At 67.8% G+C, this 57,671-nt stretch carries 35 protein-coding genes, 1 tRNA gene and 2 pseudogenes (2 of these 38 cut by a window edge); 25 read left to right on the forward strand and 13 right to left on the reverse strand.

Annotated features, from left to right (window positions below; all coding sequences use genetic code 11):
* The 5 genes from NA3_RS28960 to NA3_RS28980 all read left to right on the forward strand — a co-directional run.
* Nucleotides 1–14,958, forward strand: the 3' portion of a protein-coding gene (locus NA3_RS28960; protein WP_167355059.1) for a non-ribosomal peptide synthetase. Its footprint begins 936 nt before the window's first position; only the last 14,958 of its 15,894 coding nucleotides appear in the window; its start codon lies beyond the left edge, outside the window; the stop codon is at nt 14,956–14,958.
* A 27-nt stretch (nt 14,959–14,985) separates the two neighbouring features.
* Entirely contained in the window at nt 14,986–15,786 is an 801-nt protein-coding gene (locus NA3_RS28965; RefSeq protein WP_062966973.1) for an alpha/beta hydrolase family protein, read from the forward strand.
* Nucleotides 15,787–15,841: 55 nt separating this feature from the next.
* On the forward strand, nt 15,842–16,456 hold the full coding sequence (locus NA3_RS28970; RefSeq protein ID WP_062967114.1) for a PadR family transcriptional regulator: 615 nt from the start codon (nt 15,842–15,844) through the stop codon (nt 16,454–16,456).
* A 113-nt stretch (nt 16,457–16,569) separates the two neighbouring features.
* Nucleotides 16,570–17,145 carry a DUF998 domain-containing protein gene (locus NA3_RS28975; protein ID WP_062966975.1) on the forward strand — a complete coding sequence of 192 codons (576 nt, stop codon included), beginning with the start codon at nt 16,570–16,572 and terminating at the stop codon, nt 17,143–17,145.
* Nucleotides 17,142–17,597: a hypothetical protein gene (locus tag NA3_RS28980; protein WP_062966977.1), complete on the forward strand. Its 456-nt coding sequence runs from the start codon at nt 17,142–17,144 to the stop codon at nt 17,595–17,597. Before NA3_RS28975 ends, NA3_RS28980 begins: the two co-directional genes overlap by 4 nt.
* Here the strand turns inward: NA3_RS28980 and NA3_RS38280 are convergent, their stop codons facing one another.
* The 4 genes from NA3_RS38280 to NA3_RS29000 form a co-directional block, all read right to left on the reverse strand.
* The gene (locus tag NA3_RS38280; RefSeq protein WP_084491961.1) at nt 17,598–18,050 is read right to left on the reverse strand and encodes a MarR family winged helix-turn-helix transcriptional regulator; all 453 of its coding nucleotides are present in this window, start codon (nt 18,048–18,050) and stop codon (nt 17,598–17,600) included.
* Nucleotides 18,051–18,162: 112 nt separating this feature from the next.
* Nucleotides 18,163–18,492: a MerR family transcriptional regulator gene (locus NA3_RS28990; RefSeq protein ID WP_062967116.1), complete on the reverse strand. Its 330-nt coding sequence runs from the start codon at nt 18,490–18,492 to the stop codon at nt 18,163–18,165.
* Between the two features lie 578 nt (nt 18,493–19,070).
* Nucleotides 19,071–20,033, reverse strand: a complete 963-nt coding sequence (locus NA3_RS28995; RefSeq protein ID WP_084491962.1) for an MBL fold metallo-hydrolase — start codon at nt 20,031–20,033, stop codon at nt 19,071–19,073.
* A gap of 348 nt (nt 20,034–20,381) precedes the next feature.
* A tRNA-Pro gene (locus NA3_RS29000) sits at nt 20,382–20,455 on the reverse strand.
* A gap of 468 nt (nt 20,456–20,923) precedes the next feature.
* Here NA3_RS29000 and NA3_RS29005 point away from each other — a divergent pair.
* From NA3_RS29005 to NA3_RS29015, 3 genes are all read left to right on the forward strand, one after another.
* On the forward strand, nt 20,924–23,200 hold the full coding sequence (locus tag NA3_RS29005) for an ATP-binding protein (protein ID WP_062967118.1): 2,277 nt from the start codon (nt 20,924–20,926) through the stop codon (nt 23,198–23,200).
* Nucleotides 23,201–23,282: 82 nt separating this feature from the next.
* Nucleotides 23,283–24,485, forward strand: a complete 1,203-nt coding sequence (locus NA3_RS29010) for a PucR family transcriptional regulator (RefSeq protein ID WP_062966983.1) — start codon at nt 23,283–23,285, stop codon at nt 24,483–24,485.
* A 199-nt stretch (nt 24,486–24,684) separates the two neighbouring features.
* The gene (locus NA3_RS29015) at nt 24,685–25,383 is read left to right on the forward strand and encodes a cutinase family protein (protein WP_084491963.1); all 699 of its coding nucleotides are present in this window, start codon (nt 24,685–24,687) and stop codon (nt 25,381–25,383) included.
* Nucleotides 25,384–25,688: 305 nt separating this feature from the next.
* Here the strand turns inward: NA3_RS29015 and NA3_RS29020 are convergent, their stop codons facing one another.
* Nucleotides 25,689–26,831: an epoxide hydrolase family protein gene (locus tag NA3_RS29020; RefSeq protein WP_062966985.1), complete on the reverse strand. Its 1,143-nt coding sequence runs from the start codon at nt 26,829–26,831 to the stop codon at nt 25,689–25,691.
* Between the two features lie 64 nt (nt 26,832–26,895).
* On the opposite strand from NA3_RS29020, the gene NA3_RS29025 reads away from it, so the two are divergent.
* The 5 genes and pseudogenes from NA3_RS29025 to NA3_RS29045 all read left to right on the forward strand — a co-directional run bounded on the left by NA3_RS29025 (nt 26,896) and on the right by NA3_RS29045 (nt 32,310).
* A complete protein-coding gene (locus NA3_RS29025) occupies nt 26,896–27,858 on the forward strand; it encodes a helix-turn-helix transcriptional regulator (RefSeq protein ID WP_062966987.1) in 963 nt (320 codons plus the stop codon).
* Nucleotides 27,859–27,892: 34 nt separating this feature from the next.
* Nucleotides 27,893–28,270, forward strand: coding sequence for a VOC family protein (locus NA3_RS29030; RefSeq protein WP_062966989.1), 378 nt, complete (start codon nt 27,893–27,895; stop codon nt 28,268–28,270).
* Between the two features lie 96 nt (nt 28,271–28,366).
* Nucleotides 28,367–28,730, forward strand: a pseudogene (locus NA3_RS29035) (ArsR/SmtB family transcription factor); the annotation flags it as partial.
* Between the two features lie 80 nt (nt 28,731–28,810).
* Complete coding sequence (locus NA3_RS29040; protein ID WP_062966993.1) at nt 28,811–30,646, forward strand: phosphoenolpyruvate carboxykinase (GTP); 1,836 nt, start codon at nt 28,811–28,813, stop codon at nt 30,644–30,646.
* The gene (locus tag NA3_RS29045; protein ID WP_227995287.1) at nt 30,643–32,310 is read left to right on the forward strand and encodes a SulP family inorganic anion transporter; all 1,668 of its coding nucleotides are present in this window, start codon (nt 30,643–30,645) and stop codon (nt 32,308–32,310) included. Before NA3_RS29040 ends, NA3_RS29045 begins: the two co-directional genes overlap by 4 nt.
* Before the next feature lie 220 nt (nt 32,311–32,530).
* Here NA3_RS29045 and NA3_RS29050 read toward each other — a convergent pair whose 3' ends face one another.
* From NA3_RS29050 to NA3_RS29070, 4 genes are all read right to left on the reverse strand, one after another.
* On the reverse strand, nt 32,531–32,953 hold the full coding sequence (locus NA3_RS29050) for a DUF7144 family membrane protein (RefSeq protein WP_062966995.1): 423 nt from the start codon (nt 32,951–32,953) through the stop codon (nt 32,531–32,533).
* Nucleotides 32,954–33,238: 285 nt separating this feature from the next.
* Nucleotides 33,239–34,663, reverse strand: coding sequence for a hypothetical protein (locus NA3_RS29060; RefSeq protein ID WP_063917804.1), 1,425 nt, complete (start codon nt 34,661–34,663; stop codon nt 33,239–33,241).
* Between the two features lie 168 nt (nt 34,664–34,831).
* Nucleotides 34,832–35,203: an ArsR/SmtB family transcription factor gene (locus NA3_RS29065; RefSeq protein WP_062966999.1), complete on the reverse strand. Its 372-nt coding sequence runs from the start codon at nt 35,201–35,203 to the stop codon at nt 34,832–34,834.
* An 8-nt stretch (nt 35,204–35,211) separates the two neighbouring features.
* On the reverse strand, nt 35,212–36,456 hold the full coding sequence (locus NA3_RS29070; protein WP_062967001.1) for an MFS transporter: 1,245 nt from the start codon (nt 36,454–36,456) through the stop codon (nt 35,212–35,214).
* Between the two features lie 187 nt (nt 36,457–36,643).
* On the opposite strand from NA3_RS29070, the gene NA3_RS29075 reads away from it, so the two are divergent.
* Complete coding sequence (locus NA3_RS29075) at nt 36,644–38,011, forward strand: DUF2254 domain-containing protein (protein WP_062967004.1); 1,368 nt, start codon at nt 36,644–36,646, stop codon at nt 38,009–38,011.
* 15 nt (nt 38,012–38,026) lie between these two features.
* Here the strand turns inward: NA3_RS29075 and NA3_RS37825 are convergent, their stop codons facing one another.
* Nucleotides 38,027–38,827: an AraC family transcriptional regulator gene (locus NA3_RS37825; RefSeq protein ID WP_062967006.1), complete on the reverse strand. Its 801-nt coding sequence runs from the start codon at nt 38,825–38,827 to the stop codon at nt 38,027–38,029.
* A 60-nt stretch (nt 38,828–38,887) separates the two neighbouring features.
* On the opposite strand from NA3_RS37825, the gene NA3_RS37830 reads away from it, so the two are divergent.
* From NA3_RS37830 to NA3_RS29100, 4 genes are all read left to right on the forward strand, one after another.
* Nucleotides 38,888–39,460: a hypothetical protein gene (locus NA3_RS37830; RefSeq protein WP_167355060.1), complete on the forward strand. Its 573-nt coding sequence runs from the start codon at nt 38,888–38,890 to the stop codon at nt 39,458–39,460.
* Nucleotides 39,461–39,591: 131 nt separating this feature from the next.
* On the forward strand, nt 39,592–40,173 hold the full coding sequence (locus NA3_RS29090) for a dihydrofolate reductase family protein (protein WP_062967010.1): 582 nt from the start codon (nt 39,592–39,594) through the stop codon (nt 40,171–40,173).
* A 10-nt stretch (nt 40,174–40,183) separates the two neighbouring features.
* Complete coding sequence (locus tag NA3_RS29095) at nt 40,184–40,528, forward strand: YciI family protein (RefSeq protein WP_062967012.1); 345 nt, start codon at nt 40,184–40,186, stop codon at nt 40,526–40,528.
* A 4-nt stretch (nt 40,529–40,532) separates the two neighbouring features.
* Nucleotides 40,533–41,735 carry an RNA polymerase sigma factor gene (locus tag NA3_RS29100; RefSeq protein ID WP_062967014.1) on the forward strand — a complete coding sequence of 401 codons (1,203 nt, stop codon included), beginning with the start codon at nt 40,533–40,535 and terminating at the stop codon, nt 41,733–41,735.
* 4 nt (nt 41,736–41,739) lie between these two features.
* Here the strand turns inward: NA3_RS29100 and NA3_RS29105 are convergent, their stop codons facing one another.
* Complete coding sequence (locus tag NA3_RS29105; RefSeq protein ID WP_062967016.1) at nt 41,740–42,549, reverse strand: class I SAM-dependent methyltransferase; 810 nt, start codon at nt 42,547–42,549, stop codon at nt 41,740–41,742.
* Between the two features lie 130 nt (nt 42,550–42,679).
* On the opposite strand from NA3_RS29105, the gene NA3_RS29110 reads away from it, so the two are divergent.
* Entirely contained in the window at nt 42,680–43,321 is a 642-nt protein-coding gene (locus NA3_RS29110) for a winged helix-turn-helix transcriptional regulator (protein ID WP_062967018.1), read from the forward strand.
* Here the strand turns inward: NA3_RS29110 and NA3_RS29115 are convergent.
* Complete coding sequence (locus tag NA3_RS29115) at nt 43,316–43,594, reverse strand: hypothetical protein (RefSeq protein ID WP_128145180.1); 279 nt, start codon at nt 43,592–43,594, stop codon at nt 43,316–43,318. The genes NA3_RS29110 and NA3_RS29115 overlap by 6 nt on opposite strands.
* 56 nt (nt 43,595–43,650) lie before the next feature.
* On the opposite strand from NA3_RS29115, the pseudogene abc-f reads away from it, so the two are divergent.
* From abc-f to NA3_RS29130, 3 genes and pseudogenes are all read left to right on the forward strand, one after another.
* Nucleotides 43,651–45,302 (forward strand): annotated as a pseudogene (gene abc-f / locus NA3_RS29120) (ribosomal protection-like ABC-F family protein).
* A 462-nt stretch (nt 45,303–45,764) separates the two neighbouring features.
* Nucleotides 45,765–47,438, forward strand: coding sequence for an MFS transporter (locus tag NA3_RS29125; RefSeq protein WP_062967022.1), 1,674 nt, complete (start codon nt 45,765–45,767; stop codon nt 47,436–47,438).
* Nucleotides 47,435–48,133: a TetR/AcrR family transcriptional regulator gene (locus NA3_RS29130; protein WP_062967024.1), complete on the forward strand. Its 699-nt coding sequence runs from the start codon at nt 47,435–47,437 to the stop codon at nt 48,131–48,133. The genes NA3_RS29125 and NA3_RS29130 overlap by 4 nt, the downstream gene beginning before the upstream one ends.
* Here the strand turns inward: NA3_RS29130 and NA3_RS29135 are convergent.
* On the reverse strand, nt 48,119–48,673 hold the full coding sequence (locus NA3_RS29135) for an ester cyclase (protein WP_062967026.1): 555 nt from the start codon (nt 48,671–48,673) through the stop codon (nt 48,119–48,121). The genes NA3_RS29130 and NA3_RS29135 overlap by 15 nt on opposite strands.
* A 391-nt stretch (nt 48,674–49,064) precedes the next feature.
* On the opposite strand from NA3_RS29135, the gene NA3_RS29140 reads away from it, so the two are divergent.
* The 3 genes in view from NA3_RS29140 to NA3_RS29150 are tightly spaced (at most 8 nt apart) and all read left to right on the forward strand, a layout consistent with a single transcriptional unit that may run on beyond the window.
* Nucleotides 49,065–55,388, forward strand: coding sequence for a type I polyketide synthase (locus tag NA3_RS29140; protein ID WP_062967028.1), 6,324 nt, complete (start codon nt 49,065–49,067; stop codon nt 55,386–55,388).
* Nucleotides 55,389–55,396: 8 nt separating this feature from the next.
* On the forward strand, nt 55,397–56,767 hold the full coding sequence (locus tag NA3_RS29145; RefSeq protein WP_062967030.1) for an aminotransferase class I/II-fold pyridoxal phosphate-dependent enzyme: 1,371 nt from the start codon (nt 55,397–55,399) through the stop codon (nt 56,765–56,767).
* Nucleotides 56,764–57,671 carry the 5' end (the start) of a CRTAC1 family protein gene (locus NA3_RS29150; RefSeq protein ID WP_062967031.1) on the forward strand. The gene runs 1,102 nt beyond the window's last position, so the window shows 908 of its 2,010 coding nt (coding positions 1–908); it begins with the start codon at nt 56,764–56,766; the stop codon falls past the right edge of the window. The genes NA3_RS29145 and NA3_RS29150 overlap by 4 nt, the downstream gene beginning before the upstream one ends.

The raw sequence follows: 57,671 nt of genomic DNA on the forward strand, positions 1-57,671 counted from the left end.
ATCGTCGGCGCGCTGCGGCATCAACAGTTCCGGCGGTGGCCGGACCTGCTCGCCCAGGCAACCCGGCCCGATATGAACATCGAGTTCGGCCCGGCGGTCAACGTCCTCGACTTCGCGACCCCGCTTCGTTTCGGGTCGTCCGAAGTGACGTACAACGTCTTGACCATCTACCCGATACAAGACTGCGCGATCACCATCTATCCGCGGCTGGGTGACGGCATCCCGCGCATTCAGTTCATGTGGAATCCGGACCGGTACACCGACGACGACATCGGAAGGCACATAACCCGTCTGGAGTCGCTGTTCGACCGCATGGTGGTTGCGGATGCGTCGGTGACGGTGGGACAGGTGCCGTTGCTGTCCGCCGATGAGCGTGAGCTGGTGCTGTCGAGGTGGTCCGGTGCCCGAGTGGCGGCGCCGGTCGGGTTGGCGCCGCAGTTGCTGGCCGCGGCGGTGGCGGCCGGCCCGGACGCGCCGGCGGTCGTCGACGGTGCCCGGGAGGTGTCGTATCGCAAGCTCGATCAGTGGTCGACGAGGCTGGCGTGGGTGCTGCTCGAGGCGGGCGTGGGTCCGGAGCGTGCGGTGGGTGTGGCGATGGATCGCTGTGTGGAGTTGGTGGTGGCATGGTGGGCGGTCGCCAAGGCCGGCGGGGTGTATGTGCCGCTGGACCCCACCCATCCGGTCGGGCGGATCACCTCGGTGCTGGACGCGGTGGGAGCTGTGTGTGTCGTGACGCGCGGGGCCGGCACGGTAGCCGGGTCCGCGGCACGGCCGGTCCTGCGCGTCGACGCCCCGGATGTGTCCGGGCGGTCCGCGGAGGCGATCACCGACGCCGATCGGCCGGCTCGACTCAGGGTGGACAACACCGCATACGTGATGTTCACTTCCGGATCCACCGGTGTCCCCAAAGGCGTGGCGGTCAGCCACGCCGGTCTACTGGGGTTGGCCGCGGCGCAACGTGCGGCGTTCGGATTGGGTGCGGACGCGCGGATTTCGATGGTGGCCGCGCCGACCTTCGATGCGTCGATCTTCGACATGTTGTGGGCGGCCGGGTCGGTCGCGGCGTTGGTGGTGGCACCGCCGCAGGTGTATGCCGGGGAGGCGTTGACCGCGTTCCTGGAGGACCAGCGGGTCAGCGCGGCGGTGGTGACCCCGACCGTGCTGTCGTCGCTGGATCGGTCGCGGCTCGACCGGGTGGGCACGTTGATCACCACCGGGGAGGCCTGCCCGGCGGAGTTGGTGGACGTCTGGGCGCCGGGACGGCGGATGTTCAACGGCTACGGCCCCAGCGAGACCACCATCGGTGCCACCCTCGCGACATTGTCGGCGGGGCAGCCGGTCGGCATCGGCGCCCCGATGCCGGGGATATGCGCGCTGGTGCTCGACGCGCGGCTGAACCCGGCCCCGGTCGGAGTGGTGGGCGAGCTGTATCTGGGCGGGCCCGCGCTGGCGCGCGGCTATGTGGGCCGGATGGCGTTGACCTCCGAACGGTTCGTGGCCAACCCCTACGGGGAGGCCGGGACTCGTGTGTATCGCACCGGAGACCTGGTGCGCTGGACCTCCGCCGGCACGCTGGAGTACGTCGGCCGCGCCGACACCCAGATCAAGCTGCGCGGGCAGCGCATCGAACTGGGCGAAATCGAAAACACGCTGCTGGCCTGCCCACAGGTCACCCGGGCCGCCGCAACGATGCACCGGAGCACCACCGGCGCGCACCTCATCGCCTACATCACCCTCGATCACACCATCACAAATCACGACACCGACATCGTCGAACAGTGGCGCCACATGAACGACCAGCTGTACGACGCGGGGGTGGCGGCGCCGGGGTTCGGCATGGATTTCCGGGGCTGGAACAGCAGCTACACCGATGATCCGATTCCACTCGAGGAGATGATGGAGTGGCGTTCGGCCACGGTGGATCGGATCCTCGCCCTGCGGCCGCGGCGAGTGCTGGAGATCGGTGCGGGCACCGGGCTGGTGTTGTCACAGGTGGCCCCCCGGTGTGAGCACTACGTTGCCACCGACGTGTCGGCGGTGGCGATCGACGCTCTCGCGCACTCGTTGGAGCAGGCGCAGATGCTGTGGCGTGACCGCGTCCAGTTACTGACCCGGCCGGCTCATGCCACCGAGGACTTGCCGCGAGGCTACTTCGACACGATCATTCTCAACTCGGTCGTCCAGTACTTCCCCACCAAGGATTATCTGACCGAGGTATGCGATGCCGCCATGGATCTGCTGGCCCCCGGCGGGGCGATATTCATCGGCGACGTCCGTAACCACACGCTGCAGGGTGCGTTCCACACCGCGGTCGCGCTGGCCCGCACCGCCACCACCGACGCCGCCGAGATCCGCCGGCGAGTCCAGCTCGCCGTACTCAGCGAACCCGAATTGTTGCTGGCCCCCGAGTTCTTCACCAGCTGGGCCGCCGGTCATCCGTCGGTGGCCGGACTCGACATCCAGGTCGAACGCGGATCGGCCGACAACGAACTGACCAGGTACCGCTACGACGTCGTCGTTCACGCGACGCCGACGCCGGTCCGCTCGATGGCCAGGGCGCCCACGTGGACGTGGACCCGATTCGCAGGGCTGCGCGGGCTGCGTACCCAGCTGATCTCCGACCATCCCGACACCGTGCGTGTCACCGACATCCCCCGTACCGGACTGATCACCGATGTCCTCGTCGAACACGCTCTCGCAGAAGGGCTTCCGCCGGCCGAGGCCCTCGCCGGAGGCGACGCGTCCTCCGAAACCACCACCCCCGAGCAACTACACCGCCTGGGCGAAGACACCGGACACCACGTCGCCGTCACCTGGGGCGCCCACCCCGGCACCCTCGATGCCGTTTTCATCACCCCCACCGACCGCCGGCATCCCCCAACACTGACCGAACTCTACCTGCCTCCGACAGGAGACCGTCGAATCACCACCTACGCCAACGATCCTCACACCAATACCGAAATCACCGCCGTCCGTCGGCAGTTGAGCGCCTGGTTGCCCGATTACATGGTGCCGTCGCAGATTGTGGTCCTCGACGAGTTCCCGTTGACCTCCTCGGGGAAGATCGACCGTAAAGCGTTGCCGGCACCGATGTTTGCCGCGACGCCCTTCCGTGCGCCACGGACTCGGGCCGAGAAAATCATCGCCGAGGTGTTCGCGGAGGTATTGGGCCGAGACCGAGCGGGGCTCGATGACGACTTCTTCGCGCTGGGTGGGAACTCGTTGAGCGCGACCCGGGTGAGCGCGCGGCTGCAGCTCGCGCTGGGCAGGGAAGTGCCGGTGCGGTATCTGTTCGACGCGTCCACGGTCGAGGGTCTGGCCGACCATCTGTACCGGCATCGTGGCGGCCCCGCGCGCTCGCCGCTGCAGGTTGTGCCGCGGCCGGAGCGTATCCCGTTGTCGTATGCGCAGCAACGGTTGTGGTTCATCGACCAACTCCAAGGGCCTTCCCCGGTCTACAACATGCCGATCGCATTCCGGATCACCGGGGCGTTGGATGTCGAGGCACTCGACGCCGCCCTCGACGACGTACTGGCCCGCCACGAATCGTTACGCACCATATTCCCTGCCACCGACGGCGTCCCGTTCCAGCAGGTGCTGCCCGCCCGACCGGGGATGTGGAGACGGGACAGCGACGCAGTGGTGTCGCTGCCGGAGCAGCATGTGACCGACACCTTGGCAGAACTGGCCCGGTACCGGTTCGAATTGTCGGCCGAGATCCCGATCCGCGCCCAGATCTACGCGGTGGGACCCGAACAGTACATCGTCGCAATCGTATTGCACCACATCGCTTTCGATGGCTGGTCCCCGGTTCCCATGGCCCGCGACGTCAGCGACGCGTATCGAGCACGCCGACACGGCCACGCTCCGGAGTGGACGCCGTTGCCCGTGCAGTACGCGGACTACACGCTGTGGCAACGCACCGAACTCGGCGAACTACACGACCCGCACAGCCCCATCACCACCGAGCTGGAATATTGGGAACACATCCTGGCCGGGATGCCCGAACACCTCGACCTGCCCACCGACCGGCCCTACCCACCAACCACCGACCACCACGGCGCGAGCGTCACCATCGACTGGCCCGCCGAACTGCAGCAGCACATCACTCAGGTCGCACGCGAGCACAACGCCACCAGCTTCATGGTGATTCAGGCCGCGCTCGCGGTACTGCTGTCCAGCATCAGCACCAGCCCGGACGTTCCCATAGGCTTCGCCGTTGCCGGTCGTGGCGACCCCGCTCTCGACGAGTTGGTCGGCTTCTTCGTCAATACCCTCGTACTGCGGGTCGATCTGACCGGTGATCCCACCGTCGCCGACCTACTCGCTCAGGTGCGCACCCGCAGTCTGGAAGCGTTCGAACACCAACACGTGCCCTTCGAGGTATTGGTCGAACGACTCAACCCGGCCCGATCGTTGATGCATCACCCGCTGATCCAGGTGTTGCTCGCCTGGCAGAACTTCGCCGGAAACACCGATCCCGCAGCCGGTTTGGCGCTGGAAGATCTTCAGGTCACATCCGTCCCGCTGGACACCCACAGCGCCCGCATGGACATCGCCTTCTCCCTCGGCGAACGCTTCACCGACACCGGCGAACCGGCCGGACTTACCGGCACAGTGGAATTCCGTACCGACATCTTCGACATCGCCACGATCGAAACACTCATCGACCGGCTGGAACGAGTGCTGGTGGCGATAACCACCGACCCGGGGCGGTCGTTGTCGTCGGTGGACCTGCTCGACGAATCCGAACACACCCGGCTGGACGAGATCAGCAACCGCGCGGTGATGCATACCCACTCACCCTCGGCGATGTCGGTGCCGGCACTGTTCGCCGCACAGGTCGCCCGCACCCCCAACGCCATGGCGCTGAGCTGCGGTGATCGTTCATACAGTTACCGGCAGCTCGAGCAAGCCGCGAACCGGCTGGCACACCTGCTCGCCGGCCACGGCGTGGGCCCCGGATCCGTGGTCGGGATACTGATGGACCGCTCGGCACAAGCCATCACCGCGATAGCGGCAGTGCTCGAAACCGGAGCCGCCTACCTGCCCATCGATCCCGAACACCCCAGGGCACGAATCGAATTCATGCTCACCGACGCCACACCCGCGGCCGTGATCACCACGGCCGATCTGGCCGGACGACTCGACGGGCTCGATATCACGATCGTCGATGCCGACGACCCCGCTCTCGACACCCAACCGAGCACTCCGTTACCCGCACCGGACCCCGGCACTATCGCCTATTTCATCTATACGTCGGGCACCACCGGAGTTCCCAAAGGCGTGGCCACCACCCACCACAACATCACCCAACTACTCGCGCCCTCGGACATCCCCCCTGCATCGGAACAGGTGTGGGCGCAATGCCATTCGTTCGCCTTCGACGTCTCCGTGTGGGAGATCTGGAGCCCGTTGCTCCACGGCGGGCGACTGGTCGTCATACCCGACGCGATCACCCGCTCCGCCAGCGATTTTCATGATGCGCTCGCCGCCGAACACGTCACCGTGCTGACCCAAACCCCCACCGCCGCAGCGATGCTGACACCACAAGGCCTGGAAACGATGACATTGGTGCTCGGCGGTGAGCCGTGCCCCGCCGAGGTGGTGGACCAGTGGGCACCCGCACATACAGTGATCAACGGCTACGGCCCCACCGAAACCACCATGTGCGTGTCCTTGACTGCGCCCTTGGCCACCGGATCAGGCACACCACCGATCGGGGCACCCTTGCCGGGGGCCGCGTTGTTCGTTCTCGACCGCTGGCTACGACCGGTGCCGATCGGAGTTACCGGTGAACTCTATGTCGCCGGCGCCGGAGTCAGCCCCGGATACTGGCGACGCACCGCACTGACCGCAACACGGTTCGTTGCGTGCCCCTTCGGAGGAATCGGCGCACGCATGTATCGCACCGGCGACCTGGTCCGGTGGGGAAACGACGGTCAACTGCACTATGTCGCACGCGCCGACGAACAGGTCAAAATCCGCGGCTATCGCATCGAATGCGGCGAAATCCGAACAGCTCTCACACAACTCGACGGCGTCGAACACGCGGCTGTCATCGTCCGCGAAGACCAGCCCGGCGACAAACGCCTCGTCGCCTACATCACCGGCATCGCAAACCCGACCGAGATACGCACCCGACTCGCCGAACACCTCCCGCCCTACATGATCCCGGCGGCGGTGATGGTGGTGCCGGCGCTACCGCTGACCGTCAACGGCAAACTCGACACCCGCGCCCTCCCGGCACCGGAGTACACCGCCGGCGGATATCGCGCCCCGAGTACTCCCGTCGAGGAAATCCTCACCAGCATCTACGCTCGGATACTCGGACTCGACCGCGTCGGGGTCGACGACTCCTTCTTCGACCTCGGCGGAGACTCGCTGTCGGCAATGCGCCTGATCGCCGCGATCAACACCACACTCGACACCGACCTCTCCGTACGCACCGTCTTCGACACACCCACCGTTGCCCGGCTGGCCCCTGGTATCGGTCGTGCGGGCTGGAGCCGAATTCCACGGCTGACACCGGTCGAGCGGCCCGCGGCGATCCCGTTGTCGTATGCCCAGCAACGATTGTGGTTCATCGACCAACTCCGAGGCCCCTCCCCCGTCTACAACATGCCGATCGCATTCCGGATCACCGGGGCGTTGGATATCGAAGCACTCGGCGCCGCCTTCGATGATGTGTTGGCCCGCCACGAATCGCTACGCACCATCTTCCCCGCCACCGACGGTGTTCCATTCCAGCAAGTACTGCCCGCCCGACCGGGGATGTGGCGACGCGACGGCGACGCAGTGGTATCGCTGCCCGAGCAGAACATCACCGGCGAGTTGATGGAGTTGGCCCGGTACCGGTTCGACCTATCGGCCGAGATCCCTATCCGCGCCCAGATCTACGCGGTGGGACCCGAACAGTACATCGTCGCAATCGTGTTGCACCACATCGCTTTCGACGGATGGTCCCCGGTCCCCATGGCCCGCGACGTCAGCGAATCCTATCGAGCACGCCGACACGGCCACGCCCCGGAATGGGCACCGTTGCCCGTGCAATACATCGACTACGCACTCTGGCAACGCACCCAACTCGGCGAACTACACGACCCCCACAGCCCCATCGCCACCGAATTGGAGTACTGGGAACACACTCTCGCCGGAATGCCCGAACACCTCGACCTGCCGCTCGACCGACCCTACCCCCCAACCACCGACCACCACGGCGCGAGCGTCACCATCGACTGGCCCGCCGAACTGCAGCAACACATCACCCGGACAGCCCGTGAGCACAACGCCACCAGCTTCATGATCATCCAGGCCGCCCTGACAGTACTGTTGTCGAAGATCAGCGCGAACTCTGATGTGGCGGTCGGATTCGCTGTCGCCGGCCGCGACGATCCCGCTCTCGACGAGTTGGTCGGCTTCTTCGTCAACACTTTGGTACTGCGGGTCGATTTGGCCGACGATCCCACCCTCACCGACCTGTTGACCCAGGTTCGCACCCGCAGTCTGGAAGCGTTCGAACACCAACACGTGCCCTTCGAAGTGCTGGTCGAACGACTCAACCCGGCCCGATCACTGACACATCACCCACTGATCCAGGTACTGCTCGCCTGGCAGAACTTCGCCGGAAACACCGACCCCGCAGCCGGTTTGGCATTGGAAGACCTCGAGGTCACCTCGCTCCCGTTGGACACCCACAGTGCCCGCATGGACATCGCCTTCTCCCTCGGCGAACGCTTCACCGACACCGGCGAACCCGCCGGACTCACCGGAGCAGTCGAATTCCGCACCGACATCTTCGACACCACCACCATCGAAACACTCATCGACCGGCTGGAACGAGTGCTGGTGGCCATAACCACCACCCCCGAACAACCCCTGTCATCGATAGACCTGCTCGACCCCACCGAACACGCGCGCATCGACAAGATCGGCAACCGCGCGATATTGCAGACTGGCGGACAATCGTCACTATCGGTTCCGGCGCTGTTCGCTGCACAGGTCGCCCGCACCCCCAACGCCATAGCGCTGACCTGCGATGGTCGTTCGTACAGTTACCGGCAGTTGGAGCAAGCCGCGAACCGGTTGGCACACCTGCTCGCCGGCCACGGTGTGGGCCCCGGATCCGTGGTCGGGATACTGATGGACCGCTCGGCACAAGCCATCACCGCGATAGCGGCAGTGCTCGAAACCGGAGCCGCCTACCTGCCCATCGATCCTGAACACCCCAGGGCACGAATCGAATTCATGCTCACCGACGCCACACCCGTGGCCGTGATCACCACCGCAGAACTGGCCGGACGACTCGACGGACTCGACATCACCATCATCGATGCCGACGACCCCACAATCGATACGCAACCCAGCACCGCACTACCGGCGCCCAGCCCGGACAATGTCGCCTATTTCATCTATACCTCCGGCACCACCGGAGTTCCCAAAGGCGTGGCGGCCACCCACCACAACATCACCCAACTTCTGGCGTCCCTCGACACCGGTGCCACGCCTACCTCGGAACAGGTGTGGGCGCAATGCCATTCGCTCGCCTTCGACGTCTCCGTGTGGGAGATCTGGAGCCCGCTGCTCCACGGCGGACGACTGGCGGTGATCCCCGATTCGGTCACCCGCTCCGCCAGCGATTTTCATGATGCGCTCGCCGCCGAACACGTCACCGTGCTGACCCAAACCCCCACCGCCGCAGCGATGCTGACACCACAAGGCCTGGAATCGATGACATTGGTGCTCGGCGGTGAACCGTGCCCCGCCCAAGTCGTGGACCAGTGGGCACCCGCACACACGGTCATCAACGGCTACGGCCCCACCGAAACCACCATGTGTGTCACCCTCACAACACCCTTGGCAGCCGGATCGGGGACCCCGCCGATCGGGGCGCCGGTCCCCGCGGCGGCACTGTTCGTGCTGGACGAACGGCTACGGCCGGTGCCGATCGGAGTGCCGGGTGAACTCTATGTCGCGGGGTCCGGAGTCGGTTACGGGTATTGGCGCAGGCCCGCATTGACCGCATCACGGTTCGTGGCCTGCCCCTTCGGAGGAATCGGCGCACGCATGTATCGCACCGGAGACCTCGTGCGGTGGGGCAACGACGACCAACTGCACTACGTCGCACGCGCCGACGAACAAGTCAAGATCCGCGGCTACCGCATCGAATGCGGCGAAATACGAACCGCCCTCACACAACTCGACGGCATCGAACACGCAGCCGTCATCGCCCGCGAAGACCAACCCGGAGACAAACGCCTCGTCGCCTACATCACCGGCACCGCAAACCCGGGCACGATACGCACCCAACTAGCAGAACACCTCCCGCCCTACATGATCCCCGCCGCCATCACGACGTTGGACGCGCTGCCGCTGACCGTCAACGGCAAACTCGACACCCGCGCCCTCCCGGCACCCGAATACGCCAGCAGCGGGTATCGCGCCCCCACCACTCCTATCGAGGAAATTCTCACCGCGATCTACGCCCACACCCTCGGACTCGACCGCGTCGGGGTCGACGACTCCTTCTTCGACCTCGGCGGAGACTCCCTGTCGGCAATGCGCCTGATCGCCGCGATCAACACCACACTCGACACCGACCTCTCCGTACGCACCGTCTTCGACACACCCACCGTTGCCCGGCTGGCCTCTCGTATCGAGGGTGCGGGCTCGAGCCGACTCCCCCGGTTGGTACCCGTCGAGCGGCCCGCGGCGATCCCGTTGTCGTATGCCCAGCAACGATTGTGGTTCATCGACCAACTCCAAGGCCCCTCCCCGGTCTACAACGTGGCGGCGGCGTTGCGGTTGAGTGGTGTGCTCGATGTCGAGGCGCTGGGCGCGGCGCTGGCCGACGTGGTGGGCCGTCATGAAAGCCTGCGCACGGTGTTCAGCACGACCGAAGGAACACCGCAGCAGGTGGTTGTCCCCGTCGAGCGGGTCGATGTCGGGTGGGACATTGTGGATGCGACCGGATGGCCGGAAACCCGGCTGATTGCGGCCGTCAACGAGGCGGCACGCTACCCGTTCGACCTGTCGGCCGAGATTCCTTTGCGTGCACGGCTTTTCGGTATTGCTGATCACGAACACGTGCTGGTGATCGTGATGCACCATATCGCCGCGGATGGCTGGTCGCTGAGGCCGCTGGCCGCCGATGTGAGTGTGGCCTACGCCAGCCGGTGCGCGGGCCGGGCGCCCGAGTGGGCGCCGTTGCCGGTGCAATACATCGACTACGCGCTCTGGCAACGCACCCAACTCGGCGAACTACACGACCCGCACAGCCCCATCACCACCGAGCTGGAATATTGGGAACGCACCCTGGCCGGGATGCCCGAACACCTCGACCTGCCCACCGACCGGCCCTACCCACCGACAGCCGACCACCACGGCGCCGGCGTCACCATCGACTGGCCCGCCGAACTACACCACCACATCGCACGGATCGCACGCGAACACAGCGCGACCAACTTCATGGTCATCCAGGCCGCCCTGACGATTCTGTTGTCGAAGATCAGCGCCACCTCCGACGTGGCGGTCGGATTCGCCGTCGCCGGCCGCGACGACCCGGCCCTCGACGAGTTGGTCGGCTTCTTCGTCAACACTCTCGTACTACGAGTCGACCTCACCGGCGATCCCACCCTGGCCGACGTACTCACCCACGTGCGCACCCGCAGCCTCGAAGCGTTCGAACACCAGCACGTGCCCTTCGAAGTACTGGTCGAACGACTCAACCCGGCCCGATCATTGATGCATCACCCGCTGATCCAGGTACTGCTCTCCTGGCAGAACTTCACGGGAAACGACGGCGCCGCAGCGGGTTTGGCGCGGGACGACCTTCAGGTCACATCCGTCCCGCTGGACACCCACAGCGCCCGCATGGACCTGGCCCTCTCACTCGGCGAACGCTTCACCGATACCGGCGAACCCGCAGGACTCACCGGAGCAGTCGAATTCCGCACCGACATCTTCGACACCACCACCATCGAAACACTCATCGACCGGCTGGAACGAGTGCTGGTGGCCATAACCACCACCCCCGAACAGCACCTTTCCTCGATAGACCTGCTCGACCACACCGAACACACTCAGCTGGACGAGATCAGCAACCGCGCGGCGCTGCACACCCACACCCCGTCGGCGATGTCGGTTCCGGCACTGTTCGCCGCACAAGTCGCCCGCACCCCCAACGCCATAGCACTCGACTGCGGCGAGGACTCCTGGACCTACCGGCAACTCGACCAGGCCGCGAACCGGATGGCACACCTGCTCGCCGGCCACGGCGTGGGTCCGGGATGCGTGGTGGGAATACTGATGGAACGCTCGGCCCGCGCCATCACCGCACTCACCGCGGTACTCGAATCCGGGGCCGCCTATCTGCCCATCGATCCCGAACACCCCAGGGCACGAATCGAATTCATGCTCACCGACGCCACACCCGTGGCCGTGATCACCACCGCCGAACTGGCCGGACGACTCGACGGAATCGACATCACGATCATCGATGCCGACGACCCCGCAATCGACACCCGACCCAGCACCCCGCTACCGGCGCCCAGCCCGGAGAATATCGCCTATTTCATCTACACCTCGGGCACCACCGGGACACCCAAAGGCGTGGCCACCACCCACCACAACATCACCCAACTACTGACGTCCCTGAAGGCCGGCCCCTCCCCTGCGTCGGAACAGGTATGGGCGCAATGCCATTCGCTCGCCTTCGATATCTCGGTGTGGGAGATCTGGGGCGCATTGCTCCACGGTGGGCGACTGGTCGTCATACCCGACGCGATCACGCGCTCCCCCAGCGATTTTCATGAGGTGCTCGCAGCCGAACACGTCACCATGCTGACCCAAACGCCTACTGCCGCAGCGATGCTGTCACCACAAGGGATGGAATCGCTCACCCTGATGCTCGGCGGTGAACTCTGCCCCGCCGAGGTGGTGGACCAGTGGGTGCCCGCGCATACGGTCATCAACGGCTACGGCCCCACCGAGACCACCATGTGTGTCACCCTCACCACACCCTTGGCACCCGGATCGGGCACACCACCGATCGGGGCACCTGTGCCGGAGGCAGCGTTGTTCGTCCTCGACCGCTGGCTACAACCCGTGCCCGTCGGCGTCACCGGCGAATTGTATGTGGCCGGTGCCGGAGTCAGCTGCGGGTATTGGCGCAGGCCCGCATTGACCGCATCACGGTTCGTGGCCTGCCCCTACGCGCCCGGGACACGCATGTACCGCACCGGCGACCTGGTCCGGTGGGGCAACGACGACCAACTGCACTACGTCGCACGCGCCGACGAACAAGTCAAGATCCGCGGCTACCGCATCGAATGCGGCGAAATACGAACCGCCCTCACACAACTCGACGGCATCGAACACGCAGCCGTCATCGCCCGCGAAGATCAACCCGGAGACAAACGCCTCGTCGCCTACATCACCGGCACCGCAAACCCGGCCGAGATACGCACCCAACTCGCCGAACACCTCCCCACGTACATGATCCCCGCCGCCATCATGACCGTGCCCGCACTGCCCCTGACCGTCAACGGCAAACTCGACACCCGCGCCCTCCCGGCACCCGAATACACCAGCAGCGGGTATCGCGCCCCCACCACCCCCACGGAGGAAATTCTCACCACCATCTACGCCCGCACTCTCGGACTCGACCGCGTCGGCATCGACGACTCGTTCTTCGACCTCGGCGGAGACAGCATTTCGTCGATGCAGGTGGTGGCGCGGGCCCGTACCGCCGGCCTCGCGCTCAAGCCGCGCGATATTTTCGTCGAGCAGACCGTTGCCCGCCTGGCCCAGGTGGCCGAGGCGGCCGGCAGTGCCGGTGGTCCGGTCGACGAGGGTGTCGGGCCGGTGGTCGCGACCCCGGTCATGTGCTGGCTGCGCAGTGTTCAGGGCCCGATCGAGCAGTTCAATCTGATGGCGTTGTTACAGGCGCCCGCGGGGGTCACCGAGACCGACGTGGTGGTGATGGTGCAGGCCCTGCTGGATCGGCATGCCATGCTGCGGCTCCGCGTCGACGACGACGGCGCCGGTGGATGGTCGTTGCAGGTGCCCGAGGCCGGATCGGTGGATGCGCGCACGTGTGTGCAACCGGTCGACGAGTTGTCCGATGACGAGCTGACGAAGGCGCAATCTCGGTTGAATCCCGCGTCCGGGGTGATGCTCAGCGCGCTGTGGGTTGCGTCCACCCGGCAGTTGGCGCTGGTGGTGAATCATCTGGCCGTCGACGTGGTGTCGTGGCGGATCCTGCTGGACGACCTCAACACCGCTTGGGCCCAACACCGTACGGGGCAGCAGGTCGTACTGCCGGCCGCCGGGACGTCGTTTGCCCGGTGGGCGTCGCTGCTGGCGGAGTACGCGCGCCGCCCGGACGTCGTCGCCGAGGCGGCCGCGTGGAGGAAGGTGACGGCGATCCCCGCCGTGCTGCCCGCGGTGCAGCCCGAGGATACGTTCGCCACCGCCGAACACATGGAAATGTCGCTGGATGCCGAGACCACCCGCATGCTCCTCGGTGAGGTGCCCGCGGCACTTCGTGCCGGGGTACACGAGATCCTGTTGATCGCGTTCGCCTTGGCGTGGACGGAGTATTCGGGCAGCGGCGACACACCGATCGGTATCGACGTAGAGGGCCACGGGCGTAACGAGGAGCTGGCCCCCGATGTCGACCTGTCGCGCACCGTGGGGTGGTTCACGACCAAATACCCCGTGTCGCTGGCGGTGGGTGGACTGTCGTGGACGCAGGTGGCGGCCGGCGAGGCAGCGCTGGGTCCGGTGATCCGCGACGCCGAGGAGCAACTTCGTCTGGTCCCGAACCCGGTGACCTACGGTGTGCTGCGCTATCTGAACCCCGATGTCGACCTGAGCGGTTCCGACCCGCCGATCGGGTTCAACTATCTGGGGCGCCTGGGCGTACCGGTGCTCGGTGCTTCGGCCGATGACGATGTCTGGCGGATCGGCTATTGGGGTTCGTTGTTCACCGACAGCGGCAACGCCGATCGCGCTATGCCACTGGCGCACACCGCCGCCGTCAGTGCTGTCACCGTCGACAGCGACGGCGGCCCGCACCTGCACGCCCAGTGGACGTGGGCGGCATCCAAGCTCGATCGCGCGGCGATCACGAGGCTCGGACGGCTGTGGTTCGAAGCTCTCGGCGGTATCTGCGCGTATGCGCGACAAGGTGGAACCACCATGACTTCTTCGGATATCGCTCCCGCGCAGCTTTGTCGGGAGCACCTCGACGCCGGCTCGGTGGACACAGCTCCCGCCGCGTGCCCGGCCGGCGAAGTCCCGGACCAGGCCGACGGCCCCGAGGCCGAGAAGCCCAGGACAACGCGCCTCAGCTACGCGAACTACCTTCACCTCGACCAGCTGCTCGACGCCGTTCAGCCATTGTTCGCGAACGGCGACCGGGCCGCGTGGAGCGACGAGAGGTACTTCCTGATCGTCCACCAGACCTCCGAACTGTGGGTGTCACAGATCCTGGTCGATCTCGAGCTCGCGCTGGAGTCCGCCCGTCTGGCGAAGTTCGACAGCGCGATCGATCGGTTGAAGCGTGCCAATGCCGTGCTCGAACTGATGCTGACGACGGAAAGTGCCCTCCAGCATCTCGCGGTGGACGCATTCCAACAGTTCCGGCCTCGATTGCAGGGAGTGAGTGCGGCACAGTCGGCCCAGCTGGAAACTTTGCTGACCGGCGTTCGCCACGCTCCCGTGGCGGCTTTGCGGGAGATCGTGGCCGACCGGCGCGACGGCGACAGCAACGACCGCCGGCAGCGCCTCTACCTGGGCGCGCAGCTCGAGGTGTTCATCACCGGCCTCACGCGCTGGCGGCTGAACCATCTGGACGTAGTCCGCCGCTTCATCGGGGACCGCCGGGGCACCGGGGGCACCATCGGGCTCGGCTTCCTGATCGACCGCTTGAGTGAGGCTTCCCGTCCCTCGTAGGACCGCTGTTGCTCCGAAAGGTGAGGGATGCCAACGACATTGGTGCGCTACGGCGCCCACCCGAGCCAGCACGGCATTCTCGGCCTTCCCGACCGCCCCGGCGTCTGGCCGGTCGCCGTGGTCATCCATGGCGGCTTCTGGCGAACGGCCTACGGCGCCGACCTGACCTCCGATCCGGCCGAGGATCTGGCACGCCACGGCTTCGCTGCCTGGAACATCGAATACCGGAGGGTGGGCGGCGACCCGGACCGCGGAAGCGGCGGTTGGCCGGCCACCTGTCTCGACGTCGCCGCCGCGGTCGACCTGCTCCCCGCACTCGACCGCACCCTGGAAGCCGGCAGTCTCGACCTGTCACGAGTTGTCGCGATCGGGCATTCGGCGGGAGGTCAGCTGGCCGGCTGGCTGGCCGGTCGAGGGTCGCTACCCGCCGATTCCCCCGGAGGCTCGCCTCGTGTACCGCTGAGCGGATTCGTCAGCGCGGCAGGGGTTTTGGACCTCGAACTCGCACTCGACGAGGACCTGGGTTCCGGAGCCGTCCGGAACTTTTTGGGCGCCCGGGTGAACGACCCGGTGGCCCGGGCGCCGGCCGATCCCCGCGCATTGCTTCCGATGGGCGTCCCCTCCGTATGCGTGCACGGCACGGCCGATGACGAGGTGCCACTCAGCCAGTCGCAGCGCTTCGTCGCCACAGCTCGCCAGGCCGGGGACGACTCCCGGCTACTGGTGCTTCCGGGCACCGACCACTACTCGCTCATCGACGTGACGTCCTCCGCCTGGGCGGCCTGCCGCGCAGCGGTGTCGGAACTGGCGCGCCGAACCCTCAGCTAGTTGATCCTGACTATTTGTGTCCGTATAGTTGGTATCAACTAATTTGGAGGTCGCGGTGGCGGTACGGCCGGTGCGGAATCTGTTGGGGCTGGCGGTGTTGAGCTTCCTGACCGAACGCCCGATGCATCCCTACGAGATCGGTGAATTGCTGGTCGCTCGCGATCACGCACGCAGCATCAGGTACAACCGGGGCTCGCTGTACATGGTGGTCAATCAGCTGGTCAAGGCCGGGTTGATCGAAGTGGCGGAGACGATTCGGGACAGTGAGCGTCCCGAGCGCACCGTCTACAGGCTCACCGCCGCCGGACGCGCGGAGCTGTTCGACTGGCTGCGGGAGCTGGTCGGCCAACCTGCGCGGGAGTATCCACGGTTCGTGGCCGCGTTGTCGCTGATCGGGGCGCTGCATCCCGACGAGGTGGTGGAGTTGCTGCGGCAGCGGCACAGTGCGCTGGAGCACGAGCGCGCCGAAGTCGCCGAGTTGATCGAGACCTGCCTGGCACAAGGGATGCACCCCCTGTTTCAGGTCGAGGAGAACTACCGGCTGGCCATACTCGATGCGGAACTTGCGTTCGTGCAGCGTTTCATCGCCGACATCACTGATCCCGAAACCGGATGGGGTCCCGGCTGGGCCGCCCACCACGCCAACCGCGATGCCGCCGCGAAAGGTTGAACCATGAGCGCCGTTCGGGTCGCCGCGCCTCCGGCCGGTTGGTTGCGATTGCTGTCGCTGGGGCTGGTGGGCGCGCCGGTCGGCTTCACCGCGGCCTGGCTGATACTGGGCCTGTGCAGCCCGGCTACACGCTGTTCGGGCACGAATTCCAACACTATTCGGCGATCAGTCAACCCATCAGCGGTCTCGGCATCGGTGTCACCGCGCCGTATATGAACAGCGCCTTCGTCCTCGCCGGCGTGCTGCTGATCGCCGGGGTACCGGCCACGTTCGCGACTGTCCCCGGCGTGCGTGACCGCCGACGGCGCTGGTCGATCATCCTGCTGTCCGCGACCGGCGTCGGCATGATCATCGACGGCGTGTGCACACTGGCTCAGCCGATTCCGCACCTGCTCGGATTCGTGATCGGTCTGGTCGTCCCTGTCATCGCGTTCCCGATTGCCGGGGCATACCTACGGACCGTGCCGCGCTGGGACGGTTTCGGCCGCCGCCTGCGCTATGCGGGGCCGACCACCCTGGTGCTGCTGCCGCTGTTCCTGCTCACCTTCCGCCCTACGCCCGACGCCGCCGAGCGTGGTGTCAGTGGAGTCGCGGAGCGCGTCATGGTGACCGAAGTTCTCGTCTGTTTCGCCGCGCTCGGCCTGCATGCCGCTCGCGTAACCATCGATACCGAGGAGCCGGAGCAATGAAGACCGACCGCACAACCAACCCCGCGATCGCCGATCTCGCAGTGCTGCACGGGGAGTGGATGATCGAACTGTCGAATACGAAGTTCCTGCCCAGTCCCGAATCCCGAGCGCAAGGCCGCGTCGTGGCCGAATGGCTGGACAACACCGCCCTGGTGATGCGGCAGATCGGCGACGGCGACGCGGCGACCTGGATCATCGGTCGTGATCAGGCGGAATCGGAATACACCGTGCTGTACTCCGATTCACGAGGGTCCTCCCGCGTCTACCGGATGACCCTCACCGACGGTGACTGGCAGATATGGCGCACCACAACACAATCCACGCAGCGGTTCCGTGGCCGCGTGAGCGGCGACGGCACCGGCATCATCGGCGAGTGGGAGGACTCCGAGGACGGGACCACCTGGGCGCGGGACTTCACCCTCGAGTATCGCCGCGTGGAAGCCGGTCGCTAATCAACCTTCCTGCGGGCCGAGTGCTTGGTCGAAGCCTTCTTCGACGCGGGCGAGGAAGTCGGTGATGAGCGTCAGTTCCTCGACGGTGTAGGCGGACAGTGCCCGACGCCAGGTGCCCAGGAGGGGGCCGTAGAGGGGTGCGATGTCGGCGCGAGCACGGGCATCGTTCAGGTGGATCAGCACACGGCGCCGGTCGGTGGCGTGACGGACCCGAGTCACGAACTCCGCCTTCTCGAGCCGGTCGATGAGACCGGTCATGGACGCGGTGGTGAGGCCGGTCAGTCGGTCGCCGCAACCTCTCGATCGGGAGTGGTGCGACGACCATGTGAACCCGCCGGTAGCTGGCGGCGTCCGTGTCGGTGAGTCGACGTCCACCATGCGCCTCTCGGCGAGTGGTCGCTCGAAGCGACGAATGGGTTGCGGCCCGGGGCTGTCCGGACGCCGACAGCCCATACAACGTGGACGGCCGGCGAACTATTCCACCGGGCTGCAGGACCGTTCTGCTGACCTGGGCTGTACCTCGACGCCACCACAGCCCGCGACCATGCTGTCGGGTCACGGGGGGTCAGTCTTGTTGGGTGAGTTTGGCGTTGAGTTCGCGGGCTTCGGCGAGCTGGTCTTCGAGGATGATGATCCGGCACGCCGCCTCGAGGGGGGTGCCCTTATCGACGAGTTCGCGGGCGCGGGCGGCGATACGCAACTGGTATCGCGAATAGCGGCGGTGCCCACCGGCGGAGCGTTGCGGGGTGATCAGTTTCGCCTCGTCCAGGCTGCGCAGGAACGCTTGAGTGGTACCCAGCATGTCCGCGGCCCGGCCCATCGTGTAGGCGGGGTAATCGTCGTCGTCGAACTTCTCGTTCGCAGTGGGTGTTTCAGAAATCGCGCGGCCTCCGATGCGCCGAAGCGCCCCGGTGCCAGGCGGCACCGGGGCGCTGAAAGGGGGAATGTACTTGCGTCTTCCGACATGTAACCAAACGTCGGTGATCACACGGACCAGACATGCTTCCGAGTGACCCGACGGGTAACTCCTCCCTTCTCCTCACGGGGTTACTTCAACTTTCCGTTCCACTTCATCTCTTGCCCGGCGGGCGGCGAGACCGTCGTGCTCTGGTCCCGCAGCCGCACCCGCCGTCTTTCCTCTCACGGGCAGTTCATCATCTCCCGTGCCATCTGGACACTTTCTTCACTACCGACAAGACAGAAGTTACCACCCCGATCGGCGAATGTCTACTGTCACCGCTGTAGGTTTTTTCGAACCATAGCAGCAGGACATTCCCCCAGGATGAGGGCCTTCTGGACCAAGTCGGACTTGCCTCAGCGGTCAACCTTCGCCGCCACTTCCGTACCCATCTCGGCACCACTCCAGGCGCCTATCGCCGGACCTTCGGCGAAACGCGGCACCTCGGCCCCACCCCGAACACCGTGTAATCGGCTACCGCGGTCGATCCCCTCGGGCGCCGCTGCCGGCTTCGCTCAGCGCTCCGGAGTGAACGTCTCCAAATGGGCCAGTTGGACGAACTTCGAGGCCGGGGCAGCACCGGCGACGGCCTTGCGTAACGGTTCCAGACCGCCTGTGTCGCGGGCCGGTTCGCCGAGTGCGTAATCGAAATCGTCCCAATGCGTCGGCAAAACATAGCGCGGGTTTCCGATGGCACTCAGCAGCCGGGGAACGTAGTCGCGGACCTTCGCACCACCGACCGGCAGCATCACCACATCGGGCCGCAGCCCGGCCAACTCGCTTTCCACATAGTTGGATCCACCGAAATCGAGCACACTGATCCCGCCCCCACTGACCTGGTAGGCCAGCGTGCCACCCTCGACCAGATCGCTGATCACCTGGGGCCGCGGCAATTTCACCGCACCATATCCGGGACGCGTTCCAGGATAAGGAATTTGCGCGCGCGGCCCCAGGGCCGAATGCAATGAACGCAGCACCCGCACGTCGTAGCCGTCGAAATGGAAGTCCTCCCCGCCGGTGACCAGCGCCAGTTGATCTTCCGGCGCGCCCAGCGCCGCCATCAGGTTCAGGTGGGTTTCCGCGCCGAAGACCGTGGCCCCGGTGCGCTGCGCGAGATAGGGCACGTCGGCGAGGTGATCGTAGTGGCCGTGGGTGACCAGGATGAGGTCGGCGCGCAGCTGACCGGAGTCCAGATACGAATCGATCAGCCCGGTATTCACCGAGATCGGCGTATTCGGATCCGCGCCTGCGGCACTGTAGGTGCCGGTGCGGAACCGGGTCAGCCACGGGTCGATCAACACGGTTTTGTCACCGATCCGGATCTCCCAGCCGTTGTTCCCCCACCAGCGCAGAGTCATACCGGCGCCGGTCACCGCACCACCGGTGGTTTGTCCTGCGGATCGCTCGGTGTGCGCACACGCCGCGGCCAGTGCTGCGGCGGCGGCAGTCCCCGCACCGAGCAACCCTCGTCTACTCACAGTCGTCACGCGAGCACGACAGCACAGCCGCGCCCGCGCTGTCCATCGCCCGCTGCCCACAGCGGAAATCCACCGGGCCGGTCGGTTCCAGCAACGGCTCGCTCCGCAATCCGGACAACTTCGGGCGACTGTGGCGGGCCGGGCGACAGCTCGGCAACACCGAGGCCGTGGCCAATGCTCAGTACATCGGCGTTCCCGAGATCGACCCGGCGATCGGGACGTCCTCGAGCAGTGGGCCCGTGGTGCAGGACCGAAAACGTGAGATTTCTGTGAGTACGGATCGAGTCCCGAGCGTATCCCGATCAACAAAAAATCCCCTCCGACCAGGGTCGGAGGCGATCTTCTCGGTCGGGCTGACAGGATTTGAACCTGCGACCACTTGACCCCCAGTCAAGTGCGCTACCAAGCTGCGCCACAGCCCGTGGCTCCCGCTTGCGGGTGCTCGAAGAGATTACCTCACTACCCCCTTGTTGGACCAAATCGGCTGCGTGCAGGCAATCCGGGACAGGGGTGCAGGCGGAGTGGGGGGTCCGTGATGCGGCTCGTGTGGTCGACGACTGCCAGGGCGGACACGGGCCGCGAGGCGGCGATGGCGGGAACACCTTTCGCCGATGCGCCGGTAGGACGACGATCCGAATCGAACTGCGGCCCTTACGGAGTCGCCGCACGACAGTCTCGTCCCATGATCTTTGCGAGGACCTGGGCTACTGGTTCGTTGCGGTGGTCATTCTCCGGCGTGGGCTGGGCGACCCGCCTCTTACTGCCGGGGCGGCTCGGTTCGGTCTGCGCTTCGCTCGGTCCTCCCGCAATCATGGGCGCGGTGACAACGGTGCTCAGTAGGATTGCCGAGACCTGACAGTGCGGGTGCGTGGACGAAAGTGGACGACCGGATGGTGCGTACCGGGCTGGTGTCGGAGCTGACCAGCTATGTCGGCCGGCGCGGCGAGTCCGCGGATGTCCGGCGATTGCTCGGGTCGGCGCGCCTGGTCTCGCTGACCGGGCCGGGCGGGGTGGGCAAGACACGGCTGGCGTTCCGGGTCGCCTCGGACACCGCACGCGCGTATCGCGACGGGGTGTACTTCGTCGAACTGGCCGAGCTGCGCGAGCCCGCGCTGCTGGCCGACGTCGTCGCCGATCGGCTCGATCTTCAGCTCCGCTCCGACCAGCCGGCGATCGACCGCGTGCTGGATTATCTGCGCGAGCGCGAGGTCCTGCTCGTGCTGGACAACTGCGAGCACGTCCTCGGCGCGTGCGCGGAGTTCGTCGCGGCGCTGCTCACCCAGTGCGGCAGGGTCACGGTTCTGACGACGAGCAGGCAATCGCTGGCGGTTCCCGGGGAGAGGACGTTCCGGGTGCCGCCGCTGCCGATACCACCGGATACCGCCGAACCGTCGGAACTGCTGCGGTGCGACAGCAGCCGCCTGTTCGCCGACCGGGCCGCCGCCGCGCAGACCGATTTCGACATCACCCCGCACAACGCCGCGGACGTGGCACGCCTGTGCCGGCAGTTGGAGGGAGTGCCGCTGGCGATCGAGTTGGCCGCGGCGCGCATGCGTTCGCTGCCGCTGCACCAGATCTGCCGGCGCCTGGACCGGAGGCTGACGCTGCTGACCACCGGTTCGCCCATCTCGCCCGAACGACAGCAGACCCTGCGCGCCACGATCGTGTGGAGTTACGAGTTGTGTTCGCGCGCCGAACAACTCGTCTGGTGCCGGGCGTCGGTGTTCACCGGCTCGTTCGATCTCGAGGCCGCGGAATTCGTCTGCGGCGGTGACGGAGTCGATCCCGCCGCCGTGCTCGACGTGATCGACGCGCTGGTCGACAAGTCCGTGCTGGAGCGAGACGGCACCGACGACGCCCGGTACCGGATGCTGGAGACGCTGCGGGAATTCGGGCAGGAAGAACTCCACCCGGCTGCCGAGAACGACCGGATCGCCCGCAGACATCGCGACTGGTTCGACCGGCTGACGGCGCGGGCGGATGCCGAGTGGATCGGTCCCGCGCAGTCGTCGTGGGTGTGGCGGTTGCGGCGCGACCACGCGAATCTCCGTGCTGCACTGGAGTATTCGCTCACCGAGCCCGGCGAGGCCGATATCGCCCTGCCGATGGCGCAGCGGATCGTCGAATACTGGACGTTGCGGGGCGCGAACCGCGAGGCGCGTACCCGGCTCGACCGCGCCCTGGCCGCCACCTCGCCGGACCATCCCGCTCGCGCCTACGGCCTGGCAACCAGCGCCCAGTTCTCGGTATGGCTGTCGGATATCCCCGGGACGCTCACCAGGCTGGACGAGGCCGACAAGATCGCCGCGGACCGCGGCGATCGGGTGGCCGCCGCGGTGTGCGATGTGGTGCGCGCGCAAGTGGCGAAGATCCGCCTCGAGGACCGGCTCTCGGCCGAACTGGCCGGCGCGGCGGTGCCGGTTTTCCGCGCCCACGGCGATCGGCGCAACGAACTGCGCGCCCGGCTGCACCACGGGATCGCCAACACTGCGACCTCTCCCGCGGAAGGTCTTCGCCTCCTGCGGGATATGACGGCGCGCAGTGACGAACTGGGCGACACCTACTACCGCGATATGGCGCTGTTCGGTATCGCCATGATCGAGGTGATGTCCGGCAGCCTGGATGCCGCCGAAGCCGCCGGCCGTACCGCGCTGGCCTCGACTCGGTTGCGCGACAGCCGTTTCGGCGACGCCTACCATCTCGAGACGCTGGCCTGGTGTGCGGCCCGGCGCGGCGAATCCGAACGGGCGGCGACACTCTTCGGTGCCGCGGCGACAGCGTGGGACCTGCTGGGCGCCGACCCGGCGGCGATCATGCCGCGGCCGCACGGCAGATTCCGGGAGCTGGCCGCCACCGCGCTGGGCGCCGACGCATTCGACAGCGCCCATGCCGGCGGGCGAGCCTTGCCCCGCGAGCGGGCGCGTCGATACGCCCTGCGTGAAGAGGCCGAGGAGTCCGCGGCCCGGGAGCCGCAGTCACCGCTGACGGCGCGGGAACTGCAAGTCGCCCGGCTGGTCGCCCAGGGGCTGACCAACCGGGAGATCGCCGTCCGACTGGTCATCGCCCCACGCACCGCCGATACCCACGTTCGCCACATCCTCACCAAGCTCGGCTTCGGCAAACGCGCGCAGATCGCCGCGTGGATGGCCGCCCGAGCACACCCGTAAGGCGCGATATACGTCGTTTCGCCGATGTGGGCGAACCCGCACGGCGTGCACGCTGGCACTCCCGGCAGATGGGAGTGAGCCGATGTCCGAACCGACCACCGACCACCCGGTCCGACGGCTGCGGGGCGCCCTCGCCGTCGCGGACCGTCCGGCTGCGGCCGCACCTGCGGACGCTCGCGACACAGCGCGGGCGATGATCGGCCGGCTCCTCACGCGCGTCGCGGCAGACGCGACGCGGGCCGGCGATGCCGAGCGGGACTGTCTGCGGCTCGCGATCGAGATCCTGCGCGCGCCCTCTCCCCATGCCTGCACCGCGCGACTCGAGGACGCCGCGCGGACCTGGGCACGCGACGGGATGTCGCTCGACGTCGTGAACGCTCTGCACGCCGCGGTGCAGGAGGTGCTGAACCGGATCGGCCAGGGCGATGCGACATCGGCCCACCGGCACTACGACGTCGTTGTCGCCGCCGCCACGGTGGTCGGGGATCTGTTGGACACCATGAGCACCACGATCATCGGTGCCTGCGTGCGGCAGTTCGACCGACCCGAAGACGGCCACGAGGCGGCGCTCTCGGCTCTGTTGGAGGGACGACCGGTGTCCGAGATCGCGGCTCGGTACGGCGTGACGATCGCCGAGCGCTATCGAGTCCTCGCGCTGGCAACGCGGCCGGAGCGGCACTGCGACGACGACGTCATCGGCAAAGAGCTTCGGGTGCAACGACTTCGGCACGCACTGGCGGAACGGACCGGCGGCGCGACGCTGTCGACGTTGTCCGCGACCGGCGGCACGGTTCTGCTTCCGGCAACGGAGGTGGCCGCCACCGGTGTCGAACACCTGGTCGCCGAAATCGGCCGGGCGGCACGCCTGTCGATCTCGGCCACGGTGGTGGAGACATCCATCACCGCTATCGCCGACGCGACCGAGCGGGCGCACGAACTGCTGGACATCGTGCAGCGGCTGGAGCTGCCCTGCGGGCTGTACGGATTCGACGAGCTCGCACTGGAATACCAGCTCACCCGCCCCGGACCGGCGCTGGCGCACCTGCGAGCTCTGCTCGCACCGCTCGACGGACACCCCGAACTGCTGGCGACGTTGCGCTGCCATATCGCCGCCGGCCTCAACCGGCGCCGCACCGGGAAGACGCTCAACCTGCACCCCAACACCGTCGACTACCGGCTGCGACGCATCGCCGAACTCACCGGCTTCCACGCGCACCGCTATCCGGACCTGTGGTACCTGCGGTCCGCGCTGGTCGTGCACAGCGTCCGGCCGCACCGAGACTGAGACACCGCCGGCGCCGCCACTGTACGAGCGACTGCTCGGTAGTTGCGGCCCCCTGTGCAGGCTTCCAGCGATGCCGGAGGGTCTTGGTGACAATCACGGAGACCGTCTCCTCGGCTCTCTCGACCTCGCTCGCGGTTCTAGCGTCTGACCAGCACGGTACCGCTCGGGTATCGGGTCGATCAGCAGAGGAGACTTGCAGATGGCATTGTTCGACAGAAAGAGGCCGCGCCACGTGCGCGAGATAGCTGCGGCCTCCGCGGGCGCGTCGATCGCCGCGACATTCGCGGTGGCCGGGATCTCGGCGGCCACCCCCGCGGCAGCGCAGACGGCGTGCACCGATGTCGACGTCGTCGTCGCTCGCGGCACCGGCGAACCGCTCGGTGCCGATCCCGGTCTCGGTGCGGTCGTCGGCAATCCGGTGTATCACGCACTCGCACAGCGCTTGTCGAGTTCGCACAGCGCCTATCGCGTCGAGTACCCGGCCGGCCTGGTCGAACCGTGGTCGGTGCAGCAGGGCAATCGCGACCTGGTGAACCATGTGACCGACGCGGCGAAGGCCTGCCCGAACCAGCGCTTCGTCCTGGTCGGTTACTCACAAGGCGCGAACGTGGTCGACAATTCGATGGGCATCAGCAGCGTGGGCGCGAAGGTCGGCGGGCCGATCGTCGCCACCCTGCCCGCGTCGGTGGCACCGAAGATCGCCGCGATTCTCTTGTTCGGCAACCCTATTCGCGGCATCGGCCACAGTGTCACCGGCCGGTACGCGGATCGCACCTACGACACCTGCACCGCGAACGACCCGGTCTGCGACCCGAAGGGCACGAGCTGGCACGTGCACACGACCAGCTACACCGCCAAAGCGGGCGAGGCGGCGGACTTCGCCGTCGCTCATCTGTGAGGTCTCATCCGGACAGACCACCACCCGCCCAACCGCATTCCGTGCGGTTCGGCGGGTGGGTGAGGGGCCGGGGTCAGATGCCGATCACACTGCGCATCTGACCGAACCAGTCCACGACCATGTTCACGACCTGAGACAAATCACCGATAATCATCGGGTTCCTCCTTTCGATGACATTTGCGGACTGCGCTTTTCGTCATACCCGGGAGGTCCGGGAATTAACATCTTCTGTTCGCCCCGGTCGGCCCGGGTTTCACGCCGCTTCGGAAACGTTTGCATGGCAAACTGTTTCGAACAGTCCGCCGCTACCACCGGTACTCACGAAAGCCGGCGCGCAGGTCGTCGACGATGAGGTCCGGTTCCTCCATGGCGGCGAAATGACCGCCGCGCTCGAACACGGTCCAGCGCACGATGTTGTGATTGCGTTCGGCGATCCGGAGCACCGGAACGCCGAGGTCGTGGGGCATGACCGCCACCGCAGTCGGTACGTCGGTGTCGGGTTCGGGCATCCCCCAGGTGGCGGCGCCTTCGTAGTAGTAGCGCGCCGAGGAACCCGCGGTGCCGTTGAGCCAGTAGATCATGACGTTGGTCAGCATCGCGTCGCGATCGACGGCGTCCTCGGGCGCGTCGGTCGAGTCGGTCCAATCCTTGAATCGTTCGACGATCCATGCCAATTGGCCCACCGGAGAATCGGTGAGCGCATAGGACAGGGTTTGCGGTCGCGTCGCCTGCAGCATCGCATAGGCGCCCAGTTCGTCTCGGGCGCGGCGAGCCAGCTCGACGGCACGTTGCTCGGCCGGATCGCCCGGGTCGGCGGTCTCGGCGGTGACCGTGGCGGACGCGATCATCGTCAGACGCATCGCTACCAGGTGATCGGCGTCGAGGACCGCCAGGTGGCGGGTGATCGCCGCGCCGGTGTCCTCGCCGTGGGCGGCGTAGCGGTCGTAGCCCAGCCGGCGCATCAGCTCCGCCCACGCCCGCGCCACCCGTGTCGTCGACCAGCCGACCGCGGGCCCGGACATCCCGAATCCCGGAACGGTCGGCACCACGACATGGAACGCGTCTTCCGCGGCGCCGCCGTGCGCGACCGGATCGGTCAGCGGGCCGATCAGCTCGAGGAATTCCACGATCGAGCCCGGCCAGCCGTGCGTGAGCACCAGCGGCAGAGCATCTGGTTCGGCCGAGCGGAGGTGAATGAAATGCACTGTGTGGCCGTCGATATCGGTGCGGAATTGCGGGAACGCGTTGAGGCGCGCCTCCTGCTCGCGCCAGTCGTAGCCGGTGCGCCAGTACTCGGCCAGTTCCCGGGTGTAGCCGAGCGGGATGCCTTGCCGCCACCCTGCCCCGGGGTCCGCATCGGGCCAGCGGGTCGCGTCCAAGCGGCGGTGCAGGTCGTCGAGTTGCTCGCGCGGAATATCGATGCGGAAGGGGCTGATCTCGGTGCTCATGGGAATCACACTAGGAAGCAGTTAGGACAGTTGCGGCCCTAGCTTTCGAGGCAGAATACAACGCATGTCGGATACGTCGGCCCGCCTGCTCGACCTTCTGTCGCTGCTGCAGACTCCTCGCCGGTGGAGCGGCGCCGAACTGGCCGAACGCCTGCGGGTCGATATCCGCACCGTCCGCCGCGACATCGGCAAACTGCGCGATCTGGGCTATCCGGTCCACGCGGTGGCGGGAGCCGCGGGATATCGATTGGGCGCGGGAGCCAGACTGCCCCCGTTGCTGCTGGGCGACGACGAAGCGGTCGCGGTCGTACTCGGGCTGCGCACCGCCGCCGGCGGCACCATCGCCGGCATCGAGGAGAGTTCGGTGCGCGCGCTGGCGAAAGTGGAGCAGATCCTGCCGTCGCGACTGCGCCACCGAGTGTCGGCACTGCAGGCCGCCACCATCAGCATGCCCACCGGGACACCGGCCGTGGACCCGGACGTGTTGACCGCGATCGCCGCCGCCATCCGCGACCACGAGCAGCTTCGGTTCGACTACCGCACCCACCCCGGCACCGAGATCCGCCGGACAGCCGAACCTCATCGGCTCGTGCACACCGGTCGGCACTGGTATCTCGTCGGCTGGGATGTCGACCGAAACGAGTGGCGCACGTACCGGGTGGACCGCCTGTGGCCCCGCATACCCAACGGGCCCCGGTTCACCCCGCGCGAGGCACCCGAGGTGGATCTGGGCCGTTTCGTCTCGCACGGGGTCAGCACCGCCGCCTACCGCTACCGCGCGCGCATCACCCTCCATGTTGCGGCGGCCGCGGCCGTCGATCGGATTCCACCGACCGTCGGCGTCATCGAAGCCGTCGACGACGAACACTGCGTCCTACACACCGGATCGAACTCGCTCGACGAATTGGCCGTCTACATCGGGCTTTTCGGCTTCGGATTCCGAGTGCACGAACCACCCGAACTCGTGGACCACCTGCGCGCCCTCGCCCACCGCCTCACCGCCGCCCTCCCGCCCGAGGACGGCTAGCCGAGCCGGCGCCGCGGCGGCGACACTGGACGGTATGCGTCTGAATCAGGTCACCGTCGGCAGCACGGACCTCGAGCGATCCGAGCGCTTCTACCGGCTGCTCGGCCTGCGCCTGATCGTCAAGACCGACCACTATCTGCGGTTCGAATGTCCCGCGGGTGAGAGCACCTTTTCGGTCGACCGCGTCGACGCCGTATCGGGCGGTGAGGAGGTCACCCTCTATTTCGAGACCGACGACCTCGACGGCGAGTACCGGCGTCTGTCCGACGCCGGCATCGCCGTCGACCGGGCGCCCGCCGATATGCCTTGGCTGTGGCGCGAAGCACGGTTGCGGGACCCCGACGGCCACCGGCTGTGCCTGTTCCACGCCGCCGACAACAGGCGCAATCCGCCGTGGCGGCTGGCCGACTGACCGGCGGGCGCGAACAGCTCGACACTTTCCTTGCTTGCTAAACTCTGCAATCAAGAGCGACGGCGCAGGCCGAGGGGCCGCGGACCCGAGGGAGTGATGTGCGTGCCCGGACTGAGCAGGCCCCTCTATCAGATGAAAGCGGAGTTCTTCAAAACGCTGGGACATCCGATCCGGATTCGCGTCCTCGAACTGCTCAGCGAGCGCGAGCACGCGGTCTCGGAGATGCTGGCCGAGATCGGTATCGAACCGGCGAATCTGTCGCAGCAGCTCGCGATTCTGCGCCGAGCGGGCTTGGTCGTGGCCAGGCGGGAGGGCTTGTCGGTCACCTACGAGCTCACCTCCCCGCAGGTCGCCGAACTGCTGGCGGTCGCGCGGGCGATCCTGACCGGCGTGGTCGCGGGCCAAGCGGAGGCACTCGAAGAGCCCGCCTGAGGAGCCGGCGGTAGCGGCCGGAACCCGCGGCACCGGGGGGCCGGGCGCCACCACTGCTTGCAGGTTTTCTAAACTAACTACATTGCAGCTTTATCAAGGAGGCAGCTCGTGTCCGACAGTTCACGTGTCATCGCACGCCTCGACGAGGTTCCGGTGGCCCCCGAGAGCGTTCTGGCGTGGATCGCCGAGGTGGCCGAACTGACGGCACCCGAGCACATCGTCCTGTGCGACGGCTCCCGCGCGGAGTGGGATCGGCTGACCGCACGATTGGTCGAGAAGGGAACGTTCGTTCCGCTGACCGGCAAGCCGAACTCGTTCTGGTGTGTCTCCGATCCCGAGGACGTGGCGCGGGTGGAGGATCGCACGTTCATCTGCTCCGAACGCGAGACCGACGCCGGCCCGACCAACAACTGGGTCGACCCGGTGGACATGCGGGCGGTGATGACCGAGCATTATCGCGGCGCGATGGCCGGACGGACGATGTATGTCATCGCGTTCTGCATGGGGCCGTTGGACGCTGAGGATCCGAAATACGGTGTGCAGATCACCGATTCGGAGTATGTCGCGGTGTCGATGCAGATCATGACGCGATCCGGCGCCGCCGTGTGGGAAAAGCTCACGGCCGGAACGGACTTCGTCGCATGCCTGCATTCGGTCGGCGCACCGCTGGGCGCCGGCGAGCCGGATGCGGCGTGGCCGTGCGACACCACCAAGTACATCTCGCACTTCCCCGAGCGGCGCGAGATCTGGAGCTACGGATCCGGCTACGGCGGTAACGCCCTGCTGGGCAAGAAGTGCTTCGCCTTGCGCATCGCCTCGGTGCTCGGCCGCGACGAAGGATGGCTGGCCGAGCACATGCTGATCCTGAAACTGACCTCCCCGCAAGGGAACACGCACTACATCGCCGCGGCGTTCCCGTCGTCGTGCGGCAAGACGAACCTCGCCATGCTCGAACCCGCACTCGACGGCTGGACCGCCGAGACGGTCGGCGACGACATCGCGTGGCTGCGCTTCGGCGCCGACGGCCGGCTCTACGCGGTCAATCCCGAGGCCGGATTCTTCGGTGTCGCCCCCGGCACCGGCGCCACGACCAACCCCAACGCGATCACCACCATCGCGAAGGGCAATTCGATCTTCACCAACACCGCCCGCACCGACGACGGGGACGTGTGGTGGGAGGGGTTGACCGCCGACCCGCCCGCCCATCTCGTCGACTGGCACGGCGAGGAGTGGACACCCGCATCGGGAACGCCTGCCGCGCATCCGAACTCGCGGTACTGCACGCCGATTCGCCAGTGCCCGTCGGTGGCTCCGGAATGGGACGATCCGGCCGGCGTGCCGATTTCGGCGATCTTCTTCGGCGGCCGTCGCGCCACCACCGTCCCGCTGGTCGCCGAATCCTTCGACTGGGCCCACGGGGTGTTCACCGCGTCGGTGCTGTCGTCGGAAACGACCGCCGCCGCGGCCGGGACGGTCGGCGTCGTCCGGCGCGATCCGATGGCGATGTTGCCGTTCCTCGGCTATCACGTCGGTGACTACTTCGCCCACTGGCTGCGGCTCGGCGCCGCGGCCGACCCGGCGAAACTGCCGAAGATCTTCCAGGTCAACTGGTTTCGCCGTGGTCCGGAAGGCGAATTCCTGTGGCCCGGCTTCGGCGACAACGTGCGCGTGCTGAAGTGGGCGCTGGACCGTCTCGACGGCACCTCCGAGGCGGTCGAGACGCCGATCGGCTACGTGCCGCCGGTCGAGGCCCTCGATCTCACCGGTCTCGACGACGCGCAGCGCGCGCGGACGGCGGCATCGCTCGCGGTCGACATCGACGAGTGGGTGGCCGAGGTAGCCGACATCGACCACTGGTACGCCAGGATCGGCGGCAATCGCCTGCCCGACCCGTTGCGGGAACAGCTCGCCGCGCTGAAACTACGTCTGGCAGCGCGGTTGTGAACATCGCAGCACTGCTCCCCCGCTGGTCGGATTGGCGTGCGGCCGTCCGCGCCCCGGGCCCGGATCTGCTGTCGGGGCTGATCGTCGCCCTGGTGGCGTTGCCGCTGGCACTGGGTTTCGGCATCAGCTCCGGACTCGGCGCCGCGGCCGGACTGACCACCGCGGTCGTCGCGGGCATCGTGGCCGCGATATTCGGCGGCTCCCGTTTCCAGGTGTCGGGACCTACCGGCGCGATGACCGTCGTGCTGGTTCCGATCGTCCACCAGCACGGCGGGGGCGGGGTGCTGGCCGTGGGCCTGATGGCCGGCATCGTGCTGGTGGCGCTCGCGGTCGCCGGGGCCGGGCGTGCGGTGCGGTACATGCCGGCCCCGGTGATCGAGGGCTTCACCGCCGGCATCGCCGTGGTGATCGCCTTGCAGCAGTTCCCCAACGCTCTCGGCATCGCGCACGCGCACGGGGACAAGGTCTGGCAGTCGGCCTATGATGCTGTGCGACAATATATTTCGCAACCACATCTCGCGCCGGTCGTGATCGCCACAGCGGTGGCCGCGGTGATGCTCGCCGGCGGGCGGTTCCTGCCGAAGCTGCCCTTCGCGCTGCTGGCCGTCGCCGGCGCGACCGTCGTGGTCGCGGTCTTCGACATTCACACCGCGGCCATCGGCGCCCTCCCGTCCGGTCTCAGTGCCCCCACCCTGGACTTTCTCGACTGGGGCAGCCTCGGGTCGCTGGTGGCGCCGGCGCTGGCGGTCGCCGCACTGGGCGCACTCGAATCACTGCTGTCGGCGACCGCCGCGGACGCCATGGCCGTCGGCACTCGCCACGATCCCGACCGCGAACTGTTCGGACAGGGCCTGGCCAATATCGCCGCACCGCTGTTCGGCGGGGTGCCGGCGACCGGTGCGATCGCGCGCACCGCGGTCAATGTCCGCTCCGGCGCCCGCACCCGGCTGGCCGCGCTGACCCACGCGGTGGTGCTGGCCGCGATCATCTACCTGGCCGCACCACTGGTCGCCGATATCCCGGTCGCGGCGCTGGCCGGTGTGCTGCTGGCCACGACGGTCCGCATGGTGGAAACCGCGTCGCTGACCGCCATCGCGCGGGCCTCACGCGGCGACGCGCTCATCATGGCCGCGACATTCCTGGTCACGGTCGCCATGGACCTGGTGACCGCGGTCGGGGTCGGCGTCGCGATCGCCGTCGTCCTGGCCCTGCGGTCGGTGGCGAAAGAGGCGCGGTTGCATCAGGTTCCGCTCGACGAAACCGACCATCTCAGCGAGGAACACCGCCTGTTGCACGACCGCATCGTCGCCTACCGCATCGACGGGCCGCTGTTCTTCGCCGCCGCGCACCGCTTCCTGCTGGAGCTGACCGAGGTCGCCGACGTTCACGTGGTGGTGCTGCGCATGTCGCATGTCACCGCACTCGACACCACGGGCGCACTGGTCCTGAGGGATGCCATCGCGAAACTGCAGCACCGCCACATCACGGTGCTGATGTCGGGCCTGCGCGACGAGCACCGGCGCCGGCTCGCGGCGCTCGGCGCCCTGCCCGCGGGCGGCGAGACGCAGATCTTCGAGCAGACGCCCGACGCCCTCGCGTATGCGCGCCACGTAACCGCGAACGAAACCTACCGGCGCCGCGGCGATCTCGCCCGGCCTCGGTAGCGCGCACAGCATCACCCGCTGTGAGTGGCGAGAGGCCGGGCAAACCGACCGACGGCGAGGACACGTCCTTCACAGGATCGATCCCGCAGATCCACGACACGCGGCCGAGGCAATGGGCGACCGGTGCGGCAGCGACGCCTTCGACGCGCCGATGCGGTGGCGGCCGACCGCGCGCCGGCCGGACCGAGTCCCCGAGACGCGGTCCGGCCGGCGCGTGAGGTCAGACTCTGTGCGGATCCCACGTGGCGATCGCCCAGATCACCACGATGTCGAGGGCGATGACGAGGACCGACCACCACGGATAGTGCGGCAGCCACAGGAAATTGGCGATGATCGACAAACCCAGTAGCGCGATCGCCAACATCTGCCCCCAGGTGGACCGGGTGAACAACCCGGCGGCGGCCGCCACCATGAGGATGCCGAGGATCAGATGGATCCATCCCCATCCACTGATGTCGAACTTGTAGATGTAGTCCGGCCCGGAGACGTAGACGTCGTCCTTCACGATGGCCGAAATGCCCTGCAGGATGGACACGACCCCGGTGACGGCCAACAGGGCCGCCGCGGCCAGCGAGGTGCCCGCCGCTACCGCATGGCGGGTGTCGGATCGCCCGTTGCGTGTTCCGTGTTCCGTAGCCGTCACGACGGCTCACCCCTTTTCGTGAACCTCGCCGGCGGATCCGCCGGCGCGTACCGACATGCGTCGGTTCTGGTGGGTTGTGACATGCGGCCCTGCGCTGCCTCCTGACCAGCCGCCGCGGCGGATGATGGTCCCGGTTCGCTCATCGACCTGGTACATCGCTCGATGGACGAATTCGGCGAGCCAACCGGGCATCTAACGATTCGTCGCGGAAAACGCCGCGGATAATCCCGAACCGGTGGACCGGTCGATCGACCCCGAAACGTAACCGAATTGCCGGTTCCGGCGTCACCCGGCAGTCGACGAGTGCTCCGGACCGGCAGTGGTTTCCGGCCCGGCAGTGGTTTCCGGCCCGGCAGTGGTCTCCGGCCCGGCAGTGGTCTCCGGTGCTGCGGGCCGGGCGAGAATTTCGATGACCAGCAGCAGCACGCCCGCGACCAGCACGATGCCGATCACGACCAGGCCGGTCGCGTAGGGCCACAACACCAAGACGAGCACAGCGCCGGCCAGTACCGCGAGGCGCAGCGGTGTCCGATAGTGCGCGACGAACGTCTCGACCACGTTGGGCGGGCGCCGACGCCGGCCGCGGGCGGCGACCATGAGCCGCCCGAAACCGGAACGCACCGACTGCGCCGAGTGGGACGAGCCGGCCAGATATCCCACCGCGGCCACGACCAGGCTCACGACCGCGACCGCGCGCAGCGATACCCGCAGCGGGTGGATCACGGTGTCGAACAGTGCGCTGGCGGCCGGTGGTGACAAGGCATCGGGCGGAACGGAATCGAGGTAGATGCTGCGAGCGATCACGACCCCGATGGCCAGCAGCACCATCGCGACCGCGCCGGCGACCCCGACCAGCGCGAGGGTCCGCAGCCGCCGCCCGCGGGGAGCCAGCCACACCGCGCCCGCTGCGGTGGCCAATGCCACCCACGGCAGGATGTTCGCCGACCGATCGAGCGTGCGCATCCACGACTGGTACTTGGGCAGCTCGGTCGCGTGGAAGAGGACGAATTGCGCGTCTACGTCCGGGATCCGGTCGGCGAGGCTGACTCCGCGGGCATCCAGGCGCTCGCGCACCGTTGCCAGGATCGGCTTCAGCGAGATGCTCACGGTGCCGTCGTCGCTGACCTCGATCCCAGGCCGGGTCTCCCCCTTGACCACGTGGACCAGCGCGTCGTGCGCGCGGCGGTTGGCGGTATTCCATGCCTCGACGAATTGATCGCTGGTCACCACCGCCGTCGCGGCCTGGTGGATGTAGTTCTCGGCCTGGTCGGCCACCAGCGCGGGCAGGCTGTTGAGCGCCGCGACCGCACGGGGACGATCCGACAATTGCCCGACATTCTGAGTGAGCGCGTTGACCGCGTCGGTCGTGTACGCCTTGATGTCGACGCGAGTGACGATCGCATCGGTGATCTTGTCGGCCAATTCCTTCTGGATCGCCGGATCGGTCGCCAGCGGTGCGACGGTCGTGACGTAGCGGTCGGTGTCGAAGATCTGGCTGCGCACGAACCGCGTCGTCACCGATCCGATGATCAGTAGCCCGGTCAGGACCAGCAGCAGCACGACGCCGGTCCAGCGCCAGATGTGCCGGCGGGAGGGATGCGGTGGATGCGCCGCGACATAGGCGCGCAACCGCTCGAGTTCGGCGCGGTCGTCGGCGGACAGTGCCGCACTCGACTCCGATGGGCGGGCATCTCGATCATCGGCGGACATGACGGCTCACACCCTTCCGGGCCGATCGACACGGCCCAGAACTGATTCGGCGCCACCGCCTTCGACGGAACACCGCATCCGCCGCCGTCCCCGGATCGATCCCACACCGTGACCGGTTGTTGCCCGCCGCGGCACCGGGCGGGTCGAATACCCCGCCCGAATCGCGCTCTATTCGTGGGGCAGTTCGCCGGTGACGATGTGGTCGGCGAGGTTGAGTCCTTCGCGGACGAGGCGGGCGAGGTGGCCGTCGCGGATGCGGTAGATGATGCGACGGCCTTCGCGGCGGGTCTCGACCATGCCGGTGAAGCGGAGTTTGGCCAGGTGCTGGCTGACCGCGGTGCGCGAGCCGCCGCAGGCCTCGGTGAGGGCGGTGACATCGGCCTCGCCGTCGGCGAGGACCCAGAGGATGTGCAGCCGGGTCGGGTCGGCGAGCATCCGGAACACCGAGGTGGCGGCCTCGAGGCGGGCCGGGTCGGGTTCGACGATGTGCACCAGGCTGGGCGGCAGGGCGTCGACTGCGGGGGTTTCCTCACCGGTCATGGGCTGGTTCACCGACTTCCTGCTGTGGCCATCTGCGCACCCGACGATACGTGGACCGGCCACATTCGCGCGGCAACCACGGCGGCCACGGCCGCCACGACCATCAACGTCAGCGCCGCGCCCGCCTGTCCGGTGGCGGCGCCCAGCCAGCCGGCGATCGGATAGGTCAGCAGGAAACAGGCGTGCGAGAGCGAGAACTGCGCGGTGAATACGGCCGTGCGGGTGCTGCCGTCGGATTGGGCCCGCAGCAGTCGCGCCGAGGGGGTGGTGATCAGCGACGTGCCCGCCCCCATGATCGACCACGCCACCCCCAGCAGCATCCAGCCCGCGCGTGGTCCGGGCTCGAGCGCGGCGAGCGCCGCGGCGCCGGCGAGACCGGCAGGCAGGATCGCGCAGCCGATCAGCATGAGGCGGCGATCGGGAATGCCGGTGAGCAGCCGCGGGATCGCCAGCGCGACGATCATCGAGCCGCCGCCGAAGCAGCCCAGCGCCACCGCGACCGCGGGTGCGGGCCCGTGCAGCAGGTCGCGCACGTAGACCACGGTATTGACGACGACCAGCGACGTCGCCGCGGCGACAGCGACATTCATGGCCAGCAACCCGCGCAACACCGGACTGGCCGCCATGAGGCGTGCGCCCCACGTGATCCGGGCCGGAAGCGAGCCGGCCCGCTCGGCGGGCACCGATCGAGGCAGCGTGGTCCGCACGACCATGATCGCCGAGGTCGCGAAACCCGCCGCGGTGCCGACGAACAGCAGGTGGTAGCCGACCACGGTCAGCAATACCGCCGCCAGCACGGGACTGAGCAGCGATTCCAGGTCGTAGGCCAGCCGGGAGAGCGACAGCCCGCGGGTGTAGTCCTCCTCGTCGGGCAGGATCGACGGGATGACCGCCTGGAATGCCGGGGTGAACGTCGCCGAGGCCGCCTGCAGCACGAAGATCAGGACATAGATCTGCCAGACGTGCGTGACCAGCGGCAACAGCAAGGCGATGACCAGCCGGACCATATCGGCCGATACCAGCAGCACCCGCCGCGGCACCCGATCGGTCAGCGCCGAGACCACCGGCGCCACGAAAACATAGGCGACCATCTTGATCGCCAGCGCCGTGCCCAGCACCGCACCGGCATCGGATCCGGCCAGATCGTAGGCCGCCAAGCCCAGCGCGACCGTCAGCAGACCGGTTCCGACCAGGGCTACCACCTGCGCGGTGAACAAGCGCCGGAAACGGTCGTGCCGCAACACCTCCAGCACGTCGGGGCCTCCAGGATCCGCGGGACGCATCGAACACCGCCAGTTTAAGACAATAAGTGCGCAATTGCGAACTTATTGTCTCTTCAACGGCTGCCCTCACTCGGCGCCACGATTCGATCTCCGTCGAGGTAGGTTCGGGTCGACAGGCCGGAGATTCGCCGTCGGCGAGAGCGCAAGGAGGTCCAGCGTGCAGGGGATCTCGCTCGAGGCGGATCGGTGGCGGGAACGGCTGCGCACCAATCTGTGGTTCGTCCCGACGCTGGAAGTCCTGGCCGCGGTGGCGCTGTTCGCGCTCACCTTCACTCTCGACCGCGCTGCCTATCACAACGGTGCGAGCCTGCCCACCTGGGTGCTGGGCGGCACACCGGATGCGGCACGCCAGGTTCTCACCGCCATCGCGGCCGCGATCATCACCGTGGTCGGTGTCGTCTTCTCGATCACGATCCTCGCGCTGACGCTGGCCTCCACCCAGTTCGGGCCGCGCATGCTGCGCAATTTCATCCGCGACCGCGGCACCCAGCTGACACTCGGCACCTTCGTCGCGACCTTCGTCTACGCGGTCGCGGCGCTGGTATCGGTCGGCGAGGATTTCGTCCCGCACATCAGCGCGACGGTGTCGATCGGCTCGCTGGTGGTGGATCTGGCGGTGCTCATCTACTTCATCAATCACATCGGCGGGCAGATCCAACTGCCGAACGTGGTCGCCGATATCGCGCGCGAGGTGCGCACGGCGGTCGACGCCAACGCCGACACCACCGCGGGCGGGGCGAAACACGGTCCGTCGGCGCGTGAACTTCGCGATCTGCTGGCCCGATCCGGTGGTGAGGTGCGCACGACCAACAGCGGATATCTCCAGTACATCCGCTACGAGCGGCTGGTCCGGCTGGCCGCCGAAGCGGATGCGGTCATCCATTTGCCCTATCGCCCAGGGCATTTCGTGACCGAGGGGCAGGTGATCGCGCGGGTGTGGCCGGCGCAGGCCGCGAAGGGGATCGAGCGGAAGTTCTCCCGCGGCCACGTCACCGGCTCGATGCGCAGCCTGGTGCAGGACGTCTCCTTCGGCGTCGATCAGATCGTCGAGGTCGCGCTGCGCGCACTCGCCTCCGCGACCAACGACACGTTCACGGTGCTGACCTGTATCGATTGGCTCGGCGACTGCCTGTCGCGGATCGCGGTCACCTGGGAGCCGAATCCGGTGCGCCGCGACAAGGACGGTCATATCCGGGTGCTCGCCGCACAGGTCAGCTACGAGCGGCTGGTACAGCGCGCATTCGAGAAGATCCGCCAGGCCGGTGCCGGGCAACCGGCGGTGATGATCCGCCAACTCGACGCGCTGGCTCAGATCGCCGACCGCGTCACCGACCCCGATCGGCTCCGGGTGATCCTCGAACAGGCGACGATGATCGAGCACGCCGTCCCGCTCATCCCCGAGGAACCCGACCGCGCCGACGTCCTGCGCCGCTGCCATGCCCTGCACGCGCAGATCGCGGCCGAGCGCGCGGCGCTCACCACGCGACCACGGACGACCGTGCCCGCACCGAATCCGCAGCCGTGACCGCGCCGGCGGTGCTCAGATCGGCGCGCTCGGCTCGGGATCCGAGACGTCGAAGCGCACGCCGGTCTGTAGCAGGTCGGTCGCGGAGAGCCCGAAGGTGTGCCGGAAGGTGTCGCTGAAATGCGACGGTGAGGCGAAGCCGGCGTCGACCGCGCTACGGGTCAGGTCGTAACCAGACGCCAGACCACGCACAACCCGCAGCAGGCGTGCCCACTGCTGATAGCGGCGGAATGTGGTGCCGGTATCCCGGGCGAACAGCCGCAGGAAATGCGAGGGCGACATGCCGAGCCGGGCAGCGACCTCCGGAGCCCGGTACACCCGATCGGGAGCGTTGCGGATGGTCTCGGCCAGCCGGGTGATCCGCGGATCGGCGGCCGGCAGCCCCGCGACCGTGGTCCGGAGCCCGGTGTACTGGGCGATCACATCGGGTGCGGCACCGTCGCGGCAGGCCGCAGCGATATCGGCCTCGGACCGATGACCGAAACCGAAGGGGCCGAAGGACTCTCGCACCGTGTCCGGCGAACCCGGAGCCGGCCGGCGAGCCGGATCGGCGAACAACAGCAATACCCGGCCCTCGGGAACCAGTACTCGATGGGGAAGGCGCGCGGGGGCGTACACACTACCCGGACGCATCGCACCGAGTCCCGGAGATTCGAAGATCAACGGCCCGTCCACACCCACATTGAGCACGTCGACCGCCGCCGCATGCGGCGTCACCCGGATGTTGGGACCGAGGTACCCGGCGTGATCCGGCCTGATCCACACCAGCGGCGGCGGTTGGTCACCGCACGTTTTCGGAAGTCCGGCGGCGCGCACACCTGCGACGCTAGCGCCACGACGGCTACGCGTCGACCCCTTCGAGAAAGAGTGATCACCATGTCCCCACTCGGCATTTCCGCCACCGCGGATGCTTTCCGCCTGTCGGCGGCGACCACGCTGCGGGCACATGCGCAGTCGGGCTTCGGTGCCTCGGATTTCCGCCTGTACCGCCCCTGGTATCACACCGCCACCACCGCCTGGCCCGAACGGATACTGTTGAGTGTCAACGAATTCCGCCCGCACCGGCTGTCGGACCTGGTCCCTGTCGCCACGATCTCGGCGCGGCTGGAGAAGCAGGTGCTGCGGACCGACGGCGCGCTCGGGATCGTCACCAGCTATCAGCCGTGGGGACGGATCACCTATTCGCTGTCGCTGTGGGCCGATGCCGACGCGCTGGAGGAGTTCACGGGCAGCCCGGACCATGTCGTGGTGATGAACACCTACCGCTCCCGCGGCTATCTGCGCCACATCCACTGGTGGGGCCGGCATCGATCGATCGGCGAGTCGATGGCCGAGGCGCGCCGTCGCCTGGACGCGGGCGAGGGACGGCGCGTGGGTGAACCCCGCGACCGGTGGGCCCGCCGCGACCAGCAGCGGATGGCCGGCGCGGCATCGGATCCCGCGCGGTGAAAGTCCTCGTGCTCGGCGAGTGGGCGGTTCGACAATCCTCAGGCCCCCGATGTCGATTTCGGCGACGGCCGTTCGTATAGGGGGTGAGGGGCGCGATCGTGCGCGTTCCCGGAATCGAGAGGAGCAGGCCGATGCGAACGATCACGGCGACCATGAATCTCGCGCTCGACGGTGTCGTACAGGGACCGGGCCGAGCCGACGAGGACACCCGGGGCGGGTTCGCGTTCGGGGGCTGGGGGCAGCGGTTTCAGGACGAAGTGCTCGCCAGGGAAATGGGCCGGGATATGGCAGAGCCCGGCGACATGCTGTTCGGGCGTCGCACCTGGGAGGACTTCGCCACGGTGTGGGGACGGGCCGACGACAACCCCTACAGCAAACATATGAACGCGGCGACGAAGTATGTCGCCTCGACCGGTCTGGACGACGTCGACGCGTGGCAGAACTCGGTTCTGTTGCGCGGCGACGCGATTCGGACCGTGCGCGCGTTGAGGTCGCAACCGGGGAAGGAGCTGTCGATCATCGGCAGCGCGGCTCTGGTGCGCAGCCTGCATGCCGCCGGTGTGATCGATCGCTACACGCTGGTGATTCACCCGCTCACCCTCGGTTCGGGGACCAGGTTGTTCGAGGGCGCGGCGCCGTTGACCGAATTTCGCCTCCTCGGTAGCGTCGCGACCACCACGGGCGTGATCATCGCCCGCTACGCCCGGCGCTGAGGAGAGGGCCGTGCCCCAGTATCTGCTCTCGATCTACCAACCCGACAGTGGCGCGCCCGATGCCGAGACCATGGACCGGATCGTCGCCGAATTGCACCGGCTCAACGAGGAATTGCGCGACAGCGGGTCGTGGATGTTCACCGGCGGCCTGCACGCGGCCGACAGTGCGACGGTGGTGCGCGCCGACGGATTGATCACCGACGGGCCCTATCTGGAGGGCAAGGAACATATCGGTGGCATCTGGGTGATCACCGCACCCGATCTGGACGCGGCGCTGGCATGGGGGCGCAAGGCCGCGGCGGCCACCACGTTGCCGATCGAAATTCGCCCGTTCCGGGACGTTCCGCCGTTCTGACCCGATGACGCCGGAACAGATCGCCGCCGTCTTCCGGGCCGAATACGGCCGGTCCGTCGCCGTGCTGATTCGCACACTGGGCGATATCGACCTGGCCGAGGACGCGGTCGCCGACGCCTTCGCCGCCGCGCTGCGCCGCTGGCCGCAGGACGGGCCGCCCCCGAGTCCGGCCGGGTGGATCATCACCACCGCCCGACGCCGAGCCATCGACCAGCTGCGCCGAGAATCCGCCAGGGCCGGCAAGTACGCCGAGGCGGCGCTGGTGCACGCACCGCCCGACGACACCGAGGAGTCCGCCGTGCCCGACGAGCGACTCCGGCTGATGTTCACCTGCTGCCATCCGGCGTTGAACCGGCCCGCGCAGGTCGCGCTGACCCTGCGGCTGCTGGGCGGGCTGACGACGCCCGACATCGCTCGCGCGTTCCTGGTCCGGGAATCGACCATGGCACAGCGGCTGGCCCGCGCGAAAGCCAAGATTCGCGACGCCCGTATCCCCTACCGGGTGCCCGGCGCGGCCGATCTGCCCGAACGACTCGATTCCGTGCTCGCCACCCTGTTTCTCATCTTCAACGAGGGATATGTGGCGTCCTCGGGCCCGGAACTGCTGCGCGCGGACCTGTGTGCCGAAGCAGTGCGGCTCACTCGCGCCCTGGTCGAGTCGATGCCCGGCGAGCCGGAGGCCGCGGGCCTGCTCGCCCTCATGCTGCTCACCCACGCTCGCCGCGATGCCCGCACCGACGCGACCGGCGCCTTCGTCCGGCTCGCCGACCAGGACCGCGGCCGATGGGATGCCGCACTGGTCGCGGAGGGCCGGGCCATCGTGCGCGCCTGCCTGCGCCACAACCGGCCCGGCCGATATCAGCTGCTCGCCGCGATCAACGCCGTGCACACCGATCCGGTGACCGACTGGAGGCAGATCCTCGCGCTCTACGATCGGTTGGCGCGCCTCGACCCGAATCCCGTTGTGGCACTGCACCGATCGGTGGCGGTGGCCGAGATCGACGGACCGGCCGCGGCACTGAGTCTCGTCGACGGCCTGGACCTGACCGAGCACTACCTGTTCCATGCCGTCCGCGCGGATCTGCTCGCCCGCCTGGGCCGGACGGACGAGGCGAAACGGAGTTTCGATACGGCGGCCCGCCTCACCGCAAATCAACGCGAACGCGACTACCTGGCCACCCGGAGCGCCGCGCTCACACGCCGCTGACCGGTCACCGCGCCCGCGCCACCGCCCGAATCGCGCGTAGCCTCCCGTCGGCCAGAGAGTCGGTGAGATGCGCTGAGCGCGTGGCGAAGTCGGGCACGAAGGCGTGCAGGCCGAGCGGGCTCGGCGGCAGTTGCCGCACCATGCGCATCACGGCCACGGCCTCGTCGGTGCGATCGTCCCACCGCTCGATGACGAATCCGGCCGCCTCCATCGTCGCGCGCAGGGCAGCGGGCGTGGTGAGGTGACCGAAGCCGGGACTGTCGGCCCACGGGAGCGGATAGTCGGGTTCACCGGCGCCGGAGGTGGTGATATCCCAGAGCGCGAGCCGGCCGCCGCGCGCCAGAACCCGGCGCATTTCGCGGTAGAGGCCGTCCTTGTCGGCGATATTCATCTGGACGTGCTGACTGAATACGACCTGGAAGGCGCCGTCCGGAAACGGTAGTGCCGTGACATCGGCGCATCGCACGGTGATTCGGTCGTCCAGGCCGACGAGCCGGTCGAGCCAGCGGGCGATCTCGCAATACCCCTCGACCAGATCGACTCCGGTGACCCGGCACCCGAATCGGTCCGCCAGGTATCGGGCGGTGCCGCCGATACCGGTACCGGCGTCGAGAACCGCTGTGTCAGAGGTGATGTCGACCAGATCGGCCAGCGCGCCGGTGGCGATGCGCCCACTGGTGTGGAAGTCCTCGAGCATCGCCAGATCGTCGAGCCGCAGGCGGTCGAGATCTTTGCCGGCGGCGAGCAGCGCCCGTTCGATATCGGTTCGGGCCGCGCCGGTGGCGTACTGGGCGGGGATCTGGGTGCGAGTCATGCGCTTACTCCGATACAGAGGAATTCCCGGCCATCGGCGACCGACCTTGCCTTTTCATGCTAGGACCACAAAGTAGATTCTTTCAACCAACAAATTCAGAAACTCTACTTCTGCCCGATACAATGGACGCATGCGAAGCTACGGCCAGTACTGTTCGATCGCCCGCGCGCTGGATGTGGTGGGTGATCGCTGGACACTGCTGATCGTGCGCGAGTTGCTGATCCAGGGACCGTGCCGATTCACCGATCTCAAGAACGGACTGCCCGGCATCGCCGCGAATCTGCTGTCCACCCGCCTCCGCGATCTGGAGGACGCCGGATTGATCGACCGCGTCGACGCGGCGCCGCCGGTCGCATCGACTCTCTATCGGCTCACCGATGCCGGCCGGGAACTGGAACCCGCATTGCGCGCACTGGGCCGCTGGGGACTGCGGTACATGGATACGGTCGGCCCGGACGACGCGTTCCTGCCGCAGTGGCTGGCCTACGCACCCGGATGGTTCACCGCCGACGCCGATCCCGCGGCCGCACCGGTGGTGATTCAACTCGTCGTCGACGAGGTGCGTGCGGTCGTCGACATCGGCGCAGGCCGCGTCGAGACCCGCGGCGGCAGCGCCGACGCCGCCGATCTGACCCTCGACGGACCCGCCAATGCGGTGCTCGGCCTGCTCACCGGGGTGATCGATCTGGAGGTGGCACAGCAACTCGGCCTCACCGCACGCGGCGACCACCACGTACTCACCCGCCTGCGGCCCCGCGCGCAACAGTCATAGCCGCCGCACCGGGACCATCGCGATCAGCGCGTCGCGTCGCGGCCGCAGGAAGTGCGCCGACGCGGTCAGCAGGAACATCGCGGCCAGGCCGACGGGCGGCAACCCGACCTCGCTCTTGCCGTGAGATGCGGTCCGGCTGTTATCGTCGGGCGGAGTCGGTAGATCAAGGAGACCAGACATGGCTGGTGAACTCGACATCTCCGGATAGACCCGGAAGTCACGGCCACCGGTAGGCGCATGCGGCGCCGCCGACGTGGCCATGTCGTCGTTCACCCGATCACCCTGTGGTGCGGTCGCACCGTGCCGCAACGACTTTCGAGGTCTCACCCATGTCCGATGCCTTCATCGTCTGTTCGAACCTGTCGTTCACCTGGCCCGACGACACCCGGCGTTCCGGGATCTGTCCTTCACGGTGCCGGGCGGGCGCACCGGCCTGGTCGCCCCCAACGGCGCCGGAAAGACCACCTTGCTGCGGCTGATCGCCGGCGAGCTGACACCCTCGGCGGGCAGCATCACCATCGACGGCACCCTCGGTTATCTGCCGCAGGATCTGCCCCTGACCGCCGAGCCGACCGTCGCCGAAGTCCTCGGCATCGCACCGGAGCTCGCCGCCTTGGCGGCCGTCGAATCCGGCGACACCGACGAGCGGCACTTCACCACCATCGGCACCGACTGGGACATCGAGGAACGCACACGCGCCCAACTGGACCGGCTCGGGCTGGGCGAGCTGCCGCTCGATCGGCGGCTGCGCACCCTCAGCGGCGGCCAGATCGTCTCGCTCGGTTTGGCCGCCCAGCTACTGCGGCGACCGGATGTGCTGCTGCTCGACGAACCGACCAACAACCTCGACCTCGAGGCCCGTCACCGGCTCTACGACGTGCTCACCGACTGGAACGGCTGCCTGCTGCTGGTCAGCCACGACCGGGCCCTGCTCGACCGCACCGATCGCATCGCCGAACTCCACGACGGCGAAATCCGTTACTACGGAGGTAATTTCACCGACTACGAGCAGGCGGTACAGGCCGAGCAGGCGGTGGCGGAGAAGAACATTCGCACCGCCGAACAGGAGGTCAAACGCGAGAAGCGGGAACTGCAGCAGGCCCGCGAACGCGCCGCGCGCCGGGCGAGCAACGCGCAGCGCAATCTCGGTAACGCCGGACTGCCGAAGATCTTCGCCGGCACCATGAAACGCAATGCCCAGCAGTCGGCGGGCCGCGCGAACGAAACCCACGGCGCCCGCTTGGACGCCGCGAGGAACCGCCTCGACGAGGCCGGGCGGGCGCTGCGCGACGAACAGCGCATCGTGCTGAACCTGCCCGATACCGAGGTCCCGGCCGGTCGCACCCTGTTCGCCGCCGAGCACATCCGGTTCCGCTTCGGCGACCGCGAGTTGTTCGCCGGCCAGGGCGCCGATCTCATCGTCCGCGGACCCGAGCGCATCGCGTTGACCGGTCCCAACGGGGCGGGCAAGTCCACGCTGCTGCGCATCGTGCACGGCGACCTCACTCCCGACAGCGGTACCGTCACCCGCGCCGACGGCCGCATCGCCTACCTGTCCCAGCGGCTGGATCTGCTCGATGCCGACCGGACCGTGGCGGAGAATCTGGCCGCCACAGCCCCCCACCTGCTCGCCGCACAGCGGATGAATCTGTTGGCGCGCTTCCTGTTCCGCGGCTCCCGCGCCCACCTGCCCGTCGGTGTCCTCTCCGGCGGGGAGCGACTGCGGGCCACACTGGCCTGCGTGCTGTTCGCCGAACCCGCGCCGCACCTGCTGCTGCTCGACGAACCCACCAACAACCTCGATCTGGTGAGTGTCGGACAGCTGGTCGGCGCCCTGGAGTCCTACCAGGGCGCGATCATGGTCGTCAGTCACGACGAGCGCTTCCTCGCCGAGGTGCGGGTGAGCCGGCGGTTGCGACTCGAGGACGGCCGCCTGTCCGACGACGCCGGCATCCCCGCCGAACCTCCGGCCCCGAAGTAACGCCCGACGGATCCGAGTAGATGCGTGGCGGCGGTCGAAAAGAGTGTTTCGCCCGCCGCCACACGGGGAGCACCCGTTTCGACACCACGCGCATCGAGCATCGGGCGGATCGGTGCGTACACGCCCTTCCCACGGCTGGCGGGTGAAAACTTTTGTCCGCCACTAGAATCGGTGTGTTGTCGTACCTACCGCAGCGATCGGTAACCACCGATTTGCCCGAGTCGCACACACTCCATACTTTTCCGCGCACCGGCGCCATCCGACCGGGGCTCGATTTCCGCAAGACCGCTGCTGACGCGCCTTACCCGGGGCCGTCGGCGGCACATCGGCGCCCGCCCGCCGACCGGTTCCACGAAAAGTATTTCCGGAGAAGGCTTTTCACATTAGATCTTCCGAAACAGGCCATCGATCTGCACGTTTCGTGTGTAAGCTACCGCCCGGTAGCTGTTCGACGGCCGAGGGGTGGCGGCTGATGTAGTAGACGAGGATCCGGTGATGCAGGGCAGGGAATCCGTCGAATCTCCGCAATTACCCGACACACCCGGCACCGGCCGGCGCACCTGGGCGTTCTGGCTGGGCCTGGCGGCCACCACCGGCGGGGTGCTGCTGCACGTGCCGATGTTCCGGATGGCCCGGGACATGAGCTACCGCATGGCGGGGATGCCCATGGACACCGCGATGATCTGCGGTATGGCGCTGATCGTGGCCGGATTGGCGCTGACCACCTATGGCCTCTTCCCGACCCGATCGGTGCACCACCGGGTGGTCGCGCTGCGAGTGCGCGCACTCGACGACGCCCCCATCACCCGCGTGCACGTGGTGCTGATGCTGGTGATGGCGGCCGCGATCACCATCGACGTGATGAAGCCGACCACACTGTCGTTCGTGGTGCCCGGCGTCGGCGCCGAATACCACCTGAGAACACCGGCCAACCCGCATATCGACGCACTGCCGGTGGCGTTGCTGCCGCTGTCGGGCATCACGGGCACCGTGCTCGGCTCGTTCCTGTGGGGCTGGCTCGGCGACCGGATGGGACGCAAGGCCGCCATCCTGCTGGCCGGCATCTTCTTCGTGGGCACCTCGATCTGTGGCGCGATGCCCAGTTTCGAATGGAACGTGGCGATGTGTTTCGTCATGGGGCTGGGCGCCGGCGGAATGCTGCCTATCGCGTTCACCCTTCTCTCGGAGACCATCCCGGCCCGGCATCGCGGCTGGTTGCTGGTGCTGATCGGCGGTGACATCGCCGGCGCGTACATCGTCACCAGCTGGCTTTCCTCGACCATCGGGCACACCTACAGCTGGCGCAGCCTGTGGCTGCTCGGGTTGCCGACGGGGTTCCTGCTGGTGCTGCTGGTGCGCTGGATTCCGGAATCGCCGCGCTACCTGCTGGCCGTCGGCCGTCACCGCGAGGCCGAAGAGGTGCTGCGCACCTACAACGCCGAGATCGTCCCGGTGGAGCACAGCGAACTGGCTGCCGAGGACGGTGTGCGCGACGGGTTCGGGCAACTGCTGCGCCGGCCGTATCTCGGTGTGACCGTGGTGTTGTCACTGATCGGGCTCGGGGTCGGCTTGGTCACCTACGGATTCCAGTTGTGGTTGCCGACCAATCTGCGCGCGCTCGGATTCAGCGATGTGACCGCCGACCGCATTCTGCGCGATTCCGCACTGATCGGATTCCCGCTGAACTTCGCCGTCGCCTACTGCTACCACCGTTCCACCAAGTGGACCCTCATCACGCTGGGCGCACTGCTGGCGGTGACCCTGGCCGGCTTCGTGGCACTCGGCGACCATGTGGCCGACCACCGGCTGCTGCTCAATATCCTTCTGGTAGTTCCCATCTGGGGTTCCAGCTCGATCGTGGCGGTGATCGTCGCCTACGGCGCGGAGATCTACCCGACCCGGATCAGATCGCGCGGCAGCGGTGTCGCGGCGGCCATGACGAAGGCCGGCGGCGTCGGGGTGATCGCCCTGGTGGTGCTGGCGGTGGCGGCGCCCTCGATCAGCGTGATGGCCCTGCTCAGTGCGGTGCCGATCGCGCTGGCGACGATCGCCGCGGTGGTCTACATCGTGGAGACGCGGCGCCGCTCCCTCGAGGACATCACCGCCGCCGAACTGCGAACGGTGGCGGTGGCATGAGCGCGACCGCCTGTGAATCCGGCGCCGCGACGGCACAGTCGTTACGAGATCGCCTGATCCAAGCGACCATTCAACTCATCTCCACGGAGGGCCTGACCTCCTTGACCGTGCGACGGGTGTCGCGGATCTGCGAAGTGTCGACCATGGCGATCTACTCCAACTTCAGCGGAATGCCCGGCCTGCTGCGCGCGGTGGGCTCGACCGGATTCGCCCAGCTCTCGGCACGCCTGGCCGGGTGCGGGTCCAGCGACGACCCGATCGCCGATATTCTGGTGCTGGGCTTCGTCTTTCGCGACGAAGCGCTGCGCAAACCGGAACTGTTCCGCCTGATGTTCGCCACCGAATCACCCCGGGCGGAGGTGAAGCTGCGGCGCGGCAACATCCTGTCCGGCACCGGCGATTCCGACTTCGACAACTTCGGCGAGAGTTTCGACCACGTGGTGCGGGCGACCCAGCGCGCCCTCGACGCCGGCCTGGTTCGCGCGGAGAACGCACGTGCGGCGGCGGCCCAATTCTGGACGGGTCTCTACGGTTTCATCCAACTCGACATGGCCGGGCTCTACGGGGACGAGGGCGTCGGCGAAGTTCTGCTGCCCTCGATCGTGAACATCATGATCGGCATGGGCGCCGACCCGGAGTGGGTGCAGCGCTCGGTGAACCACGCGGTGGAGCGGGTGCTCTCACCCACGTCGTGACCGCCGGCGCAGCCGCACGCCGGCGCGCTGCATGCGGGCCATCGCGCGCTCGGCGAAGCCGTTGCGCTTGGGGAGCAGTTCGAGTTGCAGCAGCAGTTCGTTCAGGTCCCAGGTGGCCTTGCTGCGCCAGATCAGCCCGTCCCGGAACTGCCAGATGTCGACCACGAACAGGTCGAACTTCTTTCCGGTACCGGCGAATCCGGGCGGATCGATCGGACCCGTATGGGTGCCGGTCATCCGCCACGGCACGATCGCGGCCATCCCGTCGGTGGTGACGGCGGGCTCGAAGACGAGGTCATAGGCCACATCCGGGAAGGATCGCACGGTGTCCTCGACGAATGCCGCGACCGCGGACCGCCCGATCATGACGTGCTCGTCGGACGGATCGAGCCAGCGGGTGTCCTCGCTGACGCAGGCGGCGACCGCCGCACTGTCACCGGCGTTCCACCCGGCGATGTAGCGGTCGACGAACCCGCGCAGCCAGGCGGTGTCGGTCATCGGGTCGGCTCCCGGATCGAGAGCGAATTCACCGGATTTCATGGTGCCGAATGTACCCGGATAACAATGTCATGAATGGCGGTGACATTGTTATTCCACCGGATTCGGCAGCGCCGGCGGCCGATAACGATGTCATTGTGCGGACCGCATTGCGCGGGTGCTCGAAATAACGCCGTCATGGGCTGGACATACCCGTGGTCCCGAGTTCGGGAAATAACGATGTCAGCCCGGAAATAACACTGTCAGCAGGCCGGATGTCAACTCGTAAATTCACCACCGGATGCCCTTTGGCCAAGTCCTCCAACAACTTTCGACAATTCGCCAACCCTCGGAAGTGGTTCGTATCTATGCTTCCTGTTGTTCGTAGGTGAATGGTTCGACCGCTTCCGTGCACGCGTGCACGACTCGGTGCAGACAATTAGAGGACCTCGCAATGTCCGATGCAGCAATCGTCGGGATCGGCTGTCGTTTTCCCGGCGGTATCGACGGTCCGGACTCGTTCTGGAATTTCGTGCTCCGCCGCGGCGACGGCATCGTCGACGTTCCGGCGGATCGGTGGAGTCTGGACAAGTTCTACGACCCGGATCCCGACGCCCCCGGCCGCATGTACACCCGCCATGGTGGCTTCCTGACGCAATCGCTGTGGGATTTCGACGCCGACTTCTTCGGCATCTCCCAGCGCGAGGCCGCCATCCTGGATCCGCAGCAGCGGCTGCTGCTCGAGGTGGCCTGGGAGGCGCTCGACGACGGCGGTATGGCCGGGCGGGTCGGCGGGCGCGATGTCGGCGTCTTCGTCGGCGGCTTCATGATGGACAACGCGGTGAGCCGCAATATCGGTCGCGCCGCGATCAACTCGCACACCCCCACCAGTTCCTCGCACACCCTGCTCTCGGCGCGCATCGCGTTCCTGCTCGATCTGCACGGACCGACCATGACCATCGACACCGCGTGTTCGTCCTCCCTGGTGGCGCTGCACCAGGCCGTGCGCGCACTCGAGGCCGGGGAATGTTCGGCGGCGATCGTCGGGGGCACCAACGCGATGCTGCAACCGGAGACGTTCGTCTCCATGTGCAAGGGCCGGTTCCTGGCCGTCGACGGGCACTGCAAATCCTTCGACGCCGACGCCGACGGTTACGGCCGCGGCGAGGGTGCGGGCGCGATCGTCGTCAAACCACTCGACGCGGCGGTGCGCGACGGCGATCGCATCTACGCCGTGGTACGCGGCAGCGGGGTGAACCAGGACGGCCGCACCCTGGCCGTGCCGGTCCCGAATCCGGTTGCGCAGCAACAGCTCGCCGAGCGGGTGCGGCGGCAGGCCGGGATCGCCGCGCATGAGATCGGCTTCGTCGAGGCGCACGGCACCGGAACTCCGGTGGGCGATCCGATCGAAATGACCGCACTGGGCGCGGTGTACGGGGCCGTGCCCGGACGCACGGAGGCGCTGCCGGTCGGGTCGGTGAAGAACAACATCGGGCACACCGAGGCCGCGGCGGGTGTCGCCGGCGTCATCAAGGCCGCACTCACCGTGCATCACCGCACGATCGCCCCGCAGGCACGGCTGGACAATCCCAATCCCGAGATCGATTTCGACGGCCTCGGCCTGCGGGTTCCGTTGGCCGCCGAACCGCTGCGACAGCCGGTGGTCGCCGTCAACAGCTTCGGCTACGGCGGAACCAATGCGCATGTGCTGATCGGGCCTGCACCCGAACCTCCGGCCGGCCGTGGGGAAACGACGGCCGAATCAGCCTGCACGGCACCGTCTTTGCCCGTGCTGCCGTTGTCGGCGCGAAACGAGTCCGCGCTGCGCGCGCTGGCGGCGCAGCTGTGCGTGGCCTCGGATGCGGTGCCGACGCACCACCTGACCGCCGCGGCGTGGGTGCGGCGCGCACACCACCCGCTGCGCACGGCCTTCGTCTACACCGACGGCGACGATCTGCGCGCCCAGCTGACCGAATTCGCGGCCGGCGGCGGGCGGACGCCCGCGCGGGCGATCTCCGAGGGCAGCACCGATCCGGTTTTCGTGTTCAGCGGAATGGGACCGCAGTGGTGGGCGATGGGCCGGGCGCTGCTCGAAGCCGACGGTCCCGGCGCCGCCGCCGCCCGCGAGATCGATCGAGAATTCCGGGCACTGGCGGGTTGGTCGGTCCTCACCGAACTGCTCCGCGACGAGGACGATTCGCGGATCATCCGCACCGAGATCGCCCAGCCGGCGAACTTCGTGGTGCAGGCGGCGCTCACGGCCGAGCTGGCCGCGCTGGGGATCCGTCCGGCCGCGGTGGTCGGTCACAGCGTCGGCGAGGTCACCGCGGCCTACGTATCCGGTTCGCTGACAGCCGCGCAGGCGGTCGCGGTGAGCTATCACCGTTCCCGGTTGCAGGCCACCACCGCGCACACCGGCGGCATGCTGGCGGTGGGTCTCGCGGAGGCCGAGGTTCGGGAACTGCTGGGCGAGGCCTCCGACATCGATATCGCGGCGGTGAACAGCCCCTCGGCGGTCACGCTGGCAGGCGAGGTGGCGGCGCTGCGCGACCTCGCCGACCGCCTCACCGCCGACGGCACGTTCGCCCGGATGCTGCGGGTGGAAGTGCCGTATCACAGCCGCCACATGGATCCCGTGCTCGACGAGTTGCGCACCGAACTCGCGGCTTTGTCCCCGTCGGCGGCCACGATTCCGGCCTACTCCACGGTGACGGCACAGCGGACGAGCAGCCACGACTGGGATGCCGACTACTGGTGCCACAATGTGCGCGACGCGGTGCGCTTCGCCGACACCGTCGCCACCATGCTCGCCGACGGGCATCGGGTGTTCCTGGAGATCGGCGCGCATCCGGTCCTCAGCGGCAGCATTCGCGAGATCCTGCTGGATCGCGGCGTGACCGGCGCCGCCGTGCCCACGCTCGCGCGCGGTGGTGACGACCACGCGAATCTGCACAACGCGGTCGCCGAGCTCTACCGCGCGGGAACGCTCGACGGCGACCGGCTTCCGATCGGAATCGACACGGCCACACCGCATCTGGACCTGCCGCACTATCCGTGGCAACGGCGGCGCATCTGGTCGCAGCAGCCGGAGACCGAACTCGACCGGCTCGGCACACCCGGCGGGTTCGCCCTGCTCGGCGATCGGACCGCGGCCACCGCACCGGAATGGGAGGTGCAGCTGTCGGTGTCGAATCTGCCGTGGCTGCACGATCATGTGGTCGCGCAGGCGGTCGTGCTGCCCGGCGCCGCCTACCTCGACGCCGCGTTCAGCGCGGTCGCCGCGCGCACCGGCCGCGACACCTTCGGCCTGGAAGGTGTCGAATTCGTCAGCCCGCTGGTGATCGACGACCACGATGTGCCGGTCGTGCGGATCGGGGTGGAGGAGAGCACCCGCCGTTTCACGATCCGGTCCCGCCCGGCCACCGGCTCGGACTGGACGGTCAACGCCTACGGCCGGCTCGTCGAGGCGGATGTCGATTCCTGTCGCGTGGATACCGGTCCCGCGCCCGATGCGGTCGAGATCGGAACCGACACGGTCTACGAGCGGATGGCCGCACACGGACTGTGCTACGGGCCCGCATTCCGCCGACTACGCCACATCGTCGTCGGCGCCGACACCGTGGTCGCCCGCGTCGACGGCGGCGATGCCGATCCCGCCCACCGTCACCTGGCCCACCCGGCCGTCGTCGATGCCGCGCTGCAGTGCTTCGCGGCACTGTACGCGAACATCTCCGGCCCGCAACCCGATTCGGACGACGACGTCGTCGTTCCCGCGTCGATATCCGGGGTTCGCCGCCACGGCCCGCTGCCGGACGATCCGGTGGTGGTCGTGACGCGCGATCCGGCCGACGCGCTGCGTGCCGACATCCGGATCGCCGCCGCCGACGGCACGGTCGCGATGAGCCTGCTCGGCGTGCGGTTCCGCAGCCTCGCCGCCACCCGCTCGCTCACCGAACGACTCGACGAGTTGTTCTACGAACCGGTGTGGGAGATCGTCACCGACAGCGGCGAACCCGCGGCCGCACCGGCGCCGGACGAGGCGTTCGTGGTGATCAACCTCGGGGCGCAGATCTGCCAGCGCGCCAAGGAGATCGCCACGTCACGACGGGTCGAGCCGGTGACCGTCGGCGAGCACTCCGGGGCGTTCGACGCCGCCGCGCTCGCCGATCTGTTCCGGACCGCCGCGCTCGGCTCCGGCAGTCTGCGCGTGGTGGTCGCCGCCGGTGAGGACCTCGACCCCGCCGCCGGCGTGCACGGCACGGCGGAAGTCGCCCGCGCGGTGAAACAGCTTCTGTCCGAGACGGATTCGGGTGCGATCGAGGTCCGCGCGGTGATCGTCACCGAGAACGCGCTGTGCCTGCCGATCGACGATTTCGCCCGCCTCGACCATGCGGCACTCACCGGCGCGCGCCGCGAACTGCTCAACGAACTACCGGCCGGGCAGTGGCGGCTCGTCGATACCGAACCCGGCACGCCCGCCGCCGAGGTCCTCGAACGGATCTACGCCGACACCAGCATCGACGAGGTGGCGTTGCGCGCGGGCGCGTGCTGGACGATTCGCTGGCGGCACACCCTGCCGGAGCATGTGCGGGAGTGGGAAACCCCGGCGCCGCTGGTGGATCCGCAGCAGTCGTACCGTCTCGACATTCCACGATCGCGGTTGCTTCCCGATCTGGCCCTGGCCACCACCGACCGGATCGCCCCCGGCGCGGACGAGGTCGAGATCCGCATGCAGGCGGTGGGACTGAACTACAAGGACGCGCTGAAGGTGCTCGGCGTGCTCACCGAGCGGGAACTCGACGGCACCTTCTTCGGCACCGAGATCGGGATGGACGGATACGGCGTCGTCGAACGGGTCGGCAGCGCGGTGACGGGGATCGCGCCGGGCGACGAGATCTTCGTCGTCGCACCGGGAATCGTCCGCAAATACGTCACCCTGCGCCCCGATACCGGGGCCACCACCGTGATGGACATCTTCGACGCCGGCACCTTCGATCCGCTGCACTGCACATCGGTCATGCCGCTGTTCACCGCGGAGATCGGGCTGCGGGACCTCGCACGCGTGCAACCGGGTGAGACCGTCCTCGTGCACGGCGCGGCCGGCGGCATGGGGATGGCCGCGATCCAGGTCGCGCTGCGACTCGGCGCCCGGGTCATCGCGACCGCGGGCACCGCCGAGCGCCGCGAACGGGTGCGGGCGGCCGGCGCCCACGAGGTCCTGTCCTCGCGGTCGATCGGATTCGTCGACGAGGTACTGCGACTGACCGGCGGCGCGGGCGCCGATGTCGTCTACAGTTCGGCGCCCGGTGAGATCCTGCGGCAGAACTTCCGGGTCGCCGGAGAATTCGGCCGCATCGTCGATATCGGCAAGGCCGACATCTACGGATCCGGAACCATCGATCTGCGGCCCTTCGACCGCAACCTGTCGTTCTTCGCCGTCGACATCGACCGCATCCTCGCCCGCCGCCCCGAGCAGGTCCGCCGCGCCGCGCGGCGCGTCGTGCAGGCCCTGCACACGGGCGATTACACGCCGCTGCCCAATACCGTCTTCGGTCTGGACGACCTGACCACGGCTTTCGAGACGGTCGCCCGCTCGGCGCAGATCGGCCGGGTGGCACTGGATCTGCGCGCGGACCACCCGCAGGTCCGGCATCTGCCGCGCGACGTCGACATCGACCCGGCGGCAAGCTATCTCGTCACCGGCGGATTCGGCGCCTTCGGTTTGGCGACGGCCCGGCAGCTGGTACGGCGCGGCGCCCGCAATCTGGTGCTGGTCGGCCGCGGCGGCGCCCGCACCGCGGCCGCCCGCGCGCAACTGGCCCGCTTCGCCGCCGCCGGAGTGCGGGTGCGCGCCGAACGTGTCGACGTCGCCGACTACGACGCCGTGGCCGCCCTGCTGGATCGGATCGCCGCCGACGGAGCCCCGCTGCGCGGCCTCGTCCACGCGGCGGGCGTGGTCAACAACACCGAGATACCGGAGGTCACCCCGGAATCGCTGGACGAGATCTTCCGGCCGAAGGTGCTCGGTGCGCTCAATCTCGACCGTGCGACCCGGGCCGCCGGACTCGACCTGGACCTGTTCGTTCTCTACGCTTCGGCCAGCGGTATCGCCGGACTGTCGCCCCAATTGGGTTATGCCGCAGCAAATTCCGTCCTGGACACCCTGGCCTGGACGCGGCGCGCGCAGGGGCTGGCGGCGATCTCGGTGGATTGGGGGTTCATGCGCGGCGACGGCGGGATGGCCGATTCGCGGGCGGTGTCGCGCTATGCCGAGATGACCGGCTACGGCTCACTGGATATGGATCTCGCGACCGTGCTGCTGTTCGAAACCCTGCGGCTGCCGGTCACCCAGTGCGCGATCCTCGATATCGACTGGAGTCAGTGGGCGCTCGCGCACCGATCCTCGGCGCGCGCACCGCGTTTCGCCGAACTGGTCGCCGCCGCGGGGGGCGGCGCGGGCGGAGTCGGCGCCCTGCGCGCCGAGATTCTGGCACTGGATTCCGAACAGCGCAGCGAGGTGGTCGCCTGTCTGCTCGCCGAGCAGCTGGCGATCGTACTGGGCGTCGACGCCGACACCGTGGATCTGGCGACGCCCACCAGCGAACTCGGCCTCGATTCGCTGATGGCCATGGAATTCGGCGCACGGGTGGTGAAAAGCCTCGGCGTGAAGATGTCGGTGCTGTCCATCGGCGCCGGCCTGTCGCTGGCCGGTCTCGGGGCGAAGATCGCCGCCCAGATCGCCCAGGAAGAAGCAACGTCCGACGGTACGGCAGCGTGAGGAGCCCGATGACGACCGACAGTATGGATGCGCGGGCGGTCGCTCGGGCTCTGATGTCCAAACACGATCCCGGCAACGGCGGCGCGCAGGCAGCGACCACCACGGCGGTCACCGTGGCGACAGCGACCGAAAAATCGGTGCGCCGCACCGATTTTCGCGACCACCCCGGCGTCATCGAGGCCGCCGAGAAGTGGGCCCGGTTCGACAGCTGGGCCACCGCGGCCGGAGTGCTGAACCCCTACTATCTGCCGCACGAGGGTGTCAGCGGGGCGCGGACCCGCTTCGCGGGCCGGGACATGCTGAACTTCAGCAGTTTCGGGTATCTGGATCTGGCCGCGGACCCGCGGGTGCAGGCCGCCGCGGCGGCCGCGATCCAGACATACGGCACCTCGGCGGCCGCGGTGCGGCTGGTCGCCGGTGAACTTCCGCTCTACCGTGAACTGGAATCCGAACTGGCGCGCGTCTACGACACCGACGCGGCGATCGTGACCTCCAGCGGATTCCTCACCAACGCCGCCGCGGTGGCCTTCCTGCTCGGCAAACGCGATCTGGCGGTGTGCGATTCGCTGATCCACAACAGCATCGTCTCCGGCACCGAATGGGCGGGCTGCCGGCGAGTCACGTTCCGGCACAACGATCCCGACTCACTGGAGGCGATACTGCGCATGTCGCGGCGGTCCTTCGACCGGGCGATGGTCCTGCTCGAGGGCGTCTACAGCATGGACGGCGACATCGTGCGGCTACCCGAGATCATCGAGGTCGCACGGCGTTACGACTGTTCGGTCATGATCGACGAGGCGCATTCGTTCGGCGTGCTGGGCGAGCGCGGCCTCGGCGCACGCGAACTGTTCGACCTGCCCGGTGACGCCGTGGACGTATGGATGGGCACGCTGTCGAAGGCGCTCGGCAGCGTCGGCGGGTATCTGGCCGCCAACCGGGAACTGGTGGACGGCTTCAAATACTCCGCCGCCGGTCTGAGCATGTACACCGCCTCCCCCGCCCCCTCGGCCGCCGCGGCAGCACTGGAAGGGCTGGCCGTGCTGCACGACGAACCGCAGCGCGTCGCCGCGTTGCGTCACAACAGCCGGTACTTCCTCACCCGCGCACAGGAATTGGGCTTCGACACCGGCAACGGCGCCGGTACCCCCATCACGCCGATCATCACCGGCGCCGACGAACCGGCCGTCCGCGCCTCGATGCAACTGCTCGAGCACGACGTCATGGCGAATGCGATCGGCCACCCGGTCGTCCCCGCCGGCGAGGCGCGCCTGCGGTTCTTCGTCAACTGCCGCCACACCGAGGATCAGCTCGACGCGGCACTGACCACCCTGCGCCGGATATTCGACGGCTTCACCACGGAAGAGGGTCCGAACTCGTGAAACTGCCCGTATCGACCTCTCTGCTACGCAAAGCGCTGGTGCCGCTGGCCTCCCTCGCGCTGATGGGAATTCTGCTGGTGCCCGCGCATTCGGCCATGGTCGCGCCGGTATCCGACGATCCGAACGGAGCGCTCGCGCACCGATTCCACTTCACCGAGATGCCGATCGCGCTGCCACCGGGGCTACCCCAGCGCACGATCCGCCATATCGAACCCCGCTACGAACACGTGGTGGCGTGGATGTCGTCGGTCAACTCGGCGGTGGCGATCAACGACATCGACGGCAACGGCAAGGCCGACGATCTGTGCCTGGTCGACTCACGGTCCGATTCGGTGATCGTCACCCCGGCGCCCGACAGCGACACCACCCGCTACGCGCCCTTCGTCCTGAATCCGGCGCCGCTGCCGACCGACGACAAGATGGCGCCGACCGGATGTATCCCCGGCGACTTCGACCATTCCGGCAGGATGGGGCTGCTGGTGTACTACGGCGGCCGCACGCCGATCGTGTTCCTGCCGCGTGCCGGCGCCACGAAATTGGACAACAGCGCGTTCAAACCGGTCGAGCTGGTGCCCTCCCCCGCGGCTCCCGACGGCAGTTATCAGGGGGCGCGCTGGTTCACTCTCGCCGCGTCCGTGGCCGACTTCGACGGCAGCGGAAATCCGAGCGTCTTCATCGGGAACTACTTCCCCGACAGCGATTTCATCGGCCCGGACGGCACCCACAGCCTGACATTGAACGAATCGTTCTCCAAGGCGACCAACGCCGGCAGCGACCACCTGCTCACCTTCGAACACGCCACCGGCGGCGCCGATCCCACCGCGGATTACCGAGAAGTGTTCAACGCCTTCCCGGAAGGCACCACCAACGGCTGGACCATCGCGACCGCCACCCAGGACCTGAC

The organism is Nocardia africana NBRC 100379, assembly GCF_001612635.1.
In the GTDB taxonomy this organism is placed as follows: domain Bacteria; phylum Actinomycetota; class Actinomycetes; order Mycobacteriales; family Mycobacteriaceae; genus Nocardia; species Nocardia africana.

Bases quoted from the DNA above. Each gene is read 5' to 3' on its own strand.
- NA3_RS28965 (WP_062966973.1), top strand. From the start codon at position 14,986: ATGCCAACGACATTGGTGCGCTACGGCGCCCACCCGAGCCAGCACGGC.
- NA3_RS28980 (WP_062966977.1), top strand. From the start codon at position 17,142: ATGAAGACCGACCGCACAACCAACCCCGCGATCGCCGATCTCGCAGTG.
- NA3_RS38280 (WP_084491961.1), bottom strand. From the start codon at position 18,050: ATGGGCTGTCGGCGTCCGGACAGCCCCGGGCCGCAACCCATTCGTCGC.
- NA3_RS29005 (WP_062967118.1), top strand. From the start codon at position 20,924: ATGGTGCGTACCGGGCTGGTGTCGGAGCTGACCAGCTATGTCGGCCGG.
- NA3_RS29010 (WP_062966983.1), top strand. From the start codon at position 23,283: ATGTCCGAACCGACCACCGACCACCCGGTCCGACGGCTGCGGGGCGCC.
- NA3_RS29015 (WP_084491963.1), top strand. From the start codon at position 24,685: ATGGCATTGTTCGACAGAAAGAGGCCGCGCCACGTGCGCGAGATAGCT.
- NA3_RS29020 (WP_062966985.1), bottom strand. From the start codon at position 26,831: ATGAGCACCGAGATCAGCCCCTTCCGCATCGATATTCCGCGCGAGCAA.
- NA3_RS29025 (WP_062966987.1), top strand. From the start codon at position 26,896: ATGTCGGATACGTCGGCCCGCCTGCTCGACCTTCTGTCGCTGCTGCAG.
- NA3_RS29030 (WP_062966989.1), top strand. From the start codon at position 27,893: ATGCGTCTGAATCAGGTCACCGTCGGCAGCACGGACCTCGAGCGATCC.
- NA3_RS29060 (WP_063917804.1), bottom strand. From the start codon at position 34,663: ATGTCCGCCGATGATCGAGATGCCCGCCCATCGGAGTCGAGTGCGGCA.
- NA3_RS29065 (WP_062966999.1), bottom strand. From the start codon at position 35,203: ATGACCGGTGAGGAAACCCCCGCAGTCGACGCCCTGCCGCCCAGCCTG.
- NA3_RS37830 (WP_167355060.1), top strand. From the start codon at position 38,888: ATGTCCCCACTCGGCATTTCCGCCACCGCGGATGCTTTCCGCCTGTCG.
- NA3_RS29090 (WP_062967010.1), top strand. From the start codon at position 39,592: ATGCGAACGATCACGGCGACCATGAATCTCGCGCTCGACGGTGTCGTA.
- NA3_RS29100 (WP_062967014.1), top strand. From the start codon at position 40,533: ATGACGCCGGAACAGATCGCCGCCGTCTTCCGGGCCGAATACGGCCGG.
- NA3_RS29105 (WP_062967016.1), bottom strand. From the start codon at position 42,549: ATGACTCGCACCCAGATCCCCGCCCAGTACGCCACCGGCGCGGCCCGA.
- NA3_RS29110 (WP_062967018.1), top strand. From the start codon at position 42,680: ATGCGAAGCTACGGCCAGTACTGTTCGATCGCCCGCGCGCTGGATGTG.
- NA3_RS29130 (WP_062967024.1), top strand. From the start codon at position 47,435: ATGAGCGCGACCGCCTGTGAATCCGGCGCCGCGACGGCACAGTCGTTA.
- NA3_RS29135 (WP_062967026.1), bottom strand. From the start codon at position 48,673: ATGAAATCCGGTGAATTCGCTCTCGATCCGGGAGCCGACCCGATGACC.
- NA3_RS29140 (WP_062967028.1), top strand. From the start codon at position 49,065: ATGTCCGATGCAGCAATCGTCGGGATCGGCTGTCGTTTTCCCGGCGGT.
- NA3_RS29145 (WP_062967030.1), top strand. From the start codon at position 55,397: ATGACGACCGACAGTATGGATGCGCGGGCGGTCGCTCGGGCTCTGATG.